Genomic DNA, 56290 nt, shown 5'->3' with positions numbered 1-56290 from the left:
CCTTGGTCTCGACAACCCGGAGATGTTCAGGAGGCCCTGCCTTCATGCGCGGACACGGCCAGGTTCACCCGCCCCAGCCCCCGTTTTCGATCACATCGCTCTCATGATCGATAGAGATACGGCTTCTCATAGGGCCGACCTTAGAACCAGCGGCTGACAACAGCTTGATCGTCGCTCACCGGCCTTGCCGCCGGGTTGGCGTTCAGGCTGGCAAGTTTCGAGTGGCCCCTTGTCCCGGCTCACCAAACTGCTGACACCGGACGCTGCAGCCGCCAACTCGACGCTGAAGCGCTCAGTCGCAATCACCCGATCGGTGGCCAACTCGAAGAAGCTCAATGAGGGGACCGGCTGTGGACACTGCTCTGTCGGCCCCTTCATCATCCTTCCGCGGCGGGGCCGACGGGACTGGAATTCGGGATTGTGGTCACGGGCGCGGGTAGCCCTGGCCCGCCCATCGTCGGCGGCTTCGTCGATCACCTTCAGCGGCCGCATCGAGCGTTCCGGGTCACCCTTCGAGTGGTGGGGCGAGGTAGAGCTCGAACTCCATGACGTTCTGGCCGCGGCAGTCTGCGGTGAAGCTGCCCATGAGGGCGTCGGTGAGCAGGACGGCGAGCTGTTCGGGGCTGAGGTTCGGGCGCTGGGCGACCCATTGGTCGAGGTAGGCGCCGAAGCGGTCGACGGAGCGTTCCAGGGCGGCTCTGACGAGGTCTTCGCGGGTGGCGAAGTGGTAGGTGGTGGCCCCGAGGGGGACGTCCGTCTCCTCGGCCACGGCGCGGTGGGTGAGTCCCTCGATGCCGTGCCGAGCGATGAGCCGTTCCGTGGCAGTCATGATCTCCTCGACGCGGCGCTGCGGATCCCGTTTCCGGCGCGGCTGGGCCGCTTGCCCGTCCGTCATCGCGTTGTCCTCAGCCGGGCGCTCGGTTTCGGCGTCAGCCGGGAGTCGATCTCCAGCGACGGCGTCCACCTCGTCCTCAACGGCGAGCGGATGGCCTTCATCGTCCAGCCCCTGGTGTGACGATCAGGGACAGCGGGCCGCAGCGGCCGTCGGCGCTCGGGCGGAGCTTGCGGGTGAACCCGCCGCGCGAGCGGCCCAGGCCCTCACCTCCAGCTGGGACCTGCTGGAGCAGGCGTTCCCAGGTTCCGTCGGCAGACCACAATCCGTGGCGTTCATAGACGGTCTTCCACGGCCCGAACCGTTCGGGCAGGTCACGCCACTGCACTCCTGTCCTCACCCGGTGCAGAATCCCGTCGATCACCTGCCTGTGATTCCGCCACCTGTCGCAACGCCCATTGCCGACCGGCAGGAACGGCCGCAACCGTTCCCACTCCGCGTCACTCAGATCACCCCGCCTCATGGCAGGCAGAAAGATCCGGAGCCACGTCAGCCACGAGATCACAGGAACCCTGGTTCTCAGTGCGCGACGAAGGGCCCATATCCGACCGGGACCTCGCTTACCTCAAGGTCCGAGAAGAGCAAGGTCAGGTCGTGCGCGTTGGTCTCGATGTGAACCGCATGGGAGTCGATCCCGACAGCCTTCGACCAGCGGCGGGTAGCCTCCGACTCGGGACGCAGCTCGGCTCCGTACATCTCATGAAACTTCACGCCCCGGACGTACCCGCCGAGGTCGGGGTCAGCGGGTTCGCGGTCGAGAACACGGTCGTCCAAGGAAACCCGCCAGGTATCCGTGGGGAGGGACGTCTCACATCGGGCCTCGACGCAGTGCCGGAAGAGATACCGCAGGTAGATCGGCGGGTTCTGGGGGCCGTTCCAGACATGGATGATGACCTCGTAGTCGCGCATGTAGGTGGTGTATCCGTGGTGCACCACAAGGTGTTCGACGGTCTCGTTGAGCGTCTGCTGAAGTTCTGCGGTGTCCATGCCGCCCTTCTACCTCACTCGGCGAGCCCTTCGACAGCGAGATGCAGAGGTGTGGGGCACCCGTCGCCTGAGAGATCGCCCGGACAAGTCCTAGCCGGGTGAGCGAACCGGTGAGGTCGACGGCGGGCGTTCAGCTGTCCGGGGTCAGCTTGCGGTTGGTCCCGGACCGGCCGATGTCCAGATCCAGGAGCGCCGTCAGAGTCGTGCCGCTGTTCCAGAAGCCGAGCAAGTCGACGTCGAAGAGCACCAGGCCGTGGCGGGCGGCGAAGGCGCGGGCCTGCTTGGTGAACTTGCACGAGGCGACGAAGAGCGGCACGTCCGCTCCGTGTTCGGCGCGGACAGTCCCGTTGAACTTCTGAAGGTCCGGACTGCCGACCGTGCGGTGCTTCGCGTACCGCTTGCACTGCACCACGACCTTCCGACCGTCCGGCAGCCGGCCGATCACGTCGGCGCCCAGATCGTTGGCGGCGCCTACCCGGCGGACCTCGGTGCAGCCGTCCCTGCGGCACAGGTCCGCGACATAGGCCTCGAACTCCATTGGTCCCAGCGACCAGACCGCCTCCATCGACCGCGCGGCTTGGATGCGCGCCTGTTCAGCGAGTCGGATCTTCTCCGCCTCGGCCTCGCGGCGCCCGGCACGCACCAGCGCTCCCGTCACACCCCCTGCGGCCAGGACCGCTAAGACCACCAGCAGCACCGTTCCCGTCCCCATGCTCTGCCCCTCCCCTATCCGGCTGTCCGTGCGCTCTACAGCTCCCCCACCGCGTGCGGATCCATCCGGGTGTAGAGCTTGCCGAATCTGCTCAGTACTCACAGCCGTCTGCCGGAGTCACCCATGCGAGCAGGGCTTGGCCATCCTGGATTGGCCATTCGGGCGGAGATCTCCAACATTCCTTCGATCTCACCACTGCTGAAACGGTGCAAGAACTCTACATAGTCAGATGGGAACCGGATACCGCATGCGGTCGCCCTCTCTTCCCAGTTGATCTCACCTCCTCCACCGAAGGAGGCGCCAGTATTTCCTGCAAACACTCGAGTGGGCTCACTTCCTACGCGCGATTCGCGTAGGTCAGAAAATCGTGGGCTCTTGTCAGAACCGGTCCTCCGTCAGATACCCGTCCGAGGCCATGCCAAGAACCTCGGCCGAGACCTGCGTCACCCGTCCACAACCTCCCGCGGCACTAGCGGCACTAGACCGCCGACTGCGGCCCGCAGAGCGTCTCGCGCAGCAGGGCCGCCTCGTGGTCGAGGTGGTGGAGCAGGGCCTGCAGGGCGGGGGTGCGCGTGCGGTGGGCCGCTTCGGTGGTGCCAACCGTGCGGCTCACCGAGGGCAGTTCGACCGGCAGGGCGGCGAGGTGCTCGTCGGCGCGCAGAACCAGTTCGGGCAGCAGCGCCACCATGTCCGTCTGCAGGAGGAGTGCCCGCATGGTGAGGATGGACGTGCACTCGACCCGGTCCGCGGGCAGGGCGAGGCCCCGGTCCACGAAGAGGGCGCCGAGCTCCTGGCGCAGAGCGGTCTGTTCGACGGGGAGGATCCACGGGAAGCCGAGGGTGTCCGTGAGCGTGACGTCGGAGGCCGCCAGGAGGGGGTGGCCGGAGCGGACGGCGAGCCGGATGCGTTCCCGGTACAGCCGCCGCTGGCGCAGCCCGTCCCCCTCCTTGGGGGTCGGCCCCAACCGGCCGACGATGACGTCCAGTTCGCCTCCCAGCAGCGCCGGATGGAGGACGTCCGGTGTGCCCTCCCGTACGACGACCGTGACCCGGGGCCGTTCCCGCTTGAGCTGGGCGATGGCCCGGGGCAGCAGCACGTTGGTCCCGGCGAGGAGCGCGCCCACCGTCACCGTGCCCTCCAGGCCCTGCCGCAGCCCGGACAGGTGTTCCCCGGCCCGCCTCATCTCGGCGATCACGGCCCGGGCGTGCCCCGCGAGTGCCTCTCCGTAGAGCGTCGTCCGCATCCCGCGCGGCATACGGACGAAGAGCGGCAGGTCGGCGATGCCCTCCAGCTCGCGAAGGGTACGCGTGGCGGCGGGCTGGGTCAGGTGGAGGGTCTCGGCCGCCCGCACCACGCTGCCGTGGTCGACGATCGCGACGAGCAGCGTGAGGTGCCGGAACTTGAGTCGTCCGTCCAGGAGGTCCATCGCGGGGGGGCCTTCCGGAATCGTTCGGGCGGCCCGGATCTCGGTATACCCAACTCGGTATGAGGGGCAGGCCTTTTGGCATTGGTTCGGCATAGCTCGGTGGGCGCATGATACCGGCACACGCCGGGGAACGGTTCCGAATCCCCGGCCTGGTGACGGAGGTCTGCAAGGTGCGCTCAGCTGTGCGGCATTACGTAGGGGGCTGGTTCGACGCGTCGGGCGTCCCGTTCCCGCTCATCGACCCGGCCCGGGGGACCGTGGTCGGCGAAGCGCCGTCGGCCCCACGGGAGTTGGTCGACCGCGCGGTAGGCGCCGCACGGGAGGCACTGCGCGGCCCCTGGGCATCGTGGAGCCCGGCGGACCGTTCACGGCTGCTGCACCGGATCGCGGACGGCATCGAGCGGCGCTTCGAGGAGTTCGTCACCGCCGAGTGCGCCGACACGGGAAAGCCCCGCGAGCTGGCCTCGACGGTCGACATCCCGCGCGCCACGGCCAACTTCCGGTCGTACGCCGACCTCTTGGCCGGGCGCGGCGAGCGGTCCTGGCACACGCCCACCCCGGACGGCCGTGGCGCGCTGAACTACACCGTGCACAAGCCGCTCGGCGTGGTCGCGGTCATCTCCCCGTGGAACCTGCCGTTGCTCCTGCTCACCTGGAAGGTGGCCCCCGCCCTGGCCACGGGCAACACGGTGGTCGCCAAACCGTCCGAGCTGACCCCGGGCACGGCCTGTCTGCTGGCGGAGGTGATGGCCGAGGCGGACGTACCGGCGGGGGTCTTCAACCTCGTCCACGGCGGCGGTGCGGACGCGGCCGGGCAGTGGCTCACCGAACACCCGGGGGTGGACGCGATCGCCTTCACCGGAGAGTCGCGCACCGGCTCGGCGATCATGCGGGTCGCCGCGGCGCGGCTGGCTCCCGTCTCGTTCGAGCTGGGCGGCAAGAACGCCGGTCTGGTCTTCGCCGATGCGGATCTGGAGCAGGCCGTGGCGGGCACCCTGCGCTCGTCCTTCACGCACAGCGGGCAGGTGTGCCTGTGCACCGAGCGGGTGTACGTGGAGCGGCCGGTCTTCGACGCGTTCGCCGAGGCGCTGGCGGCCGGTGCGGGGGCGCTGAGCGGGTACGGCCCGATGATCTCGGCGGCGCACCGCGACAAGGTGCTGGGCTACCTGGGCAAGGCCGCGGCCGACGGCGACGTGCTGGCCGGCGGCGGGGCGCCGCGCTTCTCCGACGACCGGGACGGCGGCTTCTGGGTGGAGCCGACCGTGCTGGCGGGGCTGCCGGATGACCATCCGGCGCTACGGGAGGAGATCTTCGGGCCCGTCGTGCACCTGGCGCCGTTCGACACCGAGGAGGAGACGCTGGCACTCGCCAACGCCGGCCCGTACGGGCTGGCTGCCACGGTGTGGACGGGTGACGTGAGCCGGGCGCACCGCGTCGCTCCCGCCCTCGAGGTCGGGACCGCCTGGGTCAACACCTGGAACCTGCGCGACCTGCGGACTCCCTTCGGAGGCGTGAAGGCCTCCGGGATCGGCCGTGAGGGCGGCGACCACTCCCTCGACTTCTTCTCCGAGCCCATGAATGTGTGCGTGAAGCTGTGAACACGGTGGGCGAAGCGGTGGACGCAGCCGTGGACGCAGCCGTGGCGAGGGCCGCCGAACGCCTCGACACGGCGCGCCGGACAGGCGTTCCGTGCGATCCCGTCCGCGACCTGCTGCCCGCCGGGGACCTGGCGGCCGCCTACGCCGTCCAAGCCGTACTCCACGCCCGGCGCCTCGCCGAGGGGCGTCGCGTCACCGGCTGGAAGATCGGTCTGACCTCGGCGGCCGTACAGGCCCAGCTCGGCGTCGACACACCGGACTGTGGTCCCTTGACGGACGACACCGCCGTGCCGGACGGCGCCGAGATCCCTTGGGGTGTGGTGCTCCAGCCCAGGGCCGAGGCCGAGGTCGCCCTGGTCCTCGAGCACGACCTCACGCACGAGCGGCACACCGTGGCCGACGTGATCCGGGCGACCGCCTTCGCGCTGCCCGCCATCGAGGTGGTGGGCAGCCGGATCCGCGACTGGGACATCTCGGCCGTCGACACCATCGCCGACAACGCCTCCAGCGGCGCGTACGTCCTGGGGACCCGTCCCGTACCGCTGCGGGAGCTCGACCTGCGGACCGTCGGGATGGTGCTGGAACACCGCGGTGAGCCCGTGTCCACCGGCGCGGGCGCCGCCTGTCTGGGAAATCCGCTGCACGCCGCCGTCTGGCTGGCCGACACGCTCGTACGGCTCGGCCACCCGCTGCGGGCCGGGGACACCGTGCTCACCGGCGCGCTCGGCCCCATGGCGGCCGTCGAGCCCGGCGACGTGTTCGAAGCCCGTATCGACGGCCTCGGTTCGGTGCGCGCGGCCTTCGGGCGCACCGGACGGGAAGGGAAGACCCGATGAACATCACCACACTGGCCGAAGCGCTCGACACCGCGGCACGCGACGCCCGCTCGCTGCCGGGCGGCGGAAGCGGCCTGAAGGACACCGGCGAGGCGTACGCCGTCCAGGACGCGCTGGTCGCACGGCGGCTGGCCCGCGGCGAGCGACTCACCGGCTTCAAGCTGGGCTTCACGAGCCTGGCCAAGATGCGGCAGATGGGGGTGTCCGACCTGATCCACGGCCGGCTGACGGACCGGATGGAGATTGCCGACGGGGGGCGTTTCGACGCCTCCGGGCTGATCCACCCCCGGGTCGAGCCCGAGGTGGCCTTCCTCCTCGGCGACACCCTGCGCCCCCGCGCCGACCCCATGGCGGCGGTCGCGGCGGTGGCCCCGGCGCTGGAGGTCATCGACTCCCGCTACGACGGCTTCCGGTTCTCCCTGCCCGAGGTGATCGCCGACAACACCTCGGCCGCGGGCTACGCCGTGGGGCCCTGGTGCGCTCCGGGCGACCTGGGCAACCTCGGTGTCCTGCTGGAGCTCGACGGCCGTCTCGCCGAGGCCGGTTCCACCGCGGCGGTCCTCGGGCACCCGCTGCGCGCCCTCGCCGCCGCGGCCCGGCTCGCCGGTTCGCTGGAACCCGGCACGGTGGTCCTCGCGGGCGCGGCGACGGCCGCCGTACCGCTACCGCCCGGAACCCACGTGCGGGCCACCGTCGCGGGCCTCGGCTCCGTCCGGTTCACCACCGAGGGGGACGCGTGATCGTGCCCGGCGCCGCACCGCCCCGCGGCCGCTTCCCCCACCTCAGGCGCGCGGGTGACCTGGTCTTCGTGTCCGGTACCAGCTCGCGCCGCCCCGACGGCACCTTCGTCGGCGCGAACGCCGACGCGATGGGGGTGACGGACCTCGACATCCGCGCCCAGACCCGGGCCGTCCTCGACAACCTCGGGCGCCTGCTGGCCGCGGTCGGCGGGAGCCTGGAGGACCTGGTCTCGGTCACCACCTACCTGGTCGGCATGAACGACTTCGGCGGCTACAACGAGGTCTACGCCGAGTACTTCGACGAAAGCGGTCCGGCCCGCACCACCGTCGCCGTCCACCAGCTCCCCCACCCGCACCTGCTGATCGAGATCAGCGCCGTCGCCCACATTCCCCGAGACAAGGAACCGCGCCGATGACCATGAGACCGTTCAACCTCCAGTCCTGGATCGAGGAACACCGCCACCTGCTCAGGCCGCCGGTCGGCAACGTCCAGATCTGGCAGGACGCCGATCTGATGGTGACGGTCGTGGGCGGCCCGAACCGCCGCTCCGACTTCCACGACGACCCGATCGAGGAGTTCTTCTACCAGCTCAAGGGCGACATGGTGCTGCGCGTCATGGAGGAGGAGGGACGGCCGCCGCGCGACATCGACATCCGTGAGGGCGACGTCTTCCTCCTCCCGCCGCACGTGCGGCACTCCCCGCAGCGGCCGGAGGAGGACAGCGTCGGGCTGGTCGTCGAGTTCGCCCGGCCGCAGGGTCAGCGCGACGCCTTCGAGTGGTACTGCACCCAGTGCCACCACCTGGTGCACCGCAGCGAGATGCAGCTCACCTCGATCGTCGAGGACCTGCCGCCGGTCTTCGACGCGTTCTACGGCGACGAAGCCGCCCGCACCTGCGGGAACTGCGGCGCGCTGCACCCGGGCAAGGACTGGCCGCAGGAGCTCCGTCCGCGTACCCGACGTGACGGGGCGGACGGCGCATGACCGTCGTCGACATCCACGCCCACGTCTTCCCGGAGATCGGCCGCGCCGAGTCCCGGCTGCTCACCGGCTCCGACGACGGCCCCTGGCTGCGCACCACGGACGGCCCGGACGCCGGGATGATGATGGCCGGGGCCGCCGAGTACCGGCCGGTGCGCCGCACCCTGTGGGACCCGGCGGAACGCGTCGCCGACCTGGACCGACTCGGCGTGGACGTACAGGTCCTCTCCAGCACCCCGCTGCTCTTCGGCTACGGGCTGGAGCCCGGGCGCGCCACCGACTGGTGCCGGACGGTCAACTCGCGTCTGCTGGAGTACAGTTCGTACGCTCCGCACCGGCTGGCCCCGCTCTGCCAGGTTCCGCTCCAGGACACCGAGGCGGCCTGCGCCACGCTCACCGAAGCGATGGGCCAGGGTTTCCACGGCGTCCACATCGGCAACCACCTCGGCGACCGCGACCTCGACCACGGCGCGCTGCTGGAGTTCCTCACGCACTGCGCGGAGACCAACGCCGCCGTCCTGGTGCACCCGTGGGACCTGCCGAGCGGCCCCCGCTTCTCCCGGTACATGCTGGCCTGGCTGGCGGGCATGGCCGCCGAGACCCACCTCACCATCCTGTCGTTGATCCTCTCCGGCGCCTTCGAACGTCTCCCGGCGTCGCTGCGGCTGCTGTTCGCGCACGGCGGCGGCAGCTTCCCGTACCTCCTGGGCCGGGCCGACAACGCCTGGCACCGCCGCGACCTCGTCCGCGCCGACAGCCCGCACCCGCCCTCGCACTACACCGACCGGTTCGCCGTCGACTCCGCGGTCTTCGACCCCGGCGCGCTGCGCCTGCTGGTGGACGTGATGGGCGTGGAGCGGGTGCTGCTCGGCTCCGACCATCCCTTCCCGCTCGGCGAGGAGGAGATAGGCCGCCTGGTCCGGGAGAGCGCGCTCACCGCCGAGGAGACGGCGGCCGTCCTCGGCGGCAACGCCGTCCGCTTCTTCGGTCTGGCCCCGCTGCTGAAGGAGGCCGTCCGATGAGGGCAGCCGTGATCGGATCGGGCAACATCGGCACCGATCTCCTCATCAAGATGGTCCGCGGCTCGGGGAGCGTCGCCGCCGCCGCGATGATCGGCATCGACCCGGAGTCGGAGGGGCTCGCACGGGCCCGTCGGCTCGGGGTGCGGACCAGCGCGCAGGGAGTGGCCGGACTGCTGGCGCTGGACGACTTCGACGACATCGACCTCGTCTTCGACGCCACCTCGGCGGCCGCCCACCACCGCAACGCGGCCGCGCTCGCGCCGTACGGCAAGCGGATCATCGACCTCACCCCGGCGGCCATCGGCCCGTACGTCGTCCCTCCCGTCAACCTCGACGAGCACCTCGACGCCCCCAACATCAACATGGTCACCTGCGGCGGCCAGGCCACCGTCCCGGTCGTCGCCGCCGTCTCGGCGGTGACACCCGTGCACTACGCGGAGATCGTCGCCTCGATCGCCTCGCGGTCGGCCGGTCCGGGCACCCGGGCGAACATCGACGAGTTCACCGAGACCACCGCCCGCGCGCTGGAGCAGGTGGGGGGCGCTGCCCGGGGCAAGGCCATCATCGTCCTCAACCCTGCGGAACCGGCGCTGCTGATGCGCGACACCGTGCACTGCGTCGTCGACGACTGCGACACCGAGCGGGTGGCCGCCTCCGTGCACGCGATGGCCGCGTCCGTCGCCGCGTACGTCCCCGGCTACCGGCTCAAACAGGAACCGCAGTTCCGCAGGACGACCGCCGACGACCCGCTGGCGCGGCTCACCGGGGCCGGCCGACTGCTCGTCTCCGTGTACCTGGAGGTGGAGGGCGCCGCCCACTACCTCCCCGCCTACGCCGGAAACCTCGACATCATGACCTCCGCCGCGCTGCGCACCGCCGAGCGCCTGGCCGAACGGAGCCCGGCCCGATGACCTCCGTCTACGTCCAGGACGTCACCCTTCGCGACGGCATGCACGCCGTGTCGCACGGCTACACCCTCGACCAGGTGCGGGCCATCGCGGCCGCCCTGGAGGCCGCGGGCGTCGACGCCGTCGAGATCGCCCACGGCGACGGCCTCTCCGGCTCCTCCGTCACCTACGGCCCCGGCGCACACACCGACTGGGAGTGGCTGGAGGCGGCGGCCGAAGTACTCGACCGGGCCCGGCTCACCACCCTGCTGCTGCCCGGCGTGGGCACGGCCCGGGACCTGCGCCGCGCCCACGCGCTCGGAGTCACGTCCGTACGCGTCGCCACGCACTGCACCGAGGCGGACATCGCCGCCCAGCACATCGATCTGGCCCGGGAGCTGGGCATGGACGTGGCGGGCTTCCTGATGATGTCCCACATGGCCCCGCCGGCCGAACTGGCCGACCAGGCGCGCCTCATGGAGTCGTACGGCGCGCACTGCGTGTACGTCACCGACTCCGGCGGGCGGCTCACCATGGACGGCGTACGGGACCGGGTCCGCGCCTACCGCGACGTCCTCGACCCCGCCACCGAGATCGGCATCCACGCCCACCACAACCTCGGCCTGGGCGTGGCCAACAGCATCACCGCGGTGGAGGCGGGCGCCTACCGCGTGGACGCCTCGCTCGCCGGACAGGGCGCCGGAGCCGGAAACGCGCCGCTGGAACCGACGGTGGCGGTGTTCGACCTGATGGGCTGGGAGCACGGCTGCGACCTGTTCCCGCTGATGGACGCGGCGGAGGAGCTCGTACGGCCGACGCAGGACCGGCCCGTACGGGTGGACCGGGAGACGCTGACACTGGGCTACGCCGGGGTGTACTCCAGCTTCCTGCGGCACGCCGAGGCCACCGCCCTGCGGCACGGTCTCGACACCCGGGACCTGCTGGTCGAGGCCGGACGCCGACGACTCGTCGGCGGGCAGGAGGACCTGCTCACGGACATCGCCCTCGACCTCGTCCGGAACCGCGGCGGCGACATCCCCGCCGCCTCCGATCCCCTCCCCGGCGCCTCCGTGGCCGCCGACCCCATCCCCGCCGCCTCTCACGCAACGACGGAGTGACCTCGTGCCGACCGACACACAGACAGAGAACCTGACCGCGACGCTCATCGACCGCGCCGCCGCACTGGACTCCGCCGACCCGCTCGCGCACGTCCGAGACCGCTTCCTCCTCCCCGAGGGAGTCGTCTACCTCGACGGCAACTCCCTCGGCGCCCTTCCCGCGGCCGTTCCCCCTGCGGTCGAGGACGCGCTGCACCGCCAGTGGGGCACCGACCTGATCCGCTCCTGGAACACCAACGGCTGGTGGGAGGCCCCGGGACGAACGGGCGACGCCCTCGGCCTGCTGATCGGCGCGGCCCCCGGCCAGGTGGTCGTCGGGGACTCCACCAGCGTCCAGCTCTTCAACACACTGCTCGCGGCCGCCCGGCTGCGCCCCGGCCGTCGGCTGCTCCTGACCGACCCCGACCACTTCCCCACCGACCAGTACATCGCCGACTCGGTGGCCCGGCTGCTGGGCCTCGAGGTCCGCCGGGTACCGGCCCGGGAGGCCGCCGCGGTACTGGCCGCCGCGGGGGCCGACGTCGCCGTAGCCGCCTACGCCCCGGTGGACTACCGCACCGGCGAGCTGTACGGCATGGCCGAACTCACCGCCGCCGCGCACGCCGCGGGAGCCCTGATGCACTGGGACCTGTGCCACGCCGCGGGCGCGATGCCCATCGGGCTCGACTCCATGGAGGCGGACTTCGCGATCGGCTGCGGCTACAAGTACCTCTCCGGCGGCCCCGGAGCCCCGGCGTTCGCCTACGTCGCCCGCCGCCACCAGGAGGACTTCGATCACCCCGTCACCGGTTGGCACGGGCACGCGGAGCCCTTCGCCATGTCCGGTACGTACGCCCCCGCGCCCGGCATCACCCGGGCCCGCATCGGTACCCCGCCGCTCCTGTCGCTGGTCGCCCTGGAGGCCGCGCTGACGGCGTACGACGGCGTGGACATGGAGGACGTACGGGCCAAGAGCCTTTCCCTGACCGCGTTCTTCCAGGAGTGCGCCGACTCCCTCCTCGACGGTCTGGGCTTCACCATGGCCACCCCGCGCGAACCCGAGCGTCGTGGCAGCCAGGTCGCGCTGAGCCACCCGGAGGCGTACCCGCTGGTCGCCGCGCTCACCGCGCGCGGCGTCATCGGCGACATGCGAGCCCCGGACCTGCTGCGCTTCGGCTTCAACGCCCTATACCTCACGCACGCGGACGTGCTGCACGGCGTACGGGAGTTGCGGGACATCGTGTCCACGGGCGCCCACCGGGCCCCCCAGTTCCAGCAGCGCCCGACGGTCACCTGACCGGACCGCACGGCCGCCCGGTTCGCGCGATCCCCGAGGTCACCGCACGCCCGTGGCCGCCGCGCGACCGGCCGACCGGGCCCCACACCGGGGCCGGTCTCCCCTGACCGGCACCGCTTCGCACGTCCACTCTCCGCCGCCGAGACCCCAAGGACATTCCCATGCGATCCCTGCGCACCAGAGCGACCCTGGCCACGGCAGTCGCCGTCGCCACCGTCGTGACGCTCCTCGTGCCGGGCACCTCCGGTGCCACCAGCGCCGCGGCCGCCACCGACCCGGACATCCCCGAGGTCTGCGCCGACCGCCGCCCCGAACCGGCCGACCCCGGCGCGTACGGCATGCAACTGAACGGCACCTTCCGCCACCCCGCCCTCACCCCGGTCGACGAGGAGCACGAACACTCCTTCCCGGGCCGCAACGAGGAGTACGACACCCACTCGTACATCAAGAACATGAAGGTCGAAGCCGCCTACGAGGGCGCGGACTTCACCCCCGACTACTTCCACACCTGGCAGAACATCGTCGACTTCGGCGGTCGCCGCTACATGTTCCAGTACGACCGCTCGGAGGGGCGCGTCTACGACATCACCGACGTGAAGAAGGTGAAGGTCGTCGAGAGGATGAGCCGGGGCGACGTGGGCGGCGACGAGACGAAGGCCAACGGCGCCTGGGCGGCGAACGATTACTGGGGTGCCTCCACCATCCAGTGGAACAAGAAGCTGGGCGCCTACGTCATGGTGCAGAGCTTCGAGGACAAGCGCCAGATCCAGGAACTCACCGACGACCCGGCGAAGGACAAGTACAGCAACCCGGAGGGCGTGAAGAAGCTGCGCGAGAAGCCCGGGCTCAAGGGCTTCAAGGTCTTCCGTCTGGACGGTCCCCGCAAGAAGGACTGGAAGCTCCTCGCGACGGTGTCCACCGACGCCACCCAGAAGGACCCCCTCACCAGCGACCCCAACACGGCGCAGCAGGGTTCCGGCTCCCTCGACACGCCGTACTGGACCGGCGACCGGTACATGTTCATCGCGACGGCGCCCGACGACACGTACTCCCGCACCGAGTACCCCACCAACCTGCACTCGGCCGGGTACCAGTCGTGGGACATGGCCGACCCCGCCCACCCGAAGCTCCTCGACACCTGGCACCTGCCGGGGCAGCGCACCGGTGAGGACGCGGCGTACAGCAAGAACCCGCGCTGCGGCAACCGCACCAGCTGGATGGGCGCGCGCATGCCGCTGTTCATTCCCAAGCCCGTTGAACAGGGCGGGCGTTACGCCTTCGCGGCCATGGGCGGCTACGGCCTGACCGTCCTCGACATCTCGAACCCGGCCGACATGAAGACGGTCAGCCACCTCGACCTGCCGATGACCGTCTCGGGCACCGAGGGCGACAACATCGACGTCTCGCAGTACGAGAGGACCGGGATCATCTACTACTCCGGATACCCGCTCACCGAGGACTGTTACGAGCCGTACAAGGACGTCTACCAGATCGACGCCAAGGACCCGAAGAACCCCCGCGTCGTCGGCGCACTGCCCCGTCCGACCCCGCCCCGGTCCGCCGGCTTCACGGACTTCTGCCAGCGCCGCGGCAGCTTCGGCCCCAAGCGCACCGGCTCCTACACGAACCCGGGCCAGCACACCCCGGGCGTGCTCGGCTACGGCTTCTACAACGCGGGCGTGCAGTTCTTCGACGTCTCCGACCCGGCCGCGCCGAAGATCGACGCCTATTTCGTCCCGAAGGCGTACGGCACCGACACCCCGGACTACGCGTACGGCAACCAGACCCACGGCGTGTACGTGGAGTGGGACCGCAACATCGCCTGGGTGCTCACCAACCACGGCATCTACGCGCTGTCCTCGACGAAGGTGCTGGGCAAGCCCGACGTGGACCAGCCCGACAAGCCCTTCCGCAACAGCGAGTTCTGAGCCCGAGAGCTCTCGGAATCGGAGCACTCCGAGTCGGAGCGCTGAGTCGGAGAACTCCGAGCCGCCCGGGGGCGGCGACGCGAGCCGTCGCCCCCGCCGCTCCATCACCACGCTCCCCTCCCCCTCCCCCCACGTACCGAACAGAAGGGCACTTGCCATGGCCGCTCCGGAAAGACCCGCCCAGGCTCCCGTCTCCCCTCCCGCCGCGACCGGCGGACCTGCGGAGAACGGACCGACGACCGGCGGACCGACGACTGACGGACCCGCCAAGGAGGGAGGCCTCGTCCGCTCCCTCACCCATCGCCAGACCACCATGATCGGCCTGGGCTCCGCGCTCGGCACCGGCCTGTTCCTCGGTTCCGGGTCGGCGATATCCGCCGCGGGGCCCGCGGTGATCCTCTCGTACGCGATCGGAGCCGTGCTGGTCGCGATCATCGCGGTCCTGCTCGGCGAGATGTCCGCCGCGCATCCGGTGCAGGGCTCGTTCGGGGCCATCGCGCACAAGTACCTCGGCCCGTGGGCCGGTTTCGTCACCCGCTGGATGTACTGGTTCAGCGCGGTCGTCGTCATCGGTACGGAAGTCGTCGCCTCCGCGCTCTACATCCGCTGGTGGTGGCCCGGCGTGCCGATGTCGGCGGCCATCCTCGCGATCGCGGTCGTCGTGCTCGCGGTCAACATCATCAACGTGAAGTCCTTCGGCACCACCGAGTTCTGGCTCTCCACCATCAAGGTGACCGCGCTGTGCGCGTTCATCCTGTGCGCGGCGCTCCTCGTCGTCTTCGGCCTCCCGGACACCGAGGCCACCGGCCTCGCGCACCTCACCGACAGCGGCGGGTTCATGCCGCACGGTGCGAAGTCCGTCTGGATCGCCATGTCCGTGGTGATGTTCGCGTACGCGGGGTTCGAGGTCGTCGCCATCGCGTCGGCCGAGGCCATCGACCCGCAGCGCAGCATCCGCACCGCGATGCGCCAGCTCGCCTGGCGGCTCAGCGTCTTCTACGTCCTGGCGATCACCCTGGTCGTGGCGCTGATCCCGTGGCGGCGTCTGGCCGCGGGCGACGGCAGCGTCGAGGCGAGCCCGTTCGTGCGGGTCTTCTCCGACGTCGGCGTGCCCGCCGCGGCGACCCTCACCAACCTCGTCGTCCTCATCGCGGCGGTCTCCGCTGCCAATGCCCACCTGTACGGCGCCTCCCGCCTCCTGCATTCCCTCGGCGACGACGGCCTCGCCCCGGCCCCACTGGCCCGTCTGACCTCCCGCGGCGTACCGGCCACGGCCCTGGCCGCCTCCACCCTGGGCATCGCGGCCGCCGCACTGCTCGCCTTCTACGACGTCGGTGGCATCTTCAGCATCCTGATGTCCATCGCCCTCTTCGCGGTACTGCTCGTATGGCTGCTGATCCTCGCCTCGTACGTCGCCTTCCGCCGCCACCGGGACACGCATCCCGCGGACTTCACGGGGTTCAGCATCCCGGGGGGCAGCAAGCTCGCGTGGGTGGCCGGGATCGGGGTGCTGGCCGTCGCCGCCACCGCCGTCGAGGTCCCGGACATGCGACAGGCGGCGGGCATCGGTCTCGCCTTCACCGTCGTCCTGCTCGCCTGCTACGCACTGACCTCCTTCCGCCGGCCACGCCGGACGTGAGGCCACGCCGGACGTGAGGCCACGCCGGACGTGAGGCCACGCCGGACGTGAGGCCACGCCGGACGTGAGGCCACGCCGGACGTGAGGAGCCGCCGGGCGGAGGTCACGCCTCGCGCTTCGCCGAGGGTCACGCGGTAGAGGTGTTCGTACGTCAGCCCGCCTGATCTTGTCGATTATCCAGTTCGGCGCGGTTCGGTGCCCACCTTGCGGTGGGCAGTTCGGCTGAACGCTCACCGGTCGCGAGGACCCGGCCCACGTCATGACGGGGCCGGGTGGCGGTTCTTCTCGCCAGGTGGCCGGCCGGGACCAGACTCGAGCCACAGCTCCGGGCCAGGATCCTGGCGGGCTGGGGCAGCATGACGGCGGCCGTCCCGTGACCCTGGGTGCCGCCTCGCAGTGCACCCGGCCGGCCCTTGACGAAGTCCTCAGGATGTACCCGCCGAGCTTCATGATCGCCCGGCGGATCATGGAGCCGCACCGGGCCTCGCCCTTCGCCGCGGGGGAGGTGTGCCGCGGATGCCGAGCGCGATCAGCGGCGGCAGGGACCACGACGTGGGGGCTGCGGGGCCAGGCCGCGTCCGGCGCGGGCCAGGCCGGTTCGGCCGCCGTGGTCGGGGACGTCGATGCCTGGGCGCGTGCTCATGCGTACTCATGCGTGGTCCTGCGGGGTACGGCGGGGGATCTGGGTCACGTCTCGGTAGACGGGCAGGCCGCGGCGGCGGGCGATGGCGATGTCCTTGTCGGCCCCGGTGGAGTCGCCAGGCAGGCGCAGCACCGCGTCGCAGTGGGCGAGCAGTCGCTCGGCGGTCGGGTACAGGACCTGGTCGGCGAGGGGGTCGGTGGGGCCCGCGCCAGCGGAGTGCAGAACGGGCAGGGCGATCCACTCCCCGATCACGGGGAGGTGACCCGTGGCGAAGATCGGCCAGGCAGTTGCCTCGAGGCGGGCGAGATTGGCGGCCATGGCCTGGGGGTCGCCGCCAGTGCCGGAGCGGTAGGGACCGACGATGAGGATGAGCATGGGCTTGTTGGTCATGGCGCGCTACGATACATGCAGAAACGTGCAAGAACAGGAGAGAGTACGGATGCTGGCTGCTGAACAGCGTGACCACCTGCTGGGTTTACCCACCCGCGAGGGCCAGATCGTCGCCAAGATGTCGCTGTCGGGCTGAGGCTCTCCGAGGACCGCGCGCGGCGCGACCTCGCGGGTGAGGGGCTGTGCCAGCGGGTCCACGGCGGGGCGCTGACCGTGCCTCCGCCCGTGGCGGACTACCGCGCCCGGCGGTCCGTGACCCCGGACGGCAAGCGTGAGGTTGCCTCGGTGGGCGCCGAGCTGGTGCGGCCGGGTGGCGCACTGATCCTTGACGCCGGCACCACCGCCCTGGCCGTCGCCCACGCCCCCCGCGATCGTGATCCGCCCCGCCCTCGCGGCCAGTCTGCCGTCTCCTCGACGGCCTGGGTGCGGAAGCCGGTGACCGTGCCCGTACCCGTTGTCGACGGCGTCCTTCGCGGTGAGGCCGAGGGCGCCACGAGCGTGGGAGCTGGCCGGCCGCGCCGCCGTCACCGGGCGTCCTTGCCTGACCGCGGGTTCCTCCGGACGTATCCAGATCGAACTCACCCACACATACGACCCGGCACATGCTGGTCCACAAGGGGCCAGGTGCTGTCGGCGAGAAGGCGCGCCGGTACGGCGCGTTGTTCGCGAGAGGCGCCTGCCGGATGCGGTCGCGCTGGAGTCCGCTGCTTCACAACCCCGCTCACGCCCTCCCCATCGGCGGGGAGCGAGCGGACAGTGTCGGCTTCCGGATCCGACGAGAACGGAAGGCAGGAAACGCGAAGCGTGTCGCCCTGCGGTGTCGTGAAGTGGTTCGACCCTGACCGGGGTATCGGTCTCATCAGCCAGGAGGGCGCCGGACCTGACGTTCAGGCAGAAGCATCGGCAGTTCACGACAAGGAGCGCCCTCTGCGCCAGGGCGAGGCAGTCCTCTTCAACATCACCTTGGACAGTGCGGGACTACGGGCCGACAACATCCACCGGTCGGAGGCAGCCCAGGACCATCGCGGCCCAAGCCCGTACACGGGGGTATCAACGGCGGTCTGACGCGTACTCCTGGGCGCCCCAAGAGACTCGCCTCAAGCTACTCACCGGAGGCTACGAGCTCGTCACAGGATCTTGCTGATGCGACCTGGGCGGGCGTAATCGGTGTGAGGATTCGGCCGCTCGTGATGGTGTGAGTACTCGACCGTGGATCGTTGACGACGACCTGTGGTTGCTGATCGAACCGCTGCTGCCGCCTTGGCGGGAGCGGTCGCCGGGGCCGCGGCCGGTGGCGGACCGGCTGCGCCTGCAGGGATCCTGTACGTGCGGTGCAACGACATTGCCGGGCAACTCCTGCCGCCGGAGCTGGGGTTCGGCTCGGCGCGGAGAAGCGCCGGTGAGCCGTTGCCCACGACGGCCCGCACGATGCCGCCGGCAGCTGCTGCCAGGTACGGCCCGACGTGGCCGCGAACACGATCGCGGCGAGTACTCCCGGGGCACCACGGCGACGCCGGCCACCACCCTGAGCCCGCTACGGAGCCTCAGGCGCCGCCCGCTGGAACAACTCCCACAACTCATCCGGCGAAGGGGCCGCGGGCCGAGATGAGGTCCAGGAGACGGCCCTGCCGAGAGGGCGCGGGCCGGCCAGAATAAGGCGGCCGCCACGCCGCAGGCAGCATCAGGTTGGGCATGGAGGAGTCGGCGAAGGTGACGGTCCCGCGGGGCAGCCAGGGGCGGGGCCGGGCACAACGGGCGGGTAGACAGGGCCGGGTAGCGACGACCGCGGTGACGTCCAGGACGATCCGCTGTAGCTCGGGGGCGTCCGCGACACCCTCGGGCTCCTCGAAGCGGCCGGCACCGCGGCCGGGCGCAGCTCCGTGTCCTCGCCCAGCCGGCTCAGCAATCCCGGCACCGGACCCTCAGCCGGTACGCCGCCCGGGTGGCGGCGGCTGGGAGCGTGATGCCAGTCACCCGATCACACTGTTCGATTCGATGGATAGGACCCTTCGCTCATGACTGATGGTCCTCCGCGGGCCCGGCAGAGCCCGCCGGGGGCCGGCTACCAGTCTCGGAAATCCGAAGAGAACGACACCACGGACATTCGCGGCGGTCGTCCACAGCCCCTCGAGGCAGGGGCAGGGGCAGGGACAGGGAGAAACCCGCCCGGTACTCATCCTGAAGTGCCTCTATCACGCTCATTTTGATACCGGACGGGCACGCTTCGCCAGCGGTGCCTGCTTCGGCCAGACGGCGCGTGACCTGCGCCAGCACCGCCCGCACCCTTCGCGCTAGCCGTGTTGCCGCCAACCATGGGCGGCGAGCGGCCGACTCACCACGGGAGGTCTTCTTCATACAATCCTTCTTACCGACTGGGCCCGGATGTTCGAAAAGCTCCAGCTCGACATGACCTGCCCTCAGGGACGCCCCGAGGGAAGTGTGCGGCCCGGCGATCGTCGGATGATAACCACTTCGATTGAGATATGTCTCACCATCTCCCAAGCGTCTTATACAGAGGTGCATAGAACAGAAGTTGGGCGGAACGTTCCGCATGCGCAATTCGGCATGGGGCAATGCACGGATTGCCGGGGTTTTTACAGGCCTCGACTAATGTCCGTATTGCCGGGGTTTACCTACGCGCGGCGAGGTCCGTATTGCCGGGGTTTTTATACGCGCGAATATGTCCGTATTGCCAGGGTCCTTCATCGCTATCAGCGGCCCTTCCAGCTGCCTACTGGTGTGCGGAGGAAGCAGGGCGTAGCCCCGTAGGGGTGTGGCAGGACGTCAGGAGTGCAGTCCGGCCCGTGAGGCCGACCTCTGACGGGGCTCCCTGCCGTAGGGCCCCGCTCCGCACCCAGACAAGGGATTGACGCCGGTATGTTCCTCCCATGACCGTACCGGCGTCACGGCTGACGCACGAGACAGCCGGGTAGCGTCCACATGGAGGGACAGGACGCGCCTGAAGCGCTGCTGGCGCCTTAGTTCAAGGGCGTCCACGTCCCAGAGACGACCAGTCCCTGACGACCTCAGTGCGGTGAAACCAGCGCCCAATGCAGCCGAAATGAGCACGATCCACAGGAGGATGCTTCCCACAGCTTGTCCTTTCGAAGGCTGGGATGGAAGGGGCGCACAGGACCGCAGCCCAGGCGATCGTTCGGCATAACGCACTGGCATATGCAGAGTTGCGCCCCGTCCTCCGATTGCAGCCATGCGCAGCAAGCTGTCGGCCTTGACATCTCGACCTATTGACCGATCATCAGTCGGCGAGCACGGGGCCAGATGAGAGCTCACAGCCGACCTCACGGGAGCCCACCGGAGGATCGGCGCGGGTCGCGTGGCTGTCCGATACCTGGGAAGCGAAGTCAACCGGGCCGACGATGGGACCACCATGGAGGGGAATGCGGGGGCATCCGCCGCCCGAGCGGGTGGTCGGGCGCAGGTGGACGAGCCGCGTGCGAGGGCCCGTTACCCTATGGCCCTCATCGAGCCCCACTCCATCCCCGCTTGCACCGCGACGGAAGACCGCGGCTGCTGCATCCTTGGGTCGCCAAAAGGACCGAAAAGACAGCGTCAAGACTTGTCCATCGACCACCGTCACCCGAATGGCACACACCCAAACCGGCATCGGCGCCGTTTATGGAATATGACAACAGCAAACCCCGCCGCTTCCTTCTTCAGGGCTGAAGAGGAAGACGGACCTGGGGGAAACATTCACGCCGGGAGCACCCAGATCGGGAAGTGGACGTTCACTCCGCGCTCAACCGACTATGGCGAGACCCGGAACGCGACATTGGGACACGACAGCCTGAAGATCGACCTGAGCTACTCCTCATCGATCCTGGAGGACTTCCTCCGTACGATGAGCACGCTCCAGGGCGAGTTCGGCAGGCGGTCGGGTGGGACGGCGCCCTCCACAACAGCCGTCGACGAGTGCTCGGGTAGCAGCTCCCGTGTATGAGACATACGGATACCCGGACATCCACGGTCTCCACCCTCAGCCGGAGACCTCCGCGTTCTGGAGCCGGTCAGAGTACGTACAGCACCCCTCCCCCCGGCAACCGCTCGGCGGGCCCGGAACGGCGCATCCACCCTGGGACCCGGCGACGGAACTCGCCAGCCTTCTTCAAGAGAGCGCCGCACTCGGGCAGCCGGAGCCCTTCAACCAGGGCAGTTTTGAAAACACTGGTGACACGGCCAGCGCCATCGGCTTCGCCGCATGGCCCACGCGCACCGCTACCGAGCGCGCGCCCACGCCACCCTCCAGCGGACACCGACGCAACCCGTCGAAATCGCCGGTAGCGGCCCTCCTCCAAACGGGCAGTCTGTTCACCGCCGCGCTGGTCGCCGCCATTGCGGCTGTGGTGAGCATCCTCAGCGGGCTGGCCATCTGCGATGCCCTGCGCCACAGCGCCGCACCCCACACGGCCCGTGAAGTGGTCATCTGGTGGCCCCTACTGATCTACGGCCCGTGGATGGTTGCCTCCCTGTCCATCCTCAGATCCGCCCTGCATCAGCGCCGCGCACTCCATTCCTGGTCCATTGTCTTGCTGTTCTCCACCCTGGCCACGCTCCTGTGCGTAGCCCAGGCACCCAGAACAATCGCCGCCGGGGCGGCATCCGCCCTTCCCGCCGTCGCGGCGCTGGCCTGCTTCCAACAGCTAGTCCGCCAGATCACCCTCACGCGACCGCCTCGCCAAGCCGCTCCACGACACCGAAACCCGTCGCCCTCTGCGCCCGCTCAGCTCAGACACACGGCCGCGACCAGAGGCGGCGAGGCCGGTGTCCCTCCCGGCTACCCCGTGGCAGACAACAGCGCGGGCCGCTCTCCGTCGCACAGCCACAGATTCGGGTAGTGCGCATGGAGGTCCTACGGGTGAGGCAGTGCCCCCTGCGCAGTTCCCCGCAGGACACCTCGACTCGGGGAGCGGGTTCCGGTTGCTGCAACAGGCGGCGGAGCGCCGAGGGACCAGGACGGCGATCGACGTCGCACCAGTGGTGCGAGGGCCGCCTCCGGACTCTTCACCTGTCGGCCCGGCAAGGGTCAGTGAACAATCACACGAGTGCTGGGCACACGTGGGTACCGTCGCTGGAGTCTGGCCGCGGCCGCGTAGCAGTCGTCCCGTCGAGGGGGCCGGTCCGCTGTTCCATTCCGGGAGGGAGAACCAGGGGCGAGCACCACAACCGAGACGGCGCTGGCGGACGACGACACCCGAGGGCCGGGGTCGGGCCTCCCATCGGGGGCTACCGCGAAGAGCAACGGCGGTAGCGACCGGTAACTCCTTGACCAACCCGGTCCTTCCCACACGTCGAAGGTGCGCTCGCCTGCACCTTTGAAACGAAGATCGAATCCGATAGTCACGGGCCGCGTGCAGACTCAGTCGGACGGTCTACCAGTTCTTATCCCCTCGCGGCCGGACACGAACCGGTCCGCCGCGATGCGGCCCGGACCCGGCGCCACACCCCAAGACGTCGAGGTCCGGTCACTGGGACACGCACGAGCGGCGTGCCGCAGGGAAGGGTCATGCCCGGCAGCGGGGGCCCGCACCGTCGGCAACGGCGGCGTGCGCCGCCGCGGCGATCAGCGCTGCGGCGCTGCGGAACTCGTGTGCGCGGCGCCCGGTGCACCGGGCAAGAGTGCCACGCGTCTCCGAAACCGAACACATAACGCGCTCCGGCGGCCCACCCCCACGCCTCCTACGAAAGGTCAGCAACATGGCGTACGAGATGACCCACGCTGAACGAGTTCAGTACAAGCGCGTCCAGGATGCCGCCTATCAGGCCGGCGAAGACGCCGTCACCAGCCTCCGGGCGGCGCTCGCGCTCGCAGATATGACCCTTCCGTCTCTGAGCAACGACGGGCCGGTGGCAGGCCACGGCTTCGTGCGGCTCGGAGGATGCAACGCTGCCTTCGCAAACCGGCTTGCCATGGTCATCGCCGCAGGGGCCGATGCTCTGAAGTGCCCACGGTGACATACCGACGGTGCGGAACTCGGCGGTCGCGGGACCACGCCCAGCGGAGAAATCCACCGGCGACCGCCCCGGATACCGGTAATGCCTGGGCGGTCGCTCCGGCAGCAGCGGGGCGACACGTTCCCACAGGTCATCAGGTACGGGAGCGACAGACATCCGACCCACCCTGCCAACACCACACCCAACTGCCAAGCACCTCAACGCATTTCATTCTGAAACGATCAGTTAAGACAGGCGAGCGACCCGGCAGCGGACCAGGACGCGATGGAAGCGGGGAGGTCCAGCAGCTCAGCGATGCACGCCAATCCCCGCCACGCCGGGGACTGCTCAGCCTCTTCGGCGACACAGCCTGCCTGATGGTCGGGCCGGCCGACGCGATGTAATACGTTCCGCGGTATCCGGAATCTCGGTCACAGCTTGTACCAGCTGTCCGTGAGCTGGGTGATTGAGGCTGCGGCGCGGTCGAGGGTCTCATCGTCTCCCCGAACCGTTTTGTTCAGCTCGATGTGCAGGAAGCGGAGGTCTTTTCCGGCCGCGAGCTGGCCCTGTTCGTTCTCGGTTCCCGAGAGGCGACATCGTTCGGTGTACGCCGTGCAGACGTTGAGGCCCTCGCGTCGGAGCGATGCGGACAGCTGCGCCGCGTCCGCCCTGGCCTTGTCACCGGCGCCGGTAGACACCACGGCGTCGCGCCCGGGGAAGGAATCGTTGGCGAATCCGTGCAGTTGGATCGCCGGCAGACTCCGGTGCGCCAGCTCGTCGATCACCGCGTTGAACACGGAGTCTCTGCGGTGCGCCATGTCCGCGGCGCCGTCCTTGCCCGCGTTGCGGTGTGCTCCGGCGATGACCAGGATCCCGCCCGGCGCTCCTCGCAGCACTCTGGCGCCCAGGAGCTCGGTTCGGGCGTCGGCGAGTGGGTGGGGAACCTGCACCGACCAGCGCGCAGGATGGTCGAGGTCGATGTACACGCGCCCCCAGCCTCTACTCTCGCGCCCCGATTCGCCGAGCCCGTCCGCCATTTCCGCGTACCGGCGCCCGCTGACGGAGTCGGTCACCGTTTCGATCGTGTAGCCGACCGTGGCCAGCCTGGTCCGTGCGTCTTCCGGTCTGCCGTCGAGTACGAACGCGATGGCCTGGGAGAGTGTCGTGCGCTCGTCTGTCGTGGGGATGCGGTAGCCGCCGTGTTCGCCGAAACCCGCGGTGAACCGGGCGATGCGCTCCTCGAGATCACTACCGGCGGGTTGCTGCGGTCCGGCGTCGGCCCGGCGTACGGACGGCGTGCCGGACGAACCTACAACGAGCAGCGCCAAAACGGCACAGATCGCAGCAGCGGCGCCACACAGTGCCGTAATCGTTATCCACCTGGTCAATGATGCCCTCATAGTCATATGAAAATATCGGAATGCCGCTCTTTCCTTGCTCTTCACTCGATCCTCGGTTCGGCGCGCCCGTCGGCCCGGCTTCCCCGGGGCCGGCTGCGGCGTGAGCCGATACTGGGCAGGTGGGTGCGTCGCCGGGAGCCTCTCGGGCATCTTGCCCCATCCGCGGTGAGCGGCCGAGCCCGCCCCGACGTGGCGCCCCGGGTCTGCTGAGTGCGTCTGCGCCCCTGCCCGGTCTGCTCACCCCTTGCTTCCGGCCGTACGCCCGGGCTGCCCCTGCGCCTGCAGTGCGGCCCGTTCCCAAAGACCATCACCCTGCCCTGGCGCATCGGCTCCAGGGCAGAACGAAGAGGAGTTTGCGTTGGCCGCGTCGCGATCGAGGCGGCGGCGCCGGATCCGCCGCAGGGCGGACATGTCGCTGCTGGGTGGCATCCGCCCGCCCATCGCAGCCCTGTCCGTCCTGCTGCTGACCCTCGCCGCCCTCACCGCGTTCCAGCTCGGCCGCGTGGGCAAGGGCACCGTGCCCCCGGCCGTCCTCACCTCACAGCAGTACTTCGCCGAAGACGGCGCCGTCGCCCTGCGCGCCTCTCTGGACGAGAGCGTCACGGACATCGGGCGCACCGCCGCGTTGTTCAGCGCCGGTGAGCCCGCCTCGCCCGACACCGTGCTCGACAAGCTCGGCAGCGTCTACCAGAAGTGGCGCGGGACCGCCGTCATCGAAATCAAGTCGGGTCGGCTCGAAGCGCAGCGTGGCGAGAACCTCCCGCTGGCCGCCCTTGATCCGAGCGACTTGAACGTCTCCGGTCTTGCCCCTCGCATGGTGCGCCTGGAGACGGGCGAGACCCGTCTGCTGACCTTGGCCCTGCTTTCCTGGCCGGGGCGCCCCCAGCAGCTCCTGGTCGCCTCCAGCAGCCTGAAGGTGCCGGGTGTCAGCCTCGGCCAGTCTCGGGCCATCGCCGTCCTGGACGCCTCCGGCCAGGTTCTGGACAGCAACGGGGTCACCTCGGATCAGGAACGCAAGCAGCTCAAGAGCTTCGCGAAGAGCGCGGCCCAGAAGGCCAAGCAGCATCCCCTTCAGGCCAAGGACCCCGGCTCCGGTGGCTTCAACGGTGTCAGTGGCAGCTTGCAGGGAGACTCCAAGAGCGGCCACCGTTCCGTGGCGGGCTACGCGAAGCTCGCTGGCTCGGCACCCGGAGTGGGCACCGACGCGACCGCACTCGGCCTCACCGTCGTCTCGTTCGTCGGCGTCTCCGAGGAACGTTCCGCCGTCGTCGACTCCTTCTTCTGGATCACCGCGGCAGGGGGCCTGCTCATCCTCGGCGCGCTGGCCGTCGCCCTGCTCGTCATCACAGTGCAGCGTCCGCTGCTCCGCCTGTTTCTGGAAAGCCGCCGGATCGGCCGCGGCGACCTGAACCGGCCCGTCACCCTCCCCAAATACGGTGAGGCCGCCCGGATCGGCGCCGCCCTCGACCGGCTGCGCCGACAACTGCTGGGCGATTCCGGTGCCACCGCTGAAAGCCCCCGGCCCGGCCGCCGGGGCCGGATCGGAACGCGCGCCCTGCTCGTGGTCTGTGGCGTGCTGCTGCTGGTGTGGTCTGCGCCGCTTCTGCTGACGCTCAACCGCGCGGGCAGCTCGGTCAAGGTGCCCCAGACGATCGTCAACGACCAGCGCGAGCGCACCGACACCCTCGCCGACCGCGTGCGCCGGGCCCTCAACGAGGGCCATGCCGATCTCACGTCCGTCGCCTCAGCCATCGACACCAAGACCACCCCCGCCGAGATGACAGCGCTCCTGGAACGCACCCGCGCCGAACACCCGCGTTATGAGTCCCTCTACGTACTGACACCGGACGGCACCGTGACGGCCAGGACTGGCGGCAAGCCCCACCACAGCGCCGGCAAAGCCCCCTCCCGGGACCCCGTGACCGTGGTCGACAGCGGCAACCAGCCGGTCATCACCGAGTACGCGCAAGCACCCGGCCTCAGTGGCGGGGCCGTGGTCGGCGAGCTGCACATCGACTTCCTCAACGCCCTGCTGAAGCGGCCCGGCCTGGGCGAGGTCCGCGTACTGGACGCCAAGCACCGCGTGGTCGGCGCGAACAACGGCTACCGGGCCTTCACGAAACTGCCGGACGCCGAACTCAACGCACTGGTGACGAGCGTGAACAAGAAGACGGACAAGGACCCTCGCGCCGACAGCTCCCTGCTGCGCCGAGGCACCCTCTCCGTCGCGGCCGCCGCGCCGATGTCCGGCGGCGGAGTGGCACAGCCGCTCGGCTGGACGGTCGTCACATGGCAGCCGGCCAAGGGACTGGAAATCGCGGCGTACACCGCACAGAACCGCACCGTGCTGGCCGGTCTGCTCGGTCTCACCGGCGCTGCGGCCTGCCTGGGCTGGCTCCACATCGTGGTGGTACGGCCGCTGCGCGTCCTCGCCGAGCGCGCCGAGGCTCTCGCGGACGGGGAGCGCCGCACCGTCGTCTACCCGACCCATCACGACGAGGTCGGCGCCGTCACCCGCAGCCTGGAAGTCATCCGTCAGCAGCTGCTGGAGCAGCGCAAGCGGGACGCCGGGGGTACCGGCCCGACGTCCGGCCGCGCCCCCGCGTCAGGAAGGAATTGATCCACCGTGCTGTTCCTCTATTGTGTGCTGCTCGTCTGCTGCCTGATCATGCTGGTCGCGGGCGTCATCGAGCAGCGCCGGCACTACGCCAACCTCGCCCAGATACCGAACCGTGTCCTGGTCAACGGCATTCGCGGGAAGAGCTCCATCACCCGGCTGTGCGCCGGAGCGCTGCGCGGCGGCGGCCTGCGGACGGTCGCCAAGACCACCGGCACCGCGGCTCGCTTCATCCACCCGGATGCCACCGAGGAGCCCGTCTACCGCAAGTTCGGCATCGCCAACGTGGTTGAGCAGATCGGTATCGTCCGCCGGGCGGCCGCCTACCAGCCCGATGCCCTGGTGATGGAGTGCATGGCAGTCATGCCCGCGCTCCAGGAGATCAACCAGTCAAAGCTGATCCAGTCCACGATCGGCGTGCTGTGCAACGTCCGCGAGGACCACGTCGCCGAGATGGGCCCCACTCTCGATGACATCGGGCGCTCCCTGTCGCGCTCCATGCCGCACGGCGGGATCTGCGTCACCGCGGAGAAGGAGCGCTTCCACGTCCTTCAGGAGGAGGCCGACGCGCGTAACTGCAAGCTCATCTACGCCGACCCCGACACGGTCAGTGACGAGGAGCTGCGTGGGTTCAGCTGGTTCACCTTCAAGGAGAACGTCGCCATCGCGTTCACCGTCGCCGAGCTGCTCGGCGTCGACCGGAAGACCGCGCTCCAGGGGATGTACGACGCTCCGCCGGACCCGGGTGTGCTCTCCGTGGAGCGGTACGTCGCGCCCGGCGGCAAGCGGGTGCGCTTCGCGAACGTCTTCGCCGCCAACGACCCCGAGTCCACGCTGATGAACATCAACCAGCTCCTCGACCTCGGGGCCATCGAGCGTCCGCTGAACGTGGTGATCAACTGTCGGCCGGACCGGGTCGAACGCAACGGTCAGATGGGCCAGATCGTCCCCGACCTGATGCCCGACAAGGTCTTCGTGATCGGGCACCCGTCCAAGAGCGCCATCGACGCGATCCCCGCCGAGTGGCGCTCGCGCGCCGTCGACCTCGGCGGCGACCAGCGCGACGGCGAGGAGTTCATGCACGAGCTGCTCGGCCACCTCGGCGAGAGTTCCTCACTGGTGGCCATCGGCAATATCCACGGCCAGGGCGAGATCCTCCTGGAGCACCTCGCGGAACTCCCCGCCTTCGAGGACGAACCCGAGCCCGCGGCCCCGTCAGTCGAAAGCGCGCAGCACCACCAGTACGTGCCGCACATCGACCCCTACGCGGACCTCACCGCAGCACAGGAGGCACGGTTCACGCAGCCGCCCGTGCCCCAGCAGTACGTCCACCCCCCGCAGCAGCCTTACGGTCAGGCCCCGCCATACGGGCAGCAGCCCTACGCGCAGCAGGGCCTGGAGGAGTACCAGGCGCCGCAGCCGCAGTCCCCACAGGCGTGGCCGCTCCGGACGCAGGAACCTCAGCAGTACTATCCCGACCCGCAATGGCAGAGCCCAGGAGAGACCCGTTGATCCCCGCAGTCCTGACCCCTGAAATAGCCGCGATCGGCATCGCACTGGGCCTGCTGTTCTCCCTCCTTTGCTACCTGACCACGAACCTCTCCCCCGGCGGTATGATCACCCCCGGATGGCTCGCCCTCACCCTCATCGAGGACTTGCAGCGGGCGGCCCTCGTCGTCGGCATCACCGCCTTGACGTATGCGCTCACGCTCCTCACGCAGAAGTTCGTCATCCTCTACGGCAAGCGCCTGTTCGCGGCCGTCGTCCTCATCGGCGTACTTCTCCAGGCCACGGTGGTGATCGTGCTGCAGATGAAGTTCCCCCTGCTGTACGCCAACCAGACCCTCGGCTTCATTGTCCCGGGGCTGATCGCCTACCAGCTGGTGCGCCAGCCCAAGGGCGCCACGCTCCTCGCCACCGGGTCCGCGACCCTCATGACGTACGTCGTCCTGACATCCGGCATCCTGCTCGGCTTCCTCCCGCACGCCTGACCGATGCCAGCCCCGTCCACCGTCACCACCGCACCATCCGGAGCACCGATGACCGCCAAAGCCGGCCGCCGCGCCCGCCCCCTCCTGCACGCCGTCGTCGTGACGAGTCTGCTGGCCGCCAGCGCGTACTTCACGTACGCGCTGCGCCAAGAGGAACAGAATCAAGCCCCCGCGGTCCCGCGCGTGACGGACCAGGCGGCGAAGGGCAACGCCAGCGGCGGCCAGGACGGCACCCAGAAGTGGGAGCGGCTGAAGAACCCGCAGCGTTCGGTGCTGCGCAGCGGGGACGGCGCCGTCCTCGCGACGTTCACGGACGGGGCCCGTACCGCGACGCTCACGGGCAAGAGCCGCACCTTCACCGAGTCGCACACCACGCAGACGCAGGTCGTCACCGACGCCTGGGTCCGCCTCCTGCCGGAGCCCTGGCGCAGCGGCGCGGAGCGCGAACAGTGGTTCCAGGCCTGGTTCAAGAAGTACTACGGCAGCGAGGAGGACGACGTCTTCGCGATCGCCTTCCAGTACGGTGACAAGGCGCCGGTGAAGAAGGACGCGGCCGGCGTCCAGTACGCGGGTGACGCGGCCTTCGGGCCCATCAACCCGAGCGGCTCCGCGGGCAACGACCTGCGTCTGGAGCAGTCGGACTTCTACGACTACCTCGGCATCCCCTACACCTTCCGCGACGGCACGACCGAGCAGCCCGAGAAGCCCAAGTTCCGGGCCATGGACTGCTCCGGGTTCATCCGGACCGTCTTCGGCTACCGCGGCCGCTTCCCGCTGGCGGCCACCGACGCGGGCGGCAGCGGACTGCCCCGTACCGCCAACGGCATCGCCCGCTCGAAGACCGGCGTGGACGTCCTTCCGCTCAAGGGCGTCGCCGCGAAGGACCGGCCGGCTTCGATCGACGTCCTCCAGCCGGGCGACCTGGTGTTCTTCAAACTCGACACGCGCACCGGCGATCGCCTGGATCACACCGGCATGTACCTCGGCAATGACACGGACGGCCACAAGATCTTCATATCGAGCCGCGAGGAGGCCAACGGCCCCACCATCGGCGACAAGGGGGGTGCCTCCCGCCTCGACGGCAGCGGCTACTACGCCGCCACCTTGCGCAGCGCCAAGCGCCTCTGAACGAGGACGCCACTGTCCCGGCCGCGCCCGCGCCTTTGCCCGAGTGCAAGGCGGCTACGGCCCTTCGCAGGCGGACGACACTGGAGAGTACGCCTCCAGAAAAACGGCCACCGCGGACCGGCTCGCGCGGCTCATCTGAAGATCGCGGAGTCTCGTCCCGGGCCCACGGTCACCTCGCGGCGGATGGGACACCCGTTGGTGGTGGTGAGTGCCTTGCCCCATTGCCCGTGCGGGTCACATCGCGCTGGTGGCTTTCCCACTGCGCGCCGTACCCCTGCGTCAGGCCGAAGTGGGCGGCCGTGCCGGTGGCGTCCAGGACGCGGGCGACGACGGGCTGGAGCGGTCCGATGAGATGGAAACCGATTCCGGCGCGGGCCGCCTCGTCCTTCGCCCACAGCAGGGAGCCGATCCCGGAGCAGTCACAGAAGGACACCCCGCTGATGTCGATGCGCAGCAGGTCGGGGCGGGTGTCGAGGCACCTGCGGACCCCGTCGCGGACAGCGGGCGCGGTCTCCAGGTCGAGTTCACCGGCGAGGCGGATAAGGCCGCGGCGGGCCCCGAGGACCACCGTGGGGGTGTGGGGGCGGGCGGCCCGCCGAGGAGTAGAGATCATGCCCCGCTCCCGCGGGCCCGCTGTTCCAAGGCGCATCAGCGCCGGTCCTCTCACATCAGGCCGCGGCCGGTGGGTTCACCGGGTCTGAGGCGCGGCGGTATTCGGTGTTGATGCGCTGGGCTTCTTCGAGCTGGTCTTCCAGGATGACGATGCGGCAGGCAGCGTCCATGGGCGTGCCCTGGTCGACGAGTTCGCGGGCGCGGGCGGCGATGCGCAGCTGGTAGCGGGAGTAGCGGCGGTGGCCGCCCGCGGAACGCAGCGGGGTGATCAGGCGGTGCTCGCCGATCGCGCGCAGGAAGCTCTGGGTGGTGCCGAGCATGTCGGCGGCCCGGCCCATCGTGTAGGCGGGGTAGTCGTCGTCATTGAGACGGCCGAACGAGTCGTCCGCGGTCATTGCACCTCTCTGTGGAACACGTGGAGGGGCCCGGGTGCTGTGTCTGCACCCGGGCTCCGGAGGAACTGCTACACCATCTGCCGACCCTGATGCCGCGCCGGCCTTCTGTGTCCGCAGACCCGGCTGAGATGCTGCCGGGGGTGCGGGGATCGCGGTTGCGTGACCGGAGACCACCTCACTATCGATGTCCTGCGGTACCCGGACTCGCGTGGCGTCCGGGCGATCCTGATGGTGCCTTGTTCCTCCGTCCTTCCCTCGGTGATCAACTGCTTACCAAACGGGGAACCGCGTACTGCTGATACCGCGAACTGCCGTTACTCCTGGTGTCGCGTACTGCTGCCCGGCAGTTCGTCTCTGCCAGGCCCTGCGGTCTCTCTGGGCTACGAGAGAAACCATAGCTATGCCACCGCCCAATGTCTACTCTGGCCGACATAGATTTCCGAGCGTTCGACGATGAGGTAATCGATCTCGAACAGCGCCGGAGGGCAGGCGCAAGGCGGTCATCACCGGGTTGACCGTCACAGCCCGGGGCCCAGGCGGGACCGGGCAGGGACGATCCAGAGACCGGGGTGACCTGATGGACGCGATGAGAATCGACGTCGCAACCCCGCCCTGTCCACGGCCTCCGTCGTCGGAGCAGGCGACAGCACCCGGGACTTCCTCGACCACCTCGTGGCCCCGGTCGAGGCCGAGGCCGAGGCCACCGACAGCGTGGTCCTCATCGGCTCGGAGCTGGTGACCAACGCCCTGCGTCACGGCCGCGGCACCTGCGCGCCCGGCCTCACCGCGCACCCCGCCGGCATCGGATTGCCCGTCCACGACCACAGCCAGGGGGCGCCGCGCATGCGCAGCCCCGACCCGAACGCGAAGACCGTCCCCGGCGACGAGAGGCTTCCCCAGGCTCAGCGGCCCTTGGGCCCGCAACGCTGGCACCGCCGCCCAGAACAGTCCCGCCGCAGTACAGGTGCGGATCGCGACCGAGCCCGAATGCCGTGTCCTGCGCCCCTCCCTCATCGCTTCACATGTGCGCTGTCGTCCAGGCCACGTGACTCACTGGAATTCGAGGATCTCCGCCACCGGGCGCCGCGGTGTCGCCGTGCCGAGCGGCCCGAATCCCAGCCTGAGCACGAGCTGGACGTGACCCATCACGGACAACGGGTCCCGCACGGCCCAGCGGAGCTGAGGCCATTCGAGGGCATGGGAGGTGAGTGAGGTGGCCAGGCCCTGGACCGTGGCCTCCAACAGGACGTGCTCCAGGGCCTGGCCCGCACGCATCCAGTCGAGCGGACCGTCGCCGGGCGTCCCGAGCAGAGCCAGCTGCGGTGACTGCTCGAAGGTCGCCGTGCCCCGGCCGGGTACACGGCGTCCGGCCGCGAAATCCCGTACCGGGGCGCGACCGTCCCACCTGCGGGGGCCCAGGGCGTGGTCGGGGATGCCCGATGTCCGTGAGGCGCTGCTCCCGGCGTCGGGGCGGGCCCAGCGGGCAGTCTCCGCCCGCACGCTGGGGTCGGCGCGTTCCCGCTCCTCGGCATCGTCGACCAGATCGAGGACGGACTGCACATGCCACGGGTCGGGGAAGACCAGCTGAGCGTCCTCGTCGGCTGCCGCGTTGCGGAGCATGTCCCGGACCGTCTCGGGTACGGCCTCGTCCGTGAACGGCTCACGGCTGGTGTGGCGGCGGCTGATCGCGGGATACAGGCCCCCCAGATGTCCTTCCGACGGCTCTCGTCCGGAGAGCCCTACCCGGGCCAGGAGCTCCGGATCGGTGGGATCGGGCAGCAGCACCGTCACGGGGTCCCACCCGGCGTGCGCGGCCGCCACCCGCAGGTTGAACAGGGCAGCGGCGCACCCGAGGTGCATCGCACGGTGTGCTGGGTCTGCCAGCGCCATCACGCGCTCCGGATCGGCACGCACCTGGAAGGAGTTGTCACGCGCGAAGAAGCGGAACTTCCACGGCTGGGCATTGTGCATCGAAGGAGCTGCTGCCGCGTCCGAGACGAATCCGTTCACGGATACTCTGTCGAGAATCGGTGTGGACATCGGTCCTCCCTGGATGTGGACCCTTCCGCGCATCCGCAAAGCAGCGGCGCTGAGGGCCACGCCTCCAGGGTGAGCGGCCCGGCACGACTGAGAGAAGGGGCCAATGGTCCCCCGTCAGCGCGCGATCGGTCTTTCCCCCGGGTCATCCACCTTCGGCACCGTCCGTGCTGCTGTCACGGCCCGCGGCCCGCATGGTGGCGTTGTCCGGCGTGCGGGTGTGCCGGGGCGGTCGACGTTTCATCACTCTCACCAGGGCCCATCCGGCCCCTGGTGAGCGCGGTGCGGACGAGTGACGATGGAGCCACGGAGCAGTACGGGCGAGACGCTGTGGAGGTTGGCCATGCCGGAGGATCCGGGAGCGGTGTCCCAGAAGCCCATTCGTGTCTTCCTGCTCGATGACCACGAGGTCGTCCGGCGCGGCGTACGGGACCTGCTCGACGCGGAATCCGACATCGAGGTCGTCGGAGAGGCGGGCACCACGGAGCAGGCCCTGACCCGAGGCCCTGCTTTGCGGCCTGACATCGCTGTACTGGATGTGCGGCTTCCGGACGGCGACGGGATCACGGTCTGCCGCGAACTGCGCTCGCGCATGCCGGAGCTCGCATGCCTGATGCTGACGTCCTTCGACGACGACGACGCGCTTCTCGACGCGATCATGGCCGGGGCCGCGGGCTACGTGCTGAAGGAGATCAAGGGGGCCGCCCTGGTCTCCGCGATCCGTACGGTCGCGTCGGGCCAGTCGATGCTCGATCCGGCCACTACGAGTCGGCTGATGCGCAGTCTCCGCGGCGACGACGCCCCGACGGAGCCTTCCCCAGGCGCCCTGGCCGAGCTCTCGGAGCGGGAAAGGGAGATCCTCGAACTGATCGGGGAGGGACTGACCAATTCCCAGATCGGCAAGCGGCTGTACCTCTCGGAGAAGACGGTCAAGAACAACGTCTCCCGGCTGCTCGCCAAGCTCGGCGTCGAGCGGCGGATCCAGGCGGCGGTGCTGGCCACCCGGGCCGCCCCTCGGCACGACCGCTGAAGCAGTGGCGCGGGCAGTCGTTCGGACAGGGCCGGGACGAGGTCACCCGGGGATGTTCGGAACCTGCCACACCAGCCGTGTACCACCCTGCGGGGAGTTGCCTACGCTCATCTCGCCGCCCAGCGCCTCGGCCCTTTCGGCAAGGTTGCGCAGGCCGCTGCGGCGACCGGACCCCGGCATTCCCTTGCCGTTGTCGGCGACCGTGAGGGTCAGGGTCCCGGAGCGGACGACCAGCGTGACATCGACGGCGGTGGCCTGCGCGTGCCGGGTGACGTTGGTGAGCGCTTCGCTGAGCACCGCCACCACGTGGTCACCGGCCTCCGGAGGCACATCGGTGTCGATCAGCCCTTCCATCCGCAGTGCGGGCGTGAAGCCGAGAGCGGGCGCCGATCGTTCCAGAGCGGCTGCCGTCCGCGCCCGCAGACTGCGCTGGCTCCGGGGCCCCTCCTGGGCCCGCAGACCGAAGATGGTCGACCGGATGATCTTGATGGTCTCATCGAGGTCGTCCACGGCCCGCAGCAGTCGCTCGCTGGCCTGCGGATGTTCGACGAAACGCACGGCGCTCTGCAGGGTCATGCCGGTCGCGAAGAGCCGTTGGATGGCCAGGTCGTGCAGGTCCCGCGCGATCCGGTCGCGGTCTTCCAGAAGCGCGAGCTGCTCGGCGCCCCAACGCCGATCGCCCAACTCCATCGCGAGGGCCGCCTGGCCCGCGAAGGCCATCAGGGGCGCCGTCTCGGCAGGGGTGAAGGGCGCCAGTCCCTCGGCCCGGGCCAGTAGCAGGGCGCCCCGTACACGCTCGCCGCCCCCCATCGGCACTCCCACCGCTGGGCCCAGCCCAGCCCAGCGCGGTGCGCCGGCCTCGGTTCGTGGATCACGGCCGATGGCGAGGCTGGTGATCGGTCCGTGCGCGACGAGGGCCGCCCCGGCGAACGACCCCTCCCGCGGGAGCGTCAGGCCTCGGTGTTCATCGGCGTCGACACCCGAGGCCAGCGCGACGTGCAGCTCGTCGGTCCCCGGCATGGTCAGGGCCACCACCCCGAGACCGGCGTCGAGGATCTGGCCGGCCCGGTCCACGATCAGCTGGAGCACGGTTTCCTCGTCCGCGCCTGACAGCAGAGTGGAGACGATCTCCGAATTGGCCTCGATCCACCTCTCCCGATACCGGGCCTGTTCGTTCAGACGCGCGTTCTCGATGGCCACGCCCGCCGCCGTGGCCAGGATGGACAGGATCCGCCCGTCCTCGGCGCCGAACTCCCGGGCCCCGGGCTCCCGCCTCAGGTAAAGGCTCCCGAGCGTGCCGTCCCAGCCCCTGACCGGAACCCCCAGGAACGCGCCGGCCCCTCCGGCCGAGACGCCCGCGGTCACCAGGAGGACGAGCCGCGCATCGTCACCGATGACTCCCAGGGCGCCGTACTCGGCGTCCGCGAACCCCACGGCTGCCTCGACGATCCGGTGGAGCGCTTGCGGAAGATCCAACCCATGGTCGACCGAGAGCACCGCCTCCAGCAGGCCTGCCGTCCGGTCCTGGCCGCTGATCGGCCAGAACTGGCTCGGCGCCGGACCGCCAGGGGACGCGCCCCCCACGGCGTCCTCACGTTGTGCCTCGTCCACCGGACGTTGTGCCTCGTCCACCGGTTCCTCCGTCGGAGCACCGCTCACAGCTGGGCTGGCCGCCACCTCTCCACCGTAGCTCTCCCCCAGTCTCGACAGGCCGTACGGCTGCTTCACCGCCCGGGCCGCAGGGACATCGGGCCGTGACACGGACTGGCGAGGACCACCAGCCCGGTGCGCAGGCGTGCGATGACCAAGCATTCCGGGAGGCCGAGGTTCCGGGACATCACCCCGCTCGTGACGTCACCTATGAGATGGAGCGCCAGTTCGACACGGTCGAGGGGGTCGGAGGCATCGTCGGGACACCGGCCTCGCGGGGACGGTGCGCACACCGGGGCATGGGGTGGATGACTTCCGCGCGACCTCGGGGTGTCCGGTTCTTCCAGCGACTCGGCCAGGGCGGCCCCGACGACCCGGGCGTCCGCCATGAGCGTGGAAAGGGCGTGGACAGCCGTCAGGTGGCGGTCGCACCAGAGGATGATCGAGCATCGGCGGAGAAGGAACGGTGCGGGTTCCCGTAAGCCGGAAAACGATCCGCCCGCTAAGGCCATCGCGCCGGGCGCCGAGGGGTCGAGGTGCGGCGTCATCGCAGCCCACCGTCGTCAGCGAAGAGAGCGGGGCGCCGCCGCCCGCCATGGTGCGGTCGAGTCCTCCCGAAATCACCACTGCCATGGACTGTCACTCGGCCGCCAGGAAGTCCGGCGCCCGCGGCAAGGAGGACCCCGTGCGTGCCGGTGAGGAGGAAGAGCCTGGTCAGCATGGGAGTGGGGTGGTGCAAGCGCAGGGAGCCGCCGCACGCGATTGCGGACAGCCTCGCCCGCAGGAAGGCGTTGAGGCCGCTGACATCACAGAAGGACAACTCACTCAGATCGACGTCGATGTCCAGGACACCGTCTCGTAGACGCTCGTCCACCGCATCGGTCAGGGCCTGCGCCGAGTGGAGGTCCAGCTCGCCGGCCACGCTGATCACGGTCTCGAATCGCCGGGCAGCCGTAAAAGGTCCGGTGGGCATCATGCCTCCGTTGCAGGACAGCCTGACCATGGGCGGGTGCCCACGGGGGAACTGTCTTCCGTTGCCGGTTCGTCCCGGGGGGCGCCGCTGCCGGGGCTGGCGCCTCGGCAGCGGCAGCCCCCCGCATGAACGCGGCCGGTCACCCGGTTTCGGATATTCCGTTCACCGCCTCCGGCGCGATGCCGGGGATCTTCTTGGTGAGGCCGAGCGGCCGTGCGGGGGTAGCCGCGGCCGCCGCCGTTTCCCTGGCCAGGAAGGAACCGAGTTCGCCGATGGTGCTCATGAGCGGGGCGGGGAAGACGACGGTGGTGTTCTTGTCCACCCCGATCTCCACCAGGCTCTGCAGGTTGCGCAGTTGCAGGGCCAGCGGGTGGGCCATCATGGTGTCCGAGGCGTCACCCAGTGCCGCGGCGGCCAGCGACTCGCCCTCGGCATTGATGATCTTCGCCCTCTTCTCCCGCTCGGCCTCGGCCTGGCGGGCCATGGCCCGCTTCATGCTGTCGGGGAGCTGGATGTCCTTGAGTTCGACCAGTGTGACCTCCACACCCCACTCGACGGTCGCGATGTCGAGGATCTTCCGGATGCTGAGGTTGATCCGGTCGGTCTCCGACAGGGTCTGGTCGAGCGTGTGCTGCCCGACGACCTTGCGCAGAGTCGTCTGGGCGATCTGGTCGATCGCCGCGTAGACGTTCTCGATGGCGATGACCGACTTCGTAGCGTCCACGACACGGAAATAGGCGACCGCCGACACATCGACGCTGACGTTGTCCCGCGTGATGATGCCCTGCGACTGGATCGGCATCGTGACGATCCGCAATGACACCCGGTGCAGGACGTCGACGAACGGAACGATGAGCCGCATCCCGGGCTCTCTCGTACCGACGAGCCGGCCCAGTCTGAACAGCACGCCCTGTTCGTACTGCTTGACGACCTTCACGGCCATCGCGAACATCAGCAAGGCCAGAACGCCGATGATGACGATCAGGGTGATCAGAACTGCCATTGCGGTGCTCCTCATAGTGAGGACCTGAGGACCAGGTCAGGCCTGCACGAGGTCCCGGTACCTAGGTCGAGCATCACCCCTCACGTCCGGAAGGGGCAGGGGCCGAACGGTCCAGACCGCGCGCACATGCCCCAGCCGCTGCCGGGTTGCGCGGTGCCCGTACGGGGTGAGGGCCCGGTGCCGACACTCCGCTGTACGCGCGTCGCGGCGCAGCCGACGCAGTCGGCGCGCGGTCGGCCTCGCCCCCGGCCCCAGCCACAGCCACCACGGGGCCGAGTCCTCAAAGACGGCCCGGTTCCAGGGGGCCCGGATGGCTGAAGCGGCCGGCCCGGCGTTGGATCCGGTGCGGGCGGCCGCGATGGCGTACGGGCGGTTTGCCGGCTCTCGTGGCGAGGCGGGCGTAGAAGACGTACTTGGCGCACTCGATCAGCACGAGGTAGAGGACGGTCATCAGCACCAGGGCGAGGAAGAACCCGAGCGGAAGCGCCTGAAAGCCGAGGGCCGGTGCGAGCGAGGACATCGGCAGGGCGATGCCGGCGGCGACGACGGCCAGGGAGGCAGCCATCAGCGGGCGGCTGGGCCGGCTGCGGAGGAAGGGGATCCGCCGGGTGCGGATCACGAAGATGACCAAGGCCTGGGTGGCGAGGGACTCCACGAACCAGCCGGACCGGAACAGATCGGGCCCCGCGTGCAAAACCGAGAGCATGACCCAGAAGGTGAGGAAGTCGAAGAGGGAGCTGATCGGCCCGAAGACGAGCATGAAGCGGCGGATGAAGGCGAGATCCCAGTGCGAGGGGGCCCGTAGCTGCTCCTCGTCCACGTGGTCGGTGGGGATCGTCAACTGGCCCGCGTCGTAGAGCAGGTTGTTCAGCAGGATCTGGGACGGAAGCATCGGCAGGAAGCTCAGGACCACGGACGCTCCGGCGGCGCTGAACATGTTGCCGAAGTTGCTGGAGGTCCCCATCAGGACGTACTTGATGGTGTTCGCGAAGATGCGGCGCCCTTCCGCAACACCGTCGGCGAGCACGCCGAGGTCCTTCTCCAGCAGCAGGACGTCCGCGGCGTCCTTGGCCACATCGGTGGCCGTGTCGACAGACACTCCCACGTCGGCGGCGTGCAGGGCCAGCGCGTCGTTCACCCCGTCGCCCAGGAACCCGATGTCCCGGCCGCGGTGGCGCAGTGCGCGCACCACACGGGCCTTGTCCTGCGGGGAGACGCGGGCGAAAACGCTGGTGGTTTCGGCCGCGGCGGTCAACTGCTCGTCGTCCATCATCTCGATTTCATGACCCGTGAGTGCCGGGCCGGAAGGCAGGCCGAGGTCGGCACAGACCTTCTGGGCGACGAGCGCGTTGTCGCCCGTGCAGATCTTGACGGTGATCCCGAGGCCGGCCAGGCGGCGCAACGAATCGGCGGCGCCCGCCTTCGGCGGATCGTCGAAGACCAGGAAGCCGGCCAGCCGCAACCCGTGCTCGTCGGACGCGGTGACCGTCGCCTGCACTCCTGCGGCCTTGGCGGCCACGGCGACGACACGGGCGCCCGCGGCGAAGCGTTCCCGGAGCACGGCCGCCGCCACGGCGGGTACGTCCCGGCAACGGTCCAGGACCTCCTCGGGCGCTCCTTTGACGACCAGTTGGCGGCTGCCGTCGGGGCCCGCGAGGAGGGTGGAGGTCAACTGGCGGTCGTGGTCGAAGGGCAGCAGGGCGAGCTGGCGGTAGCCGGCCGATCTGCCGGCCGCACCTGCCGCTTCGGGGGCCTGCCACAGTGCGCCGTCCAGAACGTTGCCGCCGAGGTGGTTCCCGCTGAGCTCACCCTCGGTGGCCAGCAGGCCGAGGAGGAGTACGTCGTCACACGGATGGCCCGCGGCATCGAGGGCCGCCCGGAAGGTGATGCTCCCCTCGGTGAGCGTCCCGGTCTTGTCGGTGACCAGGATGTCCATGTCGCCCAGGTCTTCGATGCACACCAGGCGTTTGACCAGGACCTTGCGCCGCGCCAGCTGTCGGGAGCCGGTGGCCAGACTGGTACTGACCACGGCGGGCAGCAGCTGCGGGGTGATGCCCACGGCGATGGCCAGGGAGAAGAGCAGGGCGTCGAGTGGCGGTCGGTGCAGCAGCAGGTTGACGGCGAAGATCGCGGTGGTCAGCACCGTGGCGACGATGAGGAGGAGCATGGAGAAGCGGCGCAGGCCCGCTTGGAAGGCGGTCTCCGGTTGCCGCTTCCCGAGCCCCAGCGCGATCCGGCCGAACTCGGCGCGGCCGCCGGTGGCGACCACGACGCCGGTCGCGCTGCCCGACTGGACCACCGTCCCCATCAGCGCGCACGAACTCAGCTCGGCGAGGGCCGCCCCCGCGGGCACCGGGCCGAACTCCTTGGCCGCGGGGACCGATTCGCCGGTCAGGACGCTCTCGTCGCACGCGAAGGCTGTGCAGGCCAGCAGTCGCAGATCGGCGGGTACCACATTGCCCAGGGCCAGCCGGACCACGTCGCCCGGGACCAGCGCGGTCACCTCGACCGCGGTTTCGCGGCCCTCGCGCAGGACCAGGGCGGTGTGCCGGACGTTCGAGTGCAGGGCCTGGGCCGCGCGCTCCGCCCGGTACTCGTTCACGAAGCCCAGCGCCACGCTCAGCAGCAGAATGCCGGCGATGATCACCGCTCCCGTCCGCTCCCCGAAGAAGAACGAGACGGCAGCGGTCACCGACAGGAGGATGAGCAGGGCGCTGCGCAGCTGCCGCCCCAGCACCGCCAGGACCCTCACGTGGTGCGAGCGCACCGCGTTCGGCCCCACCACCGCGAGGCGCTCCCGGGCCTCGGCGGCGGACAGACCTCCAGAGCCGCTGCCGAGCGCTGCCAGCACGGCCTCCGCACTCTCGGCAGCGGACTGTGTCACCCCCGGTCCCGTGGGAGGAGGGGTGTTCACCTGTTCCAGGTCCAGTCGGTGACCTCGGGCAGGTCGTAGCCGTGTGCGCGGATCCAGTCGTGGTGGCGGTAGCGGACGTCCTCCATCTCCTGACGCACTTCCGCGGCGCGTACGGCGAGGCCCGGGACCCGGTCGATGACGTCCATGACGAGGCGGTAGCGGTCGAGATCGTTGAGGACCACCATGTCGAACGGAGTGGTGGTGGTGCCGTGTTCCTTGTAGCCGCGCACGTGCAGGTGCGGGTGGTTGGCGCGGCGGTAGGCGAGGCGGTGGATCAGCCACGGGTAGCCGTGGTAGGCGAAGATGACGGGTTTGTCCGGGGTGAACAGGGCTTCGTACTCGCTGTCCGACAGCCCGTGGGGGTGCTCCTCCTCGGGGAGGAGGCGCGCGATGTCCACGACGTTGACCACCCGGACGGCGAGTTCGGGCAGGTGGTGGCGGAGCAGCGAGGCGGCGGCGAGGACTTCCAGGGTGGGTACGTCGCCGGCGCAGGCGAGGACCACGTCCGGTTCGCCGCTCCCGGACTCGGTGCCGGCCCAGTCCCAGATCCCGGCGCCGCGGGCGCAGTGGGCGCGGGCGCTTTCCAGGTCGAGCCAGTCGAAGCAGGGCTGCTTCCCGGCGACGATCACGTTGACGTAGTCGCGGCTGCGCAGGACGTGGTCCGCGACACTCAGCAGGGTATTGGCGTCCGGGGGGTAGTACACGCGTACCACCTCGGGGCTCTTGTTGAGGACGTGGTCGACGAAGCCGGGATCCTGGTGGGAGAAGCCGTTGCTGTCCTGCCGCCAGACGTGCGAGGTGAGCAGGTAGTTCAGCGAGGCGATCGGCGCCCGCCACGGCAGCCCGCGCGACACGCGCAGCCACTTGATGTGCTGGTTGGCCATCGAGTCGATGATGTGGGCGAACGCCTCGTAGCAGGAGAAGAGACCGTGCCGGCCGGTGAGGAGGTAGCCCTCCAGCCAGCCCTGGCAGGTGTGCTCGGACAGGATCTCCATGACCCGGCCGCCCCGCTCCAGGTGTTCGTCCGTGTCGAGGACTTCCGCGTCCCAGGCTTTGCCGCTGGCCCCGTAGACGGCTTGCAGCCGGTTCGAAGCCGTCTCGTCCGGGCCGAACAGGCGGAAGTCGCGGCGGTCGGCCGAGTCGGCCATGACCTGCTCCAGCAGATCGCCCAGGACCCGGGTCGGCTCGTGCGAGGTCGCGCCGGGCTTGTCCACCGGGACGCCGTACCGCTCCAGCGGCGGCACGGCCAGGTCGTGCAGCAGCAGACCGCCGTTGGCGTGGGGGTTGGCGCCCAGCCGGTGCGCGCCGTCGGGGACGCACGCCAGCACCTGCTCGCGGGGGCGGCCCCGGACGTCGAAGAGTTCCTCGGGCCGGTAGGACTTCATCCAGCGCTCCAGCTGGCGCAAGTGCTCCGGATTCTCGCGCACTTCGGCGAGAGGCACCTGGTGGGCGCGCCAGGTGCCCTCCACGGGCAGACCGTCGACCTCGGCGGGACCCGTCCAGCCCTTGGGCGTACGCAGGACGATCATCGGCCAGCGGGGGCGGCCGGTCACCTCCCCGTTGCGGGCGGCGTCCTGGAATCCGGCGACCCAGTCGAGGGCCTGGTCCATCGCCCGGGCCATGGCACGGTGGACCTCCTCGGGGCGGTCCCCGGTGACGTGCAGGGGTTCGTGGCCGTAGCCGCGCAGTAGGTCGTCCAGTTCGGTTTCGGGGATGCGGGCCAGGATCGTCGGGTTGGCGATCTTGTAGCCGTTCAGGTGGAGGATCGGCAGCACGGCCCCGTCCCGCACCGGGTCGAGGAACTTGTTCGAGTGCCAGGAGGTCGCGAGAGGCCCCGTCTCCGCCTCTCCGTCGCCGATCACACAGGCCACCAGCAGACCCGGATTGTCGAGTGCCGCGCCGTAGGCGTGGGAGAGGGAGTAGCCGAGCTCTCCGCCCTCATGGATCGAACCCGGGGTCTGCGGCGCCACATGGCTGGGGATCCCGCCGGGGAAGGAGAACTGGCGAAAGAGCCGGCCCATACCGGCGGTGTCCCGGCCGATGTCGGGGTACGTCTCGGTGCAGGACCCCTCCAGCCACGCGTTGGCGACCACCGCGGGCCCGCCGTGCCCCGGCCCCCAGACACAGAGCGCGTCCAGCCCGCGCGCCTTGATCACCCGGTTCAGGTGGGTGTAGACCAGGTTCAGGCCCGGCGAGGTGCCCCAGTGTCCGAGCAGCCTCGGCTTGATGTGCTCGGGGGCCAGGGGCTCGGTCAGCAGGGGGTTCGACATCAGGTAGATCTGCCCGACGGCGAGGTAGTTCGCCGCCCGCCAGTGGGCGTCGAGCGAGGCCAGTTCCTCGTCGCCGAGGGGTACGAGGGTGTGCTGGACGCTGTGCGTCCGGGACGGTCCAGGATGGTTCTGGAGCATGACGAACCCTTTTTCCAGAGAGGTAAGTGGAGTCGTGCAGCCGACAGCCGGGTCACTCCTGCGCCCTCACGGCGCGGAAACCGTGATCTTCTCCGACCAGTCGGCGACCCTCTCGCAAAGCACGCGCCGACCCGCCTGCGGAGCCACCGTCTGGTCCTGGTAGGGGAAGACGACCATGTGGGCCTGTGCGGGCGGTCGGGCGAGCACCGGGGCGGGGAATCCGTCGAGCGGGTCAGTCTCCGTCTCCCCCTCAGGAGGCCGCTCATGCGCCCGTGCGGCGGCCGTCGCCGACGCGTCCGAGCCCCTCTGGTGCTGCGCGGTGGTGTGCGCGGTGGCGTCGACCTTCCGGGTGTCGTGCTGCGAGGGTGCGGCCACCGCCAGTCGGATCCCGAGCCGACGACGCCGGGCTTCGTCCGCCGCCCAGGCAAGAGGCAGGTACCAGTCCCTGTCCGGGTCGATTCCGACGAGGAGTTGACTGCGTCCGGCGGTGTTCATCGTGACTCGCTCCTGTGCTCGTTGCCGTTGCGCGGGATGAGCTGCACAGGGCAGTGCGGGTGGTGCAGGAGGCTGTGGGAGGCCCCTCCGAGGTTCCGGCCGATGCACCGGGGTGACCGCCGCCCGCGAGCCGTCGGGGATCGGTGCTCACGCTGGCACGACGAGATCCGCCACGCAGGGGCCGCAGGGGGCAGACCTGGGACCAAAGGTCCCGCACCCGGTCCTCCTCCAGGACCGTCCGGATCGTGGGGCGGACCCGGACGGTCCTGGAGGAGGACCGTTCGGCCCTCGAAATACGGTCCCGCATCAGCGGATGGTGACACCTGAGGGCCACCGGACGATTCGCCCTCAGCAGGCCGGCTGATCGGGAGGCGCGCACATGAAGCACACCAGAGTCGGCAGTCTGATGACGGACGACGTCATCTCGGTGGATCGGGCAACGTCCTTCAAAGACGTGGCCAAGCTGCTCGCCGAGCACGGCATCAGCGCAGTGCCCGTCCTGGACGAGGACGAGCAGGTGATCGGCATCGTCTCCGAGAGCGACCTGCTGGCACGCAAGGCGCTGACGGCCGGGGACCTCATGTCGTCTCCGGCCGTCACGGTCTATGCGGAGCAGACGGTCCCCGAGGCGGCCCGCCTGATGACACAGGGGAGCGTCGAGCGGCTCCCGGTGATCGACGAGGAGGACCGTCTCGTCGGCATCGTCACCCGTGGGGACCTGCTGCGTGTCTTCCTGCGGCCCGACTCCGAGATCCGTGGCCGGGTGATCCAAGACATCCTGACCGACACGATGGGTATTTCAGCCGGCACGGTCGACGTCCATGTCCTGGGCGGTGTAGTGACCCTGGCCGGCCAATTGGAGAAGGCCAGCCAGATTCCGATCCTCCTGCGACTCACCGAGCAGTTGGACGGCGTGGTCGGTGCCGTTGGTCAGCTCACCGCTCATACCGACGACTCACGTCTCATACCGCGGGAAAGCAGACCGAACCGCATCCCCTGGTAGCCGTACCGCGGCCCGCAGCACGAGGAGGTTCATGCCATGGAGCACCACGTCACCGTCGGCGTCGACGGATCACCCGAGGGTCGCTCCGCCGCCCGCTGGGCAGCGCGCGAAGCCGTGCTGCGCAACGTGCCACTCCGGCTGATACACGTTGAGGACTGGCCGATCAGTCCGCCACCGCCCCGGTTGCACGCCGACAGCGCAAAGCACTGGGCCGAGGAAGTCCTGGCCGATACGGCCAAGGACGTGCGCCGCCGCCACCCGCAGCTGGACATCACCACCCGTTGCCTTTCCGGACGCCCCTCCACTGCCCTCGCGGCCGAGGCCGTGAGCGCCGACCTGCTGGTACTCGGCTCCCGAGGCCTGGGCAGCGTCGTAGGCTTCCTCATCGGTTCGGTGAGCCTGACCACCCTCAGCGCCACCGAGACACCAGTGGTGCTCGTGCGAGAAACGGACGAGGCAGAAGACGGCTCCCCCACCCGGTACGGCGAGATCGTCGTGGGCGTCGACATCCATCAGGCATGCGACAAGGTCCTCGCCTTCGCCTTCGAGGAGGCCAGTCGCCGCGACTGCACCCTGCGCGCGGTCCACGGCTGGAAGCTTCCACCGGTCTTCGGGCACGCGCAACTCCTCGACCCGGCCACCGAACGGGAAGCCGACCGCGGCATCGCCGAGATGCTCGACGACATGCTGCTGCCCTGGCGGAACAAGTTTCCCGAGGTACGCCTCGAGGAGAAGACATACGTGGGATCGGCCGGGCGGGAACTCGTCCAGGCCACGGCCGGCGCCGACCTCGTCGTCGTGGGACGGCGCATCCGCCACTCCGCGCTGGGCGCCCACCTGGGGCCCGTGGCGCACGCCGTACTGCACCACACCGCCGCACCGGTCGCCATACTGGCCCACGTCTGAGATCCGCCCGTCGGACAGGCCAGGCACCTCGCATGACAGGCCGATGGCGCCGAGCGGCCCCCGCCCGACCCGGACGGCTCTACCCCTTCCCGGTGGAACGGCCCCCAGGCTCGGACACATGGAGGCCGCCCTCTCTGGAGGAGCCATGAAGCAGACCCTTGCGGCGCTCTCACCAGCGTCCTCGTACTCATCGCGGCGGTGGTACCGGCCTTCACCGAGAGGTGCCCACTGGACCTGTTCGACCCCGTCGTCGGACTCGACCGCTGGGTGCCGCGCGTCGCGGCCCACGCCGACCTGATGACCGGCGTGCACCCGCCCTTCCCCCTGGACACGGAGCCGGACGAACCCGCCGACGCAACCACGCCACCGCACTCTTGAGGAGGATGCCATGGAGCACCACATCACCGTCGGCCTCGACGGATCCCCGGAAAGCTCCGCTGCCGCCCGCTGGGCCGCGCGCGAGGCCCGCCTGCGCACTGCGAAGGTGCGCCTCATCCATGCCGAGGATTGGGCATCGCCGCTCGACATACCCGCAGCGGTCGCCGACGTACGGCACGGCTGGGCCGAAGCCCTCCTTCGGGAATCGGCGGACGACCTGCGCCGCACCCACCCGGAACTCGACATCTCCACGCAGTCGATCGACGGCCCGCCCGCGGCCTCACTCGCCACAGCTGCGGCCACCGCCGACATGCTCGTCCTGGGTTCCCGAGGGCTCGGCGCCATGACCGGCTTCGTACTCGGCTCCGTCGGTATGGCCGTCCTGCACGCCACCGAACGGCCCGTAGTACTCGTACGCAGCGGAGAGGACGCGCTGTCCGCTGAATCCGGACTGCACGCCCAGCGCCACATGGTCGTCGGCGTCGACATCAGCCGGCCGTGCGACGCCTTGCTCGCGTTCGCGTTCGAGGAGGCGTCACGCCGGTCCTGCCCGCTGCACGCCCTGCACATCTGGATGCCCCCGACACTCGTCGGTTACGGAGCGGCCTACGACCCCCGTATCCACTCACAGATCAACGAGAGCACGACCGCCGACCTGGCCGACGCGCTGAAGCCCTGGCGGGACAAGTTCCCCACCGTCGAGGTGACGGTCCGGACCCCGATGGGACACGCCGCCCAGACGTTCCTGGACGCCGGCGCGGAGGCCGGCCTCATTGTCGTCGGCCGCCGGATCCGCCGATCGTCCTTCGGCACTCACATCGGCTCGACCACGCACGCCGTGATCCACCACGCCACCTCACCGGTCGCCGTCATCGCCCACGACTGAGGTCCGTGGCCCGGGCGACGGCGAGTTCGTCACCGATCTCCAGGACGTCGTCGTCCTGGGGGTCGCGGCGCGCGGCGCCGTGCCCGGTGAGCTTGGTGGTGCCGGTGTCGAGTTCCAGGCGGCCCTAGGTGGTGCGGTCTTCCTCGAAGCCGTCACACCGCACAGCACATGCGGCACAGTGCCGAGGGGGCCAGCCGCAAGGCGCCGAATGGGCCGTGGCCGGCAGGGACCGGACGGTCCCCCGACCCGCGCCGGCGGGAGCGGTTCAGCCCGGAGGCAGGCGGAACCACCGCTGCTTTCCCGCAGGCACACTCACCTTTCGTTCGTGCGGCAGGATCAGCTGCACGGTGCCGTGGGGCGACGCGGGCACGCTGATGCCCAGTCTGCCCGGGAGGAAGCGGACTCGGATGCCCCGGTGCCCGCGGTAGCAGAAGGTGAAGGTCGATCGGGGTATGTCACCGAGCGGAACGGGATCGATGCGGAGTCCCTCGGCACAGGCCTCCAGCCCCACGACGCCGCGCTCGACGAGGTCGAGGGTGCCGCCCATGGCGCCGAGGTGGATGCCTTCGCCGGTGGTGCCGCCCTGAATGTCGGTGACATCACCGAGCAGGGCTTCCTCGCAGTACGGCCACGCTTCCTCGCCCTTCTGGTGGGCGAGCACCCAGCCGTGCGCCAGGCTGCTGAGTGTCGATCCGTGGCTTGTCCGGTTCCGGTAGTACGCGACGGTCGAACGCCACGTCTCGTCGTCGAGCCGGTAGCCGAGGCGGGCGAAGAGGGCGTGCAGTTCGGCGGGTCGGTAGAGGTAACCGAGCATGAGGGTGTCGGCCTGTTTGGACGCCTGGTAGCGATTGACCGTGTCGCCTTCGCCCTCCAGGATCCGGTCGAGTCGACGGATGTCGCCGTAGCGGGCGCGGTACGCGTCCCAGTCCAGTTCGGCGAGGCCGCCATACCCTTCGAACTGGCTGATGACACCCTGGTGGAAAGGCACGTACAGGCGGCGGGACAAGTCCTCCCAGCGGTCCAGTGCCTCGCGGTCGAGGTCGAGCAGACCGAGGAGTTCCGCGCGCCGGGCGGCCGGGAGGTTGTCGATCAGTTCGAGACCTCGCGCCAGGACCCAGGCCGCCGTCACGTTGGTGTACGCGTTGTCGTCGATGCCGGGGACCGCCGAGTCGGGATAGGCGTCGTGGTACTCGTCCGGTCCCAGCACGCCACGGATGTGATAGCGCCCGGAGGCCTGGTCGAAAGCGGCGGTGTCCGCCCAGTAGCCTGCGATCTCCAGCAGAAGTTCTGCTCCCGGGCCGTGCATGAATCCGGTGTCCCCGGTGGTCTGCCCGTATCGCCAGACATTCAGCGCGATCGCGGATCCGACGTGCCGCTGGAGACGGGAGTGGTCGGACAGCCAGCGTCCCGAGCGGGGATTGAGGTGCAGGGACTGCGTCTCTTCCCGGCCCGAACTGCCGCTCTGCCAGGGGAACATCGCTCCCCGGCCGCCGACCTGGAGGGCTGCCGCCCGGGCGGCCGGGAGGCGCCGGTGGCGGTACATGAGCAGAGCCCGGGCCACCTCTGGGAAGTGCAGGGTGACATAGGGCATGACGAACAGCTCGTCCCAGAAGACATGCCCCCGGTACGCCTCCCCGTGCAGTCCCCGGGCCGGCACACCCGCGTCGAGCTCCGCGGTGTGCCGGGAGAGCGTCTGCAGGACATGGAATGCGTGCAGGCGCACGATGCGGCCCGGCTCCCCGGGGACACTCAATTCTCCCTCGCTCCAGAGCCGTTTCCAGGTGGTCTGATGCGAGAGCAGCAACGACGGGAAGTCCGGGGCGCGGGTCGCGCTCTCGACAGCGCGGCCGAGCGGGTCGCCGGTGGGGCGGTCGAGCGTGGTGTGCAGGGCGGCGGTCTTCACGAGGACGGCGGGCTGCCCCCGTGAGATCGGCAGCGCGAACGCCAGAACGGCGGCGCTGCCGGTGCAGGATGTCGCGACGGGGACGGGAGGGAGCGAGGTCGTGCGTACCGCGAGTCCGATCCGGGTCCGGGACGACGACGTCGTACAGCTCAGCCATGCCACACCTTCCGGCTCCACGCCGGCTCGGTGGTCGGTGAGATGGCTGCCCGCCAGATCGCGGTAGCGCTCGACGCCGGCATTGGCGATGTCGCCGTCGAGCGCGGACTCGGCCTCTATCGACCCGCTCCAGCCGTACGCTCGGAACGCCGTGCGCTGAGCGGCCAGGTACGGGTCGCCCATGTGAACGAGTCTGGTGTGTGTGACACCCAGCCGGCAGCCCTGGGCGTCCTGGAAGAGCATGCGGCGCGTGAGGGTGCCGCCGCGCAGGTCGAGGATGACCTTGCAGTGGCGCAGACTGGGGTCGTCGGGCGTCAGCCAGTCGCCCGGGGGGCCGCCTTCCGGGAGACAGCGGTAGCGCAACGCCGTCCAGTTGGGCAGGTTGACCATGTCCTCGTTGACGATCTGCAGGCCTCGCACGTTCGAAACGAGTCGGTTGTAGCAGCCGGCCAGGTAGGTCCCGGGGTAGTGGAGGGTGTCGGCCACGGTCTCGGGGGCTGATCCCCGGGTGGCGAAACGCCCGTTGCCGAGTGTGCAGAGGGCTTCGACAACCCGTTCCTTCTTCGGGTCGTAGCCGCCGAACTCCCATGTCCACGGGGCGGTCATGGCCGGTGCCCGCTCAGTGTGGCGGGCAGGTCGGCGAGGTCGGGCAGTACGACATTCGCACCGCGTGCCAGCAAGGCGCCCGCCGTGTCGCCGCGGTGCGACCGGTCGATACCGATGACCAGGCCGAAGTGACCACGGCGCCCCGCCTCGACTCCGGCGATCGCGTCCTCCACGACGGCCGCGCCTGCCGGAAGGGCGCCCAGTCGCGCGGCCGCTTCGAGGAAGAGCGCGGGGTCGGGCTTGCCGACCAGGGCGAGCCGCCGTGCGTCCTCGCCGTCCACCATGACGTCGAAGAGGCCGGTGAGGCCGGCGGCTTCCAGCAGGGGCCTCGCATGACGGGAGGCGGACACCGCCGCACACCGTATGTTCCGCTCCCGTAGCGTCGTCAGGGCGGGGCGGGCGTCCACGAAAGCGGCGACGCCGCGGGTACCGAGCATCCCGGTGAAGATCTGCTCCTTCCTGGCAGCGACCGCCCACACCGTGCCGCAGCCCGGGTCGTCATCGGGCGCGCCCGTCGGCAGGTCGATCCCGCGCGCGGTCAGGAAGGCGAGTGCGCCGTCGTAGCGGGGCTTGCCGTCCACCAGCTCCCGGTACTCGTCGTCGGCGTCGAAAGGCCGCTGCCTCTCGACGCCGGACGCCCACGCGCCCAGGCAACTGTCGAAAGCGGCCTTCCAGGCAGCCGCGTGCAGCACCGCCGAGTCGAGCAGCACCCCGTCGGTGTCGAACACGACGGCACGCAGTACGTTCACTGATGCACCACGCGGCGGCCGGTGATCCTGGTGGGGGCGACCGACATCCAGTGGGTGCGGTGGCCTCCCGCCCAGGGGAGTGAACGCGCCACGGTGTTGAGCCGCTGAATGTCGTCGCCGTCCGTGACCCCGGAGACCTCGCCGACCGCGAGGACACTCCAGCCCTGTCTCATCGCATCGTCGATGTGGTCGACCTCGAAGGCGACCTCGGTGCCGGCGGCCCGGGCGAGCAGCGCGTCGCCAGTGGTCCGGAACGCGATCTCGGCGCCCGCCACGACGTAGTTGACCGGGAAGATCGCGGGACCTTCGGGGGTGAAGATCCCGACCCTGCCGATGCCATGGGTCGACAGGAGCCGACGGCACTCCGCCTCGTCCAGGGAGATCAGTTCGGAGTCCAGCCGGGCCGTTCCCCGGCCGGGCGGATACGCGGTCGTCGCACCGGACAACTCGGCGACCGTGGTCCCGAGCGCGTCGGCGAGGCGGACCAGCGAGCCGCTGCCGGGTGCGGCTGCCTTCTCCTCCAGATAGGCGATGTACGAGGCATCCGCCCCGCAGCGGCTGCCCACCTGTTCACGGGTGAGTCCGAGTTCCGCGCGCCGGGCGGCGATCCGCCGCCCGAGGTCCGTTCGACCGGGTGCTTCCGGTATCGGCTTCGGTGTGGTTCTGGGCATGGCGTTCACGTCCCCCGGGTCTGCACGGTCATGACGTTGTGCTGAGGGCCGCCCAACGCGACCTTGAGGGCTCCGGTCTCGGCGGCGCGCGAGAAGACGTCGTACGCCTCCTCCATCTGCCAGAGCTCGAAGCGGTGGGTGATCAGCGAAGACGACGGCAGCCTCCCGGCGGCCATCATCCTCAGCAGCATCGGTGTCGAGTAGGTGTCCACCAGACCGGTGGTGAGGGTGATGTCCTTGATCCACAGGTCCTCCAGATGGAGGGTCACCGGCTTGCCGTGTACTCCGATGTTGGCGACGTGGCCTCCGGGGCGGACCATTCGGGTGCACATCTCGAAGGCTTCCGGCACGCCGACCGCCTCCATGACGACATCGGCGCCGAGCCCGTCGGTCAGGTCGGCGACCAGCCGTTCAGGCTCCTCCTCCGCGTTGACCGTCGCATCCGCGCCCAGCGAGCGCGCCGCGGCCAGCCGGGAATCCGCGAGGTCGACGGCGATGATCCGGCCGGGACTGTAGAGCTGCGCGGTGGTGACGGCGGCCAGACCGATGGGGCCCGCGCCCACCACGACGACCGTGTCGCCGGGCCGTACATTGCCGTTCAGCACACCCACCTCGTACGCGGTGGGGAAGATGTCGGCGAGCAGCAGCGCGTCGAAGCTGTCGACGTCGCTGGGGAGCGGGTGTACGGACAGATCGGCGAAGGGCACGCGCACGTACTCGGCCTGGGTGCCGTCGATGGTGTGGCCCAGGGCCCAGCCACCGCCTCCGCGGCACTGGCCGTAGCGGCCTTCGCGGCAGAACCGGCAGCGGCCGCAGGAGGAGACGCAGGAGATCAGCACCCGGTCGCCGGGCCGGACGGTCTGGACGTCGCGACCGGTCTCGACGACGGTGCCGACCGCCTCGTGGCCCAGCACGCGGCCGGGCTCCACCTCGGGTACGTCGCCCTTGACGATGTGCAGGTCGGTGCCGCAGATGGTGACGGCGTCCACACGAACGATCGTGTCCGCGGCGTCCTTGATGCCCGGGTCGGGAACGTCCTCCCAGGAGATCTGTCCCGGGCCGTGGAAGACGAGTGCCTTCATGACGTCCTCCTCTCAGTGGGGTCACAGCTCAGTGGGGTCACAGCCAGGCTGTACCGGCCGGCGGCCGACGCGCATGGGCCGGACGGTCCCCTACCAGGGTCTGAGAGGCCCCTGCTGGACCGGCCGACAGACGGGGTGGAGAGGATCGTTCCCCCAGCGAAGGGGGACCCGCACCGCTCCGCACACCTCAGCTGGGCTGGACGGCCGACGCCATGGTGAAGCAGCGGCGTGGTGAGGCCAGCGGTCCCCGCCGCGCACCGCCCACCGGGCCGCCCACGGCGTCCGCTTCCGGGCGAGGGAGACGACGCCTTCACTGCCCTGTGCCGCGCGCCCCGGTAGTCAGGTGGGAGGCGGTGGTTCCAAGCGGTAGCCGTGGCCGCGGAGCGTGGTGATCCGGGGCAGCCTGACGGTGTGGGCTCCTGCGGCTTCGGCCGTGTGGAGGCGGCGGCGGAGGGAGGCCATGGTGACGTCGAGGGTTTTGGTCGGGCCGAACCAGTTCTCGTCCCACACCCGCGCCATCAGCGTCTCCCGGGAGACGGCGCTCCCCTGCTGCCGGGCGAGTTCGGCGAGGAGTTCGAACTCCTTGGTCCGGAGGGGAACGTCCTCACCGGCGACCAGCACGCGCCGGGCCGCCGTGTCGACGGTGAGGTCGCCCAGCCGGATCGGCTCGTTCTCGTGCGACGCCTCGGGCAGCGGCCTGCGGCGCAGGTGGGCGCGGAGCCGGGCGAGCAGAACGGTCATGGTGAAGGGCTTGACGAGGTAGTCGTCGGCGCCCGCGTCCAAACCGGCGATCACGTCGATCTCGTCGCTGCGGGCGGTGAGGATCACGATGAGGCGGTCCGGGAGGTGCTCGCGCAGGCGACGGGCCAGATCGATCCCGTCGAGGTCGGGCAGGCCCAGGTCGAGGAGTACCACGTCGGGCGGGTTGTGGCGGGCGGCCGTCAGGCCCGCGGAGCCGGTGCGGCACCAGGTGCTGGTGTAGCCGTTGGCGCGCAGCCCGCTTTCCAGGTGGTGGCCGATGGTGTCGTCGTCCTCGATGACCAGGGCGGTGGGCGGGTGCCCGGCGGTGCTGGTGCTCATAGGTCGAGGTTAGGGGCTGGTTACGGCTCGCGGAGTTCTTCGACGGCGGGGCGGCCGGAACGGCGGGCGCCGTGCAGGGCGGCGGCGGTGAGGGCGGCGAGCGTCGTGAGGAGGGTCAGGCCCAGGTAGGGCCAGGGGAGGGACAGGGTGGACGGTGGGGGGTCGAAGACTCCGGTGAGGACCTTGACGAGCATGTGCGCGAGCGCCCAGCCGAGGACGGCGCCGCCGGTCAGGCCGCCGAGCGCGACGGTGGCGGCCTCGGCGAGGACCATGCCCCGCAGCTGTCCGCGAGTGGCGCCGAGCACGGTGGCCACGGCGAAGGTCCGGCGGCGCTCGGTCAGGCCCAGGGCGAGTACCGCTCCTCCGGCGCCGGCCGCCAGGGCCACGGCGAAGGCGAGTTCGATCCAGGTCAGTCCGGCGAGGTCCACCGAGGTGAGGCTGGATCCGACGGCGGAGCGGGTCTGGGTGAGGTCGGTGACCGTCGCCGTGGCACCGAGCCGCTCGCGCAGCCGTGCGGCGACGGCCCGCTGGTGTGCGCCGCCGGTGTCGACGAGGAACGCGCCCACGGCGTCGCTGCCGCTCTGACGGGCGACGTAGTCGGCGTTGGCCACGAAGAAGCTGTCCTTGGGCGCGGTGGGGAACTCCTTGACGACGCCCGCGTAGTGGAAGGCGACGGTGCGCAGTTGCTTGGTCCGTTCGTCCTGGAGGCGCAGGTTGAGCCGGTCGCCCGGGGCCAGCTGGAAGTCCTTCACCGTCTCCTCGCTGACCAGGACCGAGTCGGGGCGGGATGCGAGCTTGGCGAGCAGGCTGCGGGCGCTGCCGCCCGCGAAGTAGGTGTCCTGGAGAGCGGTCGCGGAGGTGATGGTGGCGGGGTTGACGCCGTACAGGTCCTGGAGGTCGGACCCGACGTAGGCGAAGCGGTGCTGGAGGGGTTCCACGCGGCGGACGCCCGGGACGGCTGCCAGGGCCCGCCCGGCGGCGGGGCCGCCCGCGGCGCCGGGCGGCTGGGTGACCGTGACGTCGGCGCCGTTGGTGAGCTGCGCGTCCACCTCCGCCTGGTGGCGGTAGGTGGTGTTGAAGGCCGCGGTGGAGAGCGCGAAGGACACGGCGAGGGCGAGCAGGACGACGGAGCGGGCCAGGATGCGGCGCTGGCGGGCCATGCCGGAGGCCGTCGCCGCGGCGAGCGTGCCGGTCAGCGGGCGGACCAGGAACGTGAGGGGTCGGCGGCCGTGGGCCAGTGCGTAGGTCGTCAGCCGCCACAGGAGCAGCGCGGAGCCCAGCCAGAGCAGGGCGGGGCCGAGGAAGGCCCAGTAGGACACCGAGATGCTCGCCACGCCTTCGGGGGCGAGGACCAGGGCGTACTGGTTGCCGGCCGAGGCCCGGAAGACGAGGTAGGAGAGCGCGAGCAGGATGAAGTCGAGTCCGGTGCGCTGCCACAGCGGGGTGCCGGTCGTCGGAGCACTGCGGCGCGCGGCGGTGACGGTTGTCGTGCGCTGGTCGCGTACGGCGGGCAGCAGGACGGATACGGCTGCGACGGCCGCGCCGAGAGCCAGTGCGATCAGGGACCAGCGCAGGGGGACGAGGCCGACGGCTCCGAAGGATGCCTGGCCGAAGGCTATCCGGCCGGCCAGAGCGGCGAGGGCGACGCCGAGCAGGCCGCCGCCCAGCCCGATCGCGGCGGCTTCGACCCCGGCGAGCGCGGCCAGCCGGCGGCGGCCGAGGCCGCGGGTGCGCAGCAGGGCCTGTTCCCGGCGGCGGCGGTCCGCTCCGACGCTGGCCAGGGCGGAGGTGAGCAGGGTGGCGAGCACCACGCCGGGTGCGCCGAGGAACAGGAAGAGGAGCTGGGCGTACAGGGCGTCCTGGCGTGCGGCGTCGAGGGCCGCGCCGAGGTTGTCGCCGACCTGGACGGCGCCGGAGAGGCGGGCTTCGAGGTGATGGGCGGCGCCGCCCACGGCGCTGAACGCGGCGGCGGGGTCGGCGGGCAGGCGGGCGTCGCGGGCCGCGTGTACCTGCGTGGTGACGGCGGCGGGATCCAGTTCCCTGGTCCGCGCGGTGAGGGAGTCGAACAGGGCCGCGGGCAGCAGCATGACGTTGTCGGGCGGGGCGGCCGGCTGCGACTGGGGCGGGGCGCCGACCTTCTGGAACAGGGAGTCGGCCTGGGGCAGGTCGACGACTCCCGCGACCGTGACGGTGGCGGTGGCGCCGGCCGTGCCGGGCAGTGCGATGCGTACGGTGTCGCCGGGGGCGGCGTGGAGGTTGGCGGCGGTCTGCTGGGCGAGGAGGACTCCGTCCCGGGCGCCGGTCAGCGGCCGTATCTCGCCGGGGAACGCGGTGCGGTAGCCGTCGGGGATGCCGAGGACCACGGCCTCTCCGGTGGACTGCACGGAGCCTGCGGCCGTCGTCTGGAAGCTGGCGCTGCGGGCGTAGGTGACGGGCAGGGCGGTGCGGATCCCGGGGGTGTGGCGGATCGTGTCGAGCACGGTGGCGGGCTGCGCCGAGGGCTGGAGCTGTATCTGCCAGTCGACGGCGACGGACCGGCCGGCCCGGGCTGTCATCGTTGAGCGGGACGCGGTCAGGAACGTGCCCAGTGCGGCGATGAGGGCGACGGCGAGTGCGGCGGTGAGCGCGGCCACGAGGAGTCTGCCGCCGCGGTGCCGGAGCAGGCCGGCCAGCCAGGTGGTGATCACTGTGTGCCTCCTGGGGCGACGGCGGCCGGACGTGTCTCACTCACCGTCCGGACGGACTGGGGAGGCCCGCCGACGGCCGGGGGGTGCGGGGGCGCCGGGTCTGCGCTCACGGCCTCGAAGACCGTGTCGCCGAGGACGTCGGCGATGCGCCCGGCGATGGTGCGGTCGCCGCGGCCGGCCGTTTCGTCGGCCAGGGAGAGGCGGGGGTGGGCGGGGAGGAGCACGGCGGCAAGGGTGAGGAGGAGAGCCGCCAGGGTGAGGGCGCCGCGGCCGCGGCGGACCAGGTGGGCCCGTCGGCCGGTCGTCACGGGGTGCCTCCGTCCGGACCTGGGAGGAGTCGGCCGTCGCGCATGGTCCAGTGGGTCCGCAGGCGTTCCGCGACGGCCGGGTCGTGGGTGCTCACCACCAGGGCGGCGCCGATCTCGTCGACCGCCGTCAGCAGGACGTCGACGACGTGCCGGCCCGTGGTGCGGTCGAGACGGCCGGTCGGCTCGTCCGCCAGGAC

General features: G+C 70.3%; 45 protein-coding genes and 3 pseudogenes. 23 read left to right on the top strand and 25 right to left on the bottom strand.

Features of this window, described 5'->3' with window-relative positions:
- Nucleotides 1-505 precede the first annotated feature (505 nt).
- Nucleotides 506-829, bottom strand: coding sequence for a TetR/AcrR family transcriptional regulator (locus QMF80_RS22590; protein WP_283456033.1), 324 nt, complete (start codon nt 827-829; stop codon nt 506-508).
- Nucleotides 830-880: 51 nt separating this feature from the next.
- Between QMF80_RS22590 and QMF80_RS22585 the strand changes: the two genes are divergently transcribed.
- Nucleotides 881-1015 (top strand): hypothetical protein, encoded by a 135-nt coding sequence (locus QMF80_RS22585; RefSeq protein ID WP_283456032.1) that lies wholly within the window; start codon nt 881-883, stop codon nt 1013-1015.
- On the opposite strand, the pseudogene QMF80_RS22580 reads toward QMF80_RS22585, so the two are convergent.
- The 4 genes and pseudogenes from QMF80_RS22580 to QMF80_RS22565 all read right to left on the bottom strand — a co-directional run.
- Nucleotides 1005-1355 (bottom strand): annotated as a pseudogene (locus QMF80_RS22580) (transposase); the annotation flags it as partial. The gene QMF80_RS22585 and the pseudogene QMF80_RS22580 sit on opposite strands and share 11 nt — an antisense overlap.
- 56 nt (nt 1356-1411) lie before the next feature.
- Complete coding sequence (locus QMF80_RS22575; protein ID WP_283456031.1) at nt 1412-1879, bottom strand: YxiG-like protein; 468 nt, start codon at nt 1877-1879, stop codon at nt 1412-1414.
- A 130-nt stretch (nt 1880-2009) separates the two neighbouring features.
- A complete protein-coding gene (locus tag QMF80_RS22570) occupies nt 2010-2591 on the bottom strand; it encodes a restriction endonuclease (protein WP_283456030.1) in 582 nt (193 codons plus the stop codon).
- Between the two features lie 478 nt (nt 2592-3069).
- On the bottom strand, nt 3070-4017 hold the full coding sequence (locus QMF80_RS22565) for a LysR substrate-binding domain-containing protein (protein ID WP_283456029.1): 948 nt from the start codon (nt 4015-4017) through the stop codon (nt 3070-3072).
- Nucleotides 4018-4199: 182 nt separating this feature from the next.
- Here QMF80_RS22565 and QMF80_RS22560 point away from each other — a divergent pair, with 182 nt between their 5' ends.
- The 11 genes from QMF80_RS22560 (at nt 4200) to QMF80_RS22510 (ending at nt 16043) form a co-directional block, all read left to right on the top strand.
- Nucleotides 4200-5615, top strand: coding sequence for a 2-hydroxymuconic semialdehyde dehydrogenase (locus tag QMF80_RS22560; protein ID WP_283456028.1), 1416 nt, complete (start codon nt 4200-4202; stop codon nt 5613-5615).
- Nucleotides 5600-6451 carry a 2-keto-4-pentenoate hydratase gene (locus QMF80_RS22555; RefSeq protein ID WP_502962896.1) on the top strand — a complete coding sequence of 284 codons (852 nt, stop codon included), beginning with the start codon at nt 5600-5602 and terminating at the stop codon, nt 6449-6451. Before QMF80_RS22560 ends, QMF80_RS22555 begins: the two co-directional genes overlap by 16 nt.
- Nucleotides 6448-7191 (top strand): 2-keto-4-pentenoate hydratase, encoded by a 744-nt coding sequence (locus QMF80_RS22550; RefSeq protein ID WP_283456027.1) that lies wholly within the window; start codon nt 6448-6450, stop codon nt 7189-7191. The genes QMF80_RS22555 and QMF80_RS22550 overlap by 4 nt, the downstream gene beginning before the upstream one ends.
- Nucleotides 7188-7607 (top strand): RidA family protein, encoded by a 420-nt coding sequence (locus QMF80_RS22545; RefSeq protein ID WP_283456026.1) that lies wholly within the window; start codon nt 7188-7190, stop codon nt 7605-7607. Before QMF80_RS22550 ends, QMF80_RS22545 begins: the two co-directional genes overlap by 4 nt.
- Entirely contained in the window at nt 7604-8176 is a 573-nt protein-coding gene (locus QMF80_RS22540; protein WP_283456025.1) for a 3-hydroxyanthranilate 3,4-dioxygenase, read from the top strand. Before QMF80_RS22545 ends, QMF80_RS22540 begins: the two co-directional genes overlap by 4 nt.
- A complete protein-coding gene (locus tag QMF80_RS22535) occupies nt 8173-9195 on the top strand; it encodes an amidohydrolase family protein (protein ID WP_283456024.1) in 1023 nt (340 codons plus the stop codon). Before QMF80_RS22540 ends, QMF80_RS22535 begins: the two co-directional genes overlap by 4 nt.
- Nucleotides 9192-10106 (top strand): acetaldehyde dehydrogenase (acetylating), encoded by a 915-nt coding sequence (locus tag QMF80_RS22530; protein ID WP_283456023.1) that lies wholly within the window; start codon nt 9192-9194, stop codon nt 10104-10106. Before QMF80_RS22535 ends, QMF80_RS22530 begins: the two co-directional genes overlap by 4 nt.
- Nucleotides 10103-11200 carry a 4-hydroxy-2-oxovalerate aldolase gene (gene dmpG, locus QMF80_RS22525; protein ID WP_283456022.1) on the top strand — a complete coding sequence of 366 codons (1098 nt, stop codon included), beginning with the start codon at nt 10103-10105 and terminating at the stop codon, nt 11198-11200. The genes QMF80_RS22530 and dmpG overlap by 4 nt, the downstream gene beginning before the upstream one ends.
- Before the next feature lie 4 nt (nt 11201-11204).
- Complete coding sequence (kynU, locus tag QMF80_RS22520) at nt 11205-12476, top strand: kynureninase (RefSeq protein ID WP_283456021.1); 1272 nt, start codon at nt 11205-11207, stop codon at nt 12474-12476.
- Between the two features lie 161 nt (nt 12477-12637).
- A complete protein-coding gene (locus QMF80_RS22515; RefSeq protein ID WP_283456020.1) occupies nt 12638-14404 on the top strand; it encodes an LVIVD repeat-containing protein in 1767 nt (588 codons plus the stop codon).
- 157 nt (nt 14405-14561) lie between these two features.
- Entirely contained in the window at nt 14562-16043 is a 1482-nt protein-coding gene (locus tag QMF80_RS22510; protein ID WP_283456019.1) for an amino acid permease, read from the top strand.
- 649 nt (nt 16044-16692) lie between these two features.
- Here QMF80_RS22510 and QMF80_RS22505 read toward each other — a convergent pair.
- Nucleotides 16693-17076, bottom strand: coding sequence for a DUF4406 domain-containing protein (locus tag QMF80_RS22505; RefSeq protein WP_283456018.1), 384 nt, complete (start codon nt 17074-17076; stop codon nt 16693-16695).
- 49 nt (nt 17077-17125) lie between these two features.
- Between QMF80_RS22505 and QMF80_RS22500 the strand changes: the two are divergent.
- From QMF80_RS22500 to QMF80_RS22485, 3 genes and pseudogenes are all read left to right on the top strand, one after another.
- Nucleotides 17126-17439 (top strand): annotated as a pseudogene (locus QMF80_RS22500) (DeoR/GlpR family DNA-binding transcription regulator); the annotation flags it as partial.
- A gap of 60 nt (nt 17440-17499) precedes the next feature.
- Nucleotides 17500-18141 carry a cold-shock protein gene (locus QMF80_RS38370; RefSeq protein ID WP_502962899.1) on the top strand — a complete coding sequence of 214 codons (642 nt, stop codon included), beginning with the start codon at nt 17500-17502 and terminating at the stop codon, nt 18139-18141.
- Nucleotides 18142-22788: 4647 nt separating this feature from the next.
- A complete protein-coding gene (locus QMF80_RS22485) occupies nt 22789-23046 on the top strand; it encodes a M35 family metalloendopeptidase (protein ID WP_283456017.1) in 258 nt (85 codons plus the stop codon).
- 410 nt (nt 23047-23456) lie between these two features.
- Here QMF80_RS22485 and QMF80_RS22480 read toward each other — a convergent pair whose 3' ends face one another.
- Entirely contained in the window at nt 23457-24353 is an 897-nt protein-coding gene (locus QMF80_RS22480) for a hypothetical protein (RefSeq protein ID WP_283456016.1), read from the bottom strand.
- Between the two features lie 481 nt (nt 24354-24834).
- On the opposite strand from QMF80_RS22480, the gene QMF80_RS22475 reads away from it, so the two are divergent.
- Genes QMF80_RS22475 through QMF80_RS22460 form a run of 4 tightly spaced genes read left to right on the top strand, consistent with a single transcriptional unit; the run spans nt 24835 to nt 30161 of the window.
- A complete protein-coding gene (locus QMF80_RS22475) occupies nt 24835-27045 on the top strand; it encodes a HAMP domain-containing protein (RefSeq protein ID WP_283456015.1) in 2211 nt (736 codons plus the stop codon).
- 6 nt (nt 27046-27051) lie between these two features.
- Nucleotides 27052-28554 (top strand): poly-gamma-glutamate synthase PgsB, encoded by a 1503-nt coding sequence (pgsB, locus tag QMF80_RS22470; RefSeq protein ID WP_283456014.1) that lies wholly within the window; start codon nt 27052-27054, stop codon nt 28552-28554.
- Nucleotides 28551-29033, top strand: coding sequence for a poly-gamma-glutamate biosynthesis protein PgsC/CapC (locus QMF80_RS22465; protein WP_283456013.1), 483 nt, complete (start codon nt 28551-28553; stop codon nt 29031-29033). Before pgsB ends, QMF80_RS22465 begins: the two co-directional genes overlap by 4 nt.
- A 48-nt stretch (nt 29034-29081) precedes the next feature.
- Nucleotides 29082-30161, top strand: a complete 1080-nt coding sequence (locus QMF80_RS22460; protein WP_283456012.1) for a C40 family peptidase — start codon at nt 29082-29084, stop codon at nt 30159-30161.
- A 169-nt stretch (nt 30162-30330) separates the two neighbouring features.
- Here QMF80_RS22460 and QMF80_RS22455 read toward each other — a convergent pair whose 3' ends face one another.
- From QMF80_RS22455 to QMF80_RS22445, 3 genes are all read right to left on the bottom strand, one after another.
- Complete coding sequence (locus tag QMF80_RS22455) at nt 30331-30774, bottom strand: STAS domain-containing protein (RefSeq protein WP_283456011.1); 444 nt, start codon at nt 30772-30774, stop codon at nt 30331-30333.
- A gap of 55 nt (nt 30775-30829) precedes the next feature.
- Nucleotides 30830-31168 carry a MerR family transcriptional regulator gene (locus QMF80_RS22450; RefSeq protein ID WP_283456010.1) on the bottom strand — a complete coding sequence of 113 codons (339 nt, stop codon included), beginning with the start codon at nt 31166-31168 and terminating at the stop codon, nt 30830-30832.
- 1050 nt (nt 31169-32218) lie between these two features.
- Complete coding sequence (locus QMF80_RS22445; RefSeq protein ID WP_283456009.1) at nt 32219-33208, bottom strand: Acg family FMN-binding oxidoreductase; 990 nt, start codon at nt 33206-33208, stop codon at nt 32219-32221.
- Between the two features lie 340 nt (nt 33209-33548).
- Here QMF80_RS22445 and QMF80_RS22440 point away from each other — a divergent pair, with 340 nt between their 5' ends.
- Nucleotides 33549-34235 (top strand): response regulator, encoded by a 687-nt coding sequence (locus tag QMF80_RS22440; RefSeq protein ID WP_283456008.1) that lies wholly within the window; start codon nt 33549-33551, stop codon nt 34233-34235.
- Between the two features lie 42 nt (nt 34236-34277).
- Here the strand turns inward: QMF80_RS22440 and QMF80_RS22435 are convergent, their stop codons facing one another.
- The 6 genes from QMF80_RS22435 to QMF80_RS22410 all read right to left on the bottom strand — a co-directional run bounded on the left by QMF80_RS22435 (nt 34278) and on the right by QMF80_RS22410 (nt 43678).
- Nucleotides 34278-35867: a GAF domain-containing protein gene (locus QMF80_RS22435; protein WP_283456007.1), complete on the bottom strand. Its 1590-nt coding sequence runs from the start codon at nt 35865-35867 to the stop codon at nt 34278-34280.
- A 562-nt stretch (nt 35868-36429) separates the two neighbouring features.
- Complete coding sequence (locus QMF80_RS22430) at nt 36430-36858, bottom strand: STAS domain-containing protein (RefSeq protein ID WP_502962898.1); 429 nt, start codon at nt 36856-36858, stop codon at nt 36430-36432.
- A 139-nt stretch (nt 36859-36997) separates the two neighbouring features.
- The gene (locus tag QMF80_RS22425; protein WP_283456005.1) at nt 36998-37861 is read right to left on the bottom strand and encodes a slipin family protein; all 864 of its coding nucleotides are present in this window, start codon (nt 37859-37861) and stop codon (nt 36998-37000) included.
- Nucleotides 37862-38141: 280 nt separating this feature from the next.
- Nucleotides 38142-40745 (bottom strand): magnesium-translocating P-type ATPase, encoded by a 2604-nt coding sequence (gene mgtA, locus QMF80_RS22420; RefSeq protein WP_283456004.1) that lies wholly within the window; start codon nt 40743-40745, stop codon nt 38142-38144.
- Nucleotides 40746-40771: 26 nt separating this feature from the next.
- Complete coding sequence (locus QMF80_RS22415) at nt 40772-43183, bottom strand: phosphoketolase family protein (RefSeq protein ID WP_283456003.1); 2412 nt, start codon at nt 43181-43183, stop codon at nt 40772-40774.
- A gap of 66 nt (nt 43184-43249) precedes the next feature.
- Nucleotides 43250-43678, bottom strand: a complete 429-nt coding sequence (locus QMF80_RS22410; protein ID WP_283456002.1) for a hypothetical protein — start codon at nt 43676-43678, stop codon at nt 43250-43252.
- 379 nt (nt 43679-44057) lie between these two features.
- Here QMF80_RS22410 and QMF80_RS22405 point away from each other — a divergent pair, with 379 nt between their 5' ends.
- The 3 genes from QMF80_RS22405 (at nt 44058) to QMF80_RS22395 (ending at nt 46851) form a co-directional block, all read left to right on the top strand.
- Nucleotides 44058-44681, top strand: a complete 624-nt coding sequence (locus QMF80_RS22405) for a CBS domain-containing protein (protein WP_283456001.1) — start codon at nt 44058-44060, stop codon at nt 44679-44681.
- Between the two features lie 36 nt (nt 44682-44717).
- Nucleotides 44718-45587 (top strand): universal stress protein, encoded by an 870-nt coding sequence (locus QMF80_RS22400; RefSeq protein WP_283456000.1) that lies wholly within the window; start codon nt 44718-44720, stop codon nt 45585-45587.
- Between the two features lie 388 nt (nt 45588-45975).
- Complete coding sequence (locus tag QMF80_RS22395) at nt 45976-46851, top strand: universal stress protein (protein WP_283455999.1); 876 nt, start codon at nt 45976-45978, stop codon at nt 46849-46851.
- On the opposite strand, the gene QMF80_RS22390 is transcribed toward QMF80_RS22395, so the two are convergent.
- The 9 genes and pseudogenes from QMF80_RS22390 to QMF80_RS22350 all read right to left on the bottom strand — a co-directional run.
- Entirely contained in the window at nt 46835-46969 is a 135-nt protein-coding gene (locus tag QMF80_RS22390) for a dsRBD fold-containing protein (protein ID WP_502962897.1), read from the bottom strand. The genes QMF80_RS22395 and QMF80_RS22390 overlap by 17 nt on opposite strands.
- Before the next feature lie 147 nt (nt 46970-47116).
- On the bottom strand, nt 47117-49516 hold the full coding sequence (locus QMF80_RS22385; protein ID WP_283455998.1) for a glycoside hydrolase family 65 protein: 2400 nt from the start codon (nt 49514-49516) through the stop codon (nt 47117-47119).
- Nucleotides 49513-50265 (bottom strand): HAD family hydrolase, encoded by a 753-nt coding sequence (locus QMF80_RS22380; RefSeq protein ID WP_283455997.1) that lies wholly within the window; start codon nt 50263-50265, stop codon nt 49513-49515. Before QMF80_RS22380 ends, QMF80_RS22385 begins: the two co-directional genes overlap by 4 nt.
- Nucleotides 50262-50936, bottom strand: coding sequence for a helix-turn-helix domain-containing protein (locus QMF80_RS22375; RefSeq protein WP_283455996.1), 675 nt, complete (start codon nt 50934-50936; stop codon nt 50262-50264). The genes QMF80_RS22380 and QMF80_RS22375 overlap by 4 nt, the downstream gene beginning before the upstream one ends.
- Before the next feature lie 5 nt (nt 50937-50941).
- A complete protein-coding gene (locus tag QMF80_RS22370; RefSeq protein WP_283455995.1) occupies nt 50942-52018 on the bottom strand; it encodes a zinc-dependent alcohol dehydrogenase family protein in 1077 nt (358 codons plus the stop codon).
- A 339-nt stretch (nt 52019-52357) separates the two neighbouring features.
- Nucleotides 52358-53098 carry a response regulator transcription factor gene (locus QMF80_RS22365; protein WP_283455994.1) on the bottom strand — a complete coding sequence of 247 codons (741 nt, stop codon included), beginning with the start codon at nt 53096-53098 and terminating at the stop codon, nt 52358-52360.
- Nucleotides 53099-53118: 20 nt separating this feature from the next.
- Complete coding sequence (locus tag QMF80_RS22360) at nt 53119-55785, bottom strand: ABC transporter permease (protein ID WP_283455993.1); 2667 nt, start codon at nt 55783-55785, stop codon at nt 53119-53121.
- Nucleotides 55782-56093 (bottom strand): hypothetical protein, encoded by a 312-nt coding sequence (locus QMF80_RS22355; protein WP_283455992.1) that lies wholly within the window; start codon nt 56091-56093, stop codon nt 55782-55784. Before QMF80_RS22355 ends, QMF80_RS22360 begins: the two co-directional genes overlap by 4 nt.
- Nucleotides 56090-56290 (bottom strand): annotated as a pseudogene (locus QMF80_RS22350) (ABC transporter ATP-binding protein); the annotation flags it as partial. The gene QMF80_RS22355 and the pseudogene QMF80_RS22350, both read right to left, overlap by 4 nt.

Origin of the sequence: Streptomyces sp. G-G2 (assembly GCF_030063135.1) — a bacterium.
In the GTDB taxonomy this organism is placed as follows: Bacteria; Actinomycetota; Actinomycetes; order Streptomycetales; family Streptomycetaceae; genus Streptomyces.
Note: the sequence above shows the minus strand (reverse complement) of the source record. Positions and strands in the feature narration are given on the sequence as shown.

Coding starts and splice junctions, on each gene's coding strand:
- QMF80_RS22590 (WP_283456033.1), bottom strand. CDS start 829: ATGACTGCCACGGAACGGCTCATCGCTCGGCACGGCATCGAGGGACTC.
- QMF80_RS22575 (WP_283456031.1), bottom strand. CDS start 1,879: ATGGACACCGCAGAACTTCAGCAGACGCTCAACGAGACCGTCGAACAC.
- QMF80_RS22570 (WP_283456030.1), bottom strand. CDS start 2,591: ATGGGGACGGGAACGGTGCTGCTGGTGGTCTTAGCGGTCCTGGCCGCA.
- QMF80_RS22565 (WP_283456029.1), bottom strand. CDS start 4,017: ATGGACCTCCTGGACGGACGACTCAAGTTCCGGCACCTCACGCTGCTC.
- QMF80_RS22550 (WP_283456027.1), top strand. CDS start 6,448: ATGAACATCACCACACTGGCCGAAGCGCTCGACACCGCGGCACGCGAC.
- QMF80_RS22540 (WP_283456025.1), top strand. CDS start 7,604: ATGACCATGAGACCGTTCAACCTCCAGTCCTGGATCGAGGAACACCGC.
- QMF80_RS22535 (WP_283456024.1), top strand. CDS start 8,173: ATGACCGTCGTCGACATCCACGCCCACGTCTTCCCGGAGATCGGCCGC.
- QMF80_RS22530 (WP_283456023.1), top strand. CDS start 9,192: ATGAGGGCAGCCGTGATCGGATCGGGCAACATCGGCACCGATCTCCTC.
- dmpG (WP_283456022.1), top strand. CDS start 10,103: ATGACCTCCGTCTACGTCCAGGACGTCACCCTTCGCGACGGCATGCAC.
- QMF80_RS22515 (WP_283456020.1), top strand. CDS start 12,638: ATGCGATCCCTGCGCACCAGAGCGACCCTGGCCACGGCAGTCGCCGTC.
- QMF80_RS22510 (WP_283456019.1), top strand. CDS start 14,562: ATGGCCGCTCCGGAAAGACCCGCCCAGGCTCCCGTCTCCCCTCCCGCC.
- QMF80_RS22505 (WP_283456018.1), bottom strand. CDS start 17,076: ATGACCAACAAGCCCATGCTCATCCTCATCGTCGGTCCCTACCGCTCC.
- QMF80_RS22485 (WP_283456017.1), top strand. CDS start 22,789: ATGGCGTACGAGATGACCCACGCTGAACGAGTTCAGTACAAGCGCGTC.
- QMF80_RS22475 (WP_283456015.1), top strand. CDS start 24,835: ATGTCGCTGCTGGGTGGCATCCGCCCGCCCATCGCAGCCCTGTCCGTC.
- QMF80_RS22460 (WP_283456012.1), top strand. CDS start 29,082: ATGACCGCCAAAGCCGGCCGCCGCGCCCGCCCCCTCCTGCACGCCGTC.
- QMF80_RS22455 (WP_283456011.1), bottom strand. CDS start 30,774: ATGATCTCTACTCCTCGGCGGGCCGCCCGCCCCCACACCCCCACGGTG.
- QMF80_RS22450 (WP_283456010.1), bottom strand. CDS start 31,168: ATGACCGCGGACGACTCGTTCGGCCGTCTCAATGACGACGACTACCCC.
- QMF80_RS22445 (WP_283456009.1), bottom strand. CDS start 33,208: ATGTCCACACCGATTCTCGACAGAGTATCCGTGAACGGATTCGTCTCG.
- QMF80_RS22440 (WP_283456008.1), top strand. CDS start 33,549: ATGCCGGAGGATCCGGGAGCGGTGTCCCAGAAGCCCATTCGTGTCTTC.
- QMF80_RS22430 (WP_502962898.1), bottom strand. CDS start 36,858: ATGCCCACCGGACCTTTTACGGCTGCCCGGCGATTCGAGACCGTGATC.
- QMF80_RS22425 (WP_283456005.1), bottom strand. CDS start 37,861: ATGGCAGTTCTGATCACCCTGATCGTCATCATCGGCGTTCTGGCCTTG.
- QMF80_RS22415 (WP_283456003.1), bottom strand. CDS start 43,183: ATGCTCCAGAACCATCCTGGACCGTCCCGGACGCACAGCGTCCAGCAC.
- QMF80_RS22410 (WP_283456002.1), bottom strand. CDS start 43,678: ATGAACACCGCCGGACGCAGTCAACTCCTCGTCGGAATCGACCCGGAC.
- QMF80_RS22405 (WP_283456001.1), top strand. CDS start 44,058: ATGAAGCACACCAGAGTCGGCAGTCTGATGACGGACGACGTCATCTCG.
- QMF80_RS22400 (WP_283456000.1), top strand. CDS start 44,718: ATGGAGCACCACGTCACCGTCGGCGTCGACGGATCACCCGAGGGTCGC.
- QMF80_RS22395 (WP_283455999.1), top strand. CDS start 45,976: ATGGAGCACCACATCACCGTCGGCCTCGACGGATCCCCGGAAAGCTCC.
- QMF80_RS22385 (WP_283455998.1), bottom strand. CDS start 49,516: ATGACCGCCCCGTGGACATGGGAGTTCGGCGGCTACGACCCGAAGAAG.
- QMF80_RS22375 (WP_283455996.1), bottom strand. CDS start 50,936: ATGCCCAGAACCACACCGAAGCCGATACCGGAAGCACCCGGTCGAACG.
- QMF80_RS22370 (WP_283455995.1), bottom strand. CDS start 52,018: ATGAAGGCACTCGTCTTCCACGGCCCGGGACAGATCTCCTGGGAGGAC.
- QMF80_RS22365 (WP_283455994.1), bottom strand. CDS start 53,098: ATGAGCACCAGCACCGCCGGGCACCCGCCCACCGCCCTGGTCATCGAG.